Origin of the sequence: Pseudomonas mandelii, from assembly GCF_002251635.1 — a bacterium.
GTDB classification, from domain to species: domain Bacteria; phylum Pseudomonadota; class Gammaproteobacteria; order Pseudomonadales; family Pseudomonadaceae; genus Aquipseudomonas; species Aquipseudomonas mandelii_B.
Genome location: NZ_NMOJ01000088.1, coordinates 1 through 57,671, shown reverse-complemented (window position 1 = coordinate 57,671; position 57,671 = coordinate 1). Strand labels below are relative to the sequence as shown.

58 protein-coding genes and 2 pseudogenes (1 of these 60 running past the window's edge) are annotated in these 57,671 nt (G+C 59.5%); 33 read left to right on the top strand and 27 right to left on the bottom strand.

Going from position 1 to position 57,671, the window contains the following annotated elements:
• A protein-coding gene (gene garD / locus B7L09_RS12755; protein WP_255141950.1) for a galactarate dehydratase crosses the window boundary here: on the top strand, positions 1-53 show its end. Its footprint begins 1,465 nt before the window's first position; only the last 53 of its 1,518 coding nucleotides appear in the window; its start codon lies beyond the left edge, outside the window; it ends in the stop codon at positions 51-53.
• Positions 54-261: 208 nt separating this feature from the next.
• Here the strand turns inward: garD and B7L09_RS12750 are convergent, their stop codons facing one another.
• On the bottom strand, positions 262-768 hold the full coding sequence (locus B7L09_RS12750; RefSeq protein WP_010463377.1) for a hypothetical protein: 507 nt from the start codon (positions 766-768) through the stop codon (positions 262-264).
• A gap of 245 nt (positions 769-1,013) precedes the next feature.
• On the opposite strand from B7L09_RS12750, the gene B7L09_RS12745 reads away from it, so the two are divergent.
• A complete protein-coding gene (locus tag B7L09_RS12745; RefSeq protein ID WP_094469123.1) occupies positions 1,014-1,955 on the top strand; it encodes an AEC family transporter in 942 nt (313 codons plus the stop codon).
• A 100-nt stretch (positions 1,956-2,055) separates the two neighbouring features.
• Here the strand turns inward: B7L09_RS12745 and B7L09_RS12740 are convergent, their stop codons facing one another.
• From B7L09_RS12740 to gatC, 6 genes are all read right to left on the bottom strand, one after another.
• Positions 2,056-2,391, bottom strand: coding sequence for a carboxymuconolactone decarboxylase family protein (locus B7L09_RS12740; protein WP_438269323.1), 336 nt, complete (start codon positions 2,389-2,391; stop codon positions 2,056-2,058).
• Positions 2,392-2,432: 41 nt separating this feature from the next.
• Positions 2,433-3,491 carry a calcium/sodium antiporter gene (locus B7L09_RS12735; RefSeq protein ID WP_094469121.1) on the bottom strand — a complete coding sequence of 353 codons (1,059 nt, stop codon included), beginning with the start codon at positions 3,489-3,491 and terminating at the stop codon, positions 2,433-2,435.
• 50 nt (positions 3,492-3,541) lie between these two features.
• Complete coding sequence (locus B7L09_RS12730) at positions 3,542-3,916, bottom strand: septal ring lytic transglycosylase RlpA family protein (RefSeq protein ID WP_094469120.1); 375 nt, start codon at positions 3,914-3,916, stop codon at positions 3,542-3,544.
• A 151-nt stretch (positions 3,917-4,067) separates the two neighbouring features.
• Entirely contained in the window at positions 4,068-5,513 is a 1,446-nt protein-coding gene (gatB, locus tag B7L09_RS12725) for an Asp-tRNA(Asn)/Glu-tRNA(Gln) amidotransferase subunit GatB (protein WP_094469119.1), read from the bottom strand.
• A 10-nt stretch (positions 5,514-5,523) separates the two neighbouring features.
• Complete coding sequence (gene gatA, locus B7L09_RS12720) at positions 5,524-6,975, bottom strand: Asp-tRNA(Asn)/Glu-tRNA(Gln) amidotransferase subunit GatA (protein WP_094469118.1); 1,452 nt, start codon at positions 6,973-6,975, stop codon at positions 5,524-5,526.
• 16 nt (positions 6,976-6,991) lie between these two features.
• Positions 6,992-7,279, bottom strand: coding sequence for an Asp-tRNA(Asn)/Glu-tRNA(Gln) amidotransferase subunit GatC (gene gatC / locus B7L09_RS12715; RefSeq protein WP_053254404.1), 288 nt, complete (start codon positions 7,277-7,279; stop codon positions 6,992-6,994).
• A gap of 210 nt (positions 7,280-7,489) precedes the next feature.
• Here gatC and mreB point away from each other — a divergent pair, with 210 nt between their 5' ends.
• From mreB to tldD, 8 genes are all read left to right on the top strand, one after another.
• Entirely contained in the window at positions 7,490-8,527 is a 1,038-nt protein-coding gene (gene mreB / locus B7L09_RS12710; protein ID WP_094469117.1) for a rod shape-determining protein MreB, read from the top strand.
• Positions 8,528-8,670: 143 nt separating this feature from the next.
• Complete coding sequence (gene mreC / locus B7L09_RS12705; RefSeq protein WP_094469116.1) at positions 8,671-9,816, top strand: rod shape-determining protein MreC; 1,146 nt, start codon at positions 8,671-8,673, stop codon at positions 9,814-9,816.
• On the top strand, positions 9,816-10,307 hold the full coding sequence (gene mreD, locus B7L09_RS12700) for a rod shape-determining protein MreD (protein ID WP_094469115.1): 492 nt from the start codon (positions 9,816-9,818) through the stop codon (positions 10,305-10,307). The genes mreC and mreD overlap by 1 nt, the downstream gene beginning before the upstream one ends.
• Before the next feature lie 43 nt (positions 10,308-10,350).
• Entirely contained in the window at positions 10,351-10,947 is a 597-nt protein-coding gene (locus B7L09_RS12695) for a Maf family protein (RefSeq protein WP_094469114.1), read from the top strand.
• Between the two features lie 57 nt (positions 10,948-11,004).
• Positions 11,005-12,462, top strand: a complete 1,458-nt coding sequence (gene rng, locus B7L09_RS12690) for a ribonuclease G (RefSeq protein ID WP_053254407.1) — start codon at positions 11,005-11,007, stop codon at positions 12,460-12,462.
• A gap of 75 nt (positions 12,463-12,537) precedes the next feature.
• Positions 12,538-16,341, top strand: coding sequence for a YhdP family protein (locus B7L09_RS12685; RefSeq protein ID WP_094469113.1), 3,804 nt, complete (start codon positions 12,538-12,540; stop codon positions 16,339-16,341).
• Between the two features lie 190 nt (positions 16,342-16,531).
• On the top strand, positions 16,532-17,380 hold the full coding sequence (locus tag B7L09_RS12680) for a carbon-nitrogen hydrolase family protein (RefSeq protein WP_094469112.1): 849 nt from the start codon (positions 16,532-16,534) through the stop codon (positions 17,378-17,380).
• A 16-nt stretch (positions 17,381-17,396) separates the two neighbouring features.
• Positions 17,397-18,839 (top strand): metalloprotease TldD, encoded by a 1,443-nt coding sequence (gene tldD / locus B7L09_RS12675; RefSeq protein ID WP_094469111.1) that lies wholly within the window; start codon positions 17,397-17,399, stop codon positions 18,837-18,839.
• A 49-nt stretch (positions 18,840-18,888) separates the two neighbouring features.
• Here tldD and yjgA read toward each other — a convergent pair.
• Positions 18,889-19,412 (bottom strand): annotated as a pseudogene (yjgA, locus tag B7L09_RS12670) (ribosome biogenesis factor YjgA).
• Positions 19,413-19,520: 108 nt separating this feature from the next.
• Between yjgA and pmbA the strand changes: the two are divergent.
• The 6 genes from pmbA to B7L09_RS12640 all read left to right on the top strand — a co-directional run bounded on the left by pmbA (position 19,521) and on the right by B7L09_RS12640 (position 24,876).
• Complete coding sequence (gene pmbA / locus B7L09_RS12665; protein WP_094469110.1) at positions 19,521-20,867, top strand: metalloprotease PmbA; 1,347 nt, start codon at positions 19,521-19,523, stop codon at positions 20,865-20,867.
• A gap of 251 nt (positions 20,868-21,118) precedes the next feature.
• Positions 21,119-21,526 carry a FagA protein gene (locus B7L09_RS12660; protein WP_094469109.1) on the top strand — a complete coding sequence of 136 codons (408 nt, stop codon included), beginning with the start codon at positions 21,119-21,121 and terminating at the stop codon, positions 21,524-21,526.
• Positions 21,507-22,883, top strand: coding sequence for a class II fumarate hydratase (locus B7L09_RS12655; protein WP_094469108.1), 1,377 nt, complete (start codon positions 21,507-21,509; stop codon positions 22,881-22,883). The genes B7L09_RS12660 and B7L09_RS12655 overlap by 20 nt, the downstream gene beginning before the upstream one ends.
• A 27-nt stretch (positions 22,884-22,910) precedes the next feature.
• Positions 22,911-23,339: a DUF2753 family protein gene (locus B7L09_RS12650; protein ID WP_094469107.1), complete on the top strand. Its 429-nt coding sequence runs from the start codon at positions 22,911-22,913 to the stop codon at positions 23,337-23,339.
• A 1-nt stretch (position 23,340) separates the two neighbouring features.
• The gene (locus B7L09_RS12645) at positions 23,341-23,952 is read left to right on the top strand and encodes a superoxide dismutase (RefSeq protein ID WP_094469106.1); all 612 of its coding nucleotides are present in this window, start codon (positions 23,341-23,343) and stop codon (positions 23,950-23,952) included.
• A gap of 30 nt (positions 23,953-23,982) precedes the next feature.
• A complete protein-coding gene (locus B7L09_RS12640; RefSeq protein ID WP_094469105.1) occupies positions 23,983-24,876 on the top strand; it encodes a ZIP family metal transporter in 894 nt (297 codons plus the stop codon).
• A gap of 8 nt (positions 24,877-24,884) precedes the next feature.
• Here the strand turns inward: B7L09_RS12640 and B7L09_RS12635 are convergent, their stop codons facing one another.
• The 10 genes and pseudogenes from B7L09_RS12635 to B7L09_RS12590 all read right to left on the bottom strand — a co-directional run bounded on the left by B7L09_RS12635 (position 24,885) and on the right by B7L09_RS12590 (position 31,914).
• The gene (locus tag B7L09_RS12635; RefSeq protein ID WP_094469104.1) at positions 24,885-25,160 is read right to left on the bottom strand and encodes an HPr family phosphocarrier protein; all 276 of its coding nucleotides are present in this window, start codon (positions 25,158-25,160) and stop codon (positions 24,885-24,887) included.
• 16 nt (positions 25,161-25,176) lie between these two features.
• Positions 25,177-26,034, bottom strand: a complete 858-nt coding sequence (gene rapZ, locus B7L09_RS12630; protein ID WP_094469103.1) for an RNase adapter RapZ — start codon at positions 26,032-26,034, stop codon at positions 25,177-25,179.
• Between the two features lie 2 nt (positions 26,035-26,036).
• Positions 26,037-26,501 carry a PTS IIA-like nitrogen regulatory protein PtsN gene (ptsN, locus tag B7L09_RS12625; RefSeq protein WP_094469102.1) on the bottom strand — a complete coding sequence of 155 codons (465 nt, stop codon included), beginning with the start codon at positions 26,499-26,501 and terminating at the stop codon, positions 26,037-26,039.
• A 12-nt stretch (positions 26,502-26,513) separates the two neighbouring features.
• Positions 26,514-26,822 (bottom strand): ribosome hibernation-promoting factor, HPF/YfiA family, encoded by a 309-nt coding sequence (hpf, locus tag B7L09_RS12620; RefSeq protein ID WP_007941242.1) that lies wholly within the window; start codon positions 26,820-26,822, stop codon positions 26,514-26,516.
• Between the two features lie 77 nt (positions 26,823-26,899).
• Positions 26,900-28,390 (bottom strand): annotated as a pseudogene (locus B7L09_RS12615) (RNA polymerase factor sigma-54); the annotation flags it as partial.
• A gap of 184 nt (positions 28,391-28,574) precedes the next feature.
• A complete protein-coding gene (gene lptB / locus B7L09_RS12610; protein ID WP_094469101.1) occupies positions 28,575-29,300 on the bottom strand; it encodes an LPS export ABC transporter ATP-binding protein in 726 nt (241 codons plus the stop codon).
• Complete coding sequence (lptA, locus tag B7L09_RS12605; RefSeq protein ID WP_094469100.1) at positions 29,300-29,848, bottom strand: lipopolysaccharide transport periplasmic protein LptA; 549 nt, start codon at positions 29,846-29,848, stop codon at positions 29,300-29,302. The genes lptB and lptA overlap by 1 nt, the downstream gene beginning before the upstream one ends.
• Complete coding sequence (gene lptC, locus B7L09_RS12600) at positions 29,835-30,407, bottom strand: LPS export ABC transporter periplasmic protein LptC (protein ID WP_094469099.1); 573 nt, start codon at positions 30,405-30,407, stop codon at positions 29,835-29,837. Before lptC ends, lptA begins: the two co-directional genes overlap by 14 nt.
• An 8-nt stretch (positions 30,408-30,415) precedes the next feature.
• A complete protein-coding gene (locus B7L09_RS12595) occupies positions 30,416-30,940 on the bottom strand; it encodes a KdsC family phosphatase (protein WP_094469098.1) in 525 nt (174 codons plus the stop codon).
• Positions 30,940-31,914 carry a KpsF/GutQ family sugar-phosphate isomerase gene (locus B7L09_RS12590; protein ID WP_094469097.1) on the bottom strand — a complete coding sequence of 325 codons (975 nt, stop codon included), beginning with the start codon at positions 31,912-31,914 and terminating at the stop codon, positions 30,940-30,942. Before B7L09_RS12590 ends, B7L09_RS12595 begins: the two co-directional genes overlap by 1 nt.
• Positions 31,915-32,191: 277 nt before the next feature.
• Here B7L09_RS12590 and B7L09_RS12585 point away from each other — a divergent pair, with 277 nt between their 5' ends.
• The 10 genes from B7L09_RS12585 to hisC all read left to right on the top strand — a co-directional run bounded on the left by B7L09_RS12585 (position 32,192) and on the right by hisC (position 40,147).
• On the top strand, positions 32,192-33,001 hold the full coding sequence (locus tag B7L09_RS12585; RefSeq protein WP_094469096.1) for an ATP-binding cassette domain-containing protein: 810 nt from the start codon (positions 32,192-32,194) through the stop codon (positions 32,999-33,001).
• A complete protein-coding gene (gene mlaE / locus B7L09_RS12580; RefSeq protein ID WP_094469095.1) occupies positions 33,001-33,798 on the top strand; it encodes a lipid asymmetry maintenance ABC transporter permease subunit MlaE in 798 nt (265 codons plus the stop codon). Before B7L09_RS12585 ends, mlaE begins: the two co-directional genes overlap by 1 nt.
• Complete coding sequence (gene mlaD / locus B7L09_RS12575) at positions 33,798-34,265, top strand: outer membrane lipid asymmetry maintenance protein MlaD (protein WP_094469094.1); 468 nt, start codon at positions 33,798-33,800, stop codon at positions 34,263-34,265. Before mlaE ends, mlaD begins: the two co-directional genes overlap by 1 nt.
• A gap of 11 nt (positions 34,266-34,276) precedes the next feature.
• Positions 34,277-34,930 (top strand): MlaC/ttg2D family ABC transporter substrate-binding protein, encoded by a 654-nt coding sequence (locus B7L09_RS12570; RefSeq protein ID WP_094469093.1) that lies wholly within the window; start codon positions 34,277-34,279, stop codon positions 34,928-34,930.
• Complete coding sequence (locus tag B7L09_RS12565; protein ID WP_010463303.1) at positions 34,927-35,232, top strand: STAS domain-containing protein; 306 nt, start codon at positions 34,927-34,929, stop codon at positions 35,230-35,232. The genes B7L09_RS12570 and B7L09_RS12565 overlap by 4 nt, the downstream gene beginning before the upstream one ends.
• 114 nt (positions 35,233-35,346) lie before the next feature.
• A complete protein-coding gene (locus tag B7L09_RS12560) occupies positions 35,347-35,586 on the top strand; it encodes a BolA family protein (protein ID WP_008434291.1) in 240 nt (79 codons plus the stop codon).
• Between the two features lie 23 nt (positions 35,587-35,609).
• The gene (murA, locus tag B7L09_RS12555) at positions 35,610-36,875 is read left to right on the top strand and encodes a UDP-N-acetylglucosamine 1-carboxyvinyltransferase (protein ID WP_094469092.1); all 1,266 of its coding nucleotides are present in this window, start codon (positions 35,610-35,612) and stop codon (positions 36,873-36,875) included.
• 129 nt (positions 36,876-37,004) lie between these two features.
• Positions 37,005-37,640, top strand: a complete 636-nt coding sequence (gene hisG, locus B7L09_RS12550) for an ATP phosphoribosyltransferase (protein WP_007901570.1) — start codon at positions 37,005-37,007, stop codon at positions 37,638-37,640.
• A gap of 126 nt (positions 37,641-37,766) precedes the next feature.
• Entirely contained in the window at positions 37,767-39,092 is a 1,326-nt protein-coding gene (hisD, locus tag B7L09_RS12545) for a histidinol dehydrogenase (RefSeq protein ID WP_094469091.1), read from the top strand.
• A gap of 2 nt (positions 39,093-39,094) precedes the next feature.
• Entirely contained in the window at positions 39,095-40,147 is a 1,053-nt protein-coding gene (hisC, locus tag B7L09_RS12540; protein WP_094469090.1) for a histidinol-phosphate transaminase, read from the top strand.
• A gap of 61 nt (positions 40,148-40,208) precedes the next feature.
• Here hisC and B7L09_RS12535 read toward each other — a convergent pair whose 3' ends face one another.
• From B7L09_RS12535 to algW, 4 genes are all read right to left on the bottom strand, one after another.
• Complete coding sequence (locus tag B7L09_RS12535) at positions 40,209-40,616, bottom strand: hypothetical protein (RefSeq protein ID WP_094469089.1); 408 nt, start codon at positions 40,614-40,616, stop codon at positions 40,209-40,211.
• 285 nt (positions 40,617-40,901) lie between these two features.
• Complete coding sequence (locus tag B7L09_RS12530) at positions 40,902-41,630, bottom strand: DUF4198 domain-containing protein (protein WP_094469088.1); 729 nt, start codon at positions 41,628-41,630, stop codon at positions 40,902-40,904.
• Positions 41,631-41,642: 12 nt separating this feature from the next.
• Positions 41,643-43,748 (bottom strand): TonB-dependent siderophore receptor, encoded by a 2,106-nt coding sequence (locus B7L09_RS12525; protein WP_094469087.1) that lies wholly within the window; start codon positions 43,746-43,748, stop codon positions 41,643-41,645.
• An 86-nt stretch (positions 43,749-43,834) separates the two neighbouring features.
• Complete coding sequence (algW, locus tag B7L09_RS12520) at positions 43,835-44,995, bottom strand: Do family serine endopeptidase AlgW (protein WP_094469086.1); 1,161 nt, start codon at positions 44,993-44,995, stop codon at positions 43,835-43,837.
• Positions 44,996-45,097: 102 nt separating this feature from the next.
• Here algW and B7L09_RS12515 point away from each other — a divergent pair, with 102 nt between their 5' ends.
• From B7L09_RS12515 to cysN, 4 genes are all read left to right on the top strand, one after another.
• Positions 45,098-45,856: a Nif3-like dinuclear metal center hexameric protein gene (locus tag B7L09_RS12515; protein ID WP_094469085.1), complete on the top strand. Its 759-nt coding sequence runs from the start codon at positions 45,098-45,100 to the stop codon at positions 45,854-45,856.
• 254 nt (positions 45,857-46,110) lie between these two features.
• Positions 46,111-47,028: a sulfate adenylyltransferase subunit CysD gene (gene cysD, locus B7L09_RS12505; RefSeq protein ID WP_094469083.1), complete on the top strand. Its 918-nt coding sequence runs from the start codon at positions 46,111-46,113 to the stop codon at positions 47,026-47,028.
• Positions 47,029-47,132: 104 nt separating this feature from the next.
• On the top strand, positions 47,133-47,474 hold the full coding sequence (locus B7L09_RS12500; protein WP_010463279.1) for a four helix bundle protein: 342 nt from the start codon (positions 47,133-47,135) through the stop codon (positions 47,472-47,474).
• Positions 47,475-47,527: 53 nt separating this feature from the next.
• A complete protein-coding gene (cysN, locus tag B7L09_RS12495; protein WP_094469082.1) occupies positions 47,528-49,426 on the top strand; it encodes a sulfate adenylyltransferase subunit CysN in 1,899 nt (632 codons plus the stop codon).
• A gap of 183 nt (positions 49,427-49,609) precedes the next feature.
• On the opposite strand, the gene yihG is transcribed toward cysN, so the two are convergent.
• The 3 genes from yihG to B7L09_RS12480 all read right to left on the bottom strand — a co-directional run bounded on the left by yihG (position 49,610) and on the right by B7L09_RS12480 (position 53,011).
• Entirely contained in the window at positions 49,610-50,512 is a 903-nt protein-coding gene (gene yihG, locus B7L09_RS12490) for a 1-acylglycerol-3-phosphate O-acyltransferase, YihG family (RefSeq protein WP_094469081.1), read from the bottom strand.
• Positions 50,513-52,612 (bottom strand): phosphate acetyltransferase, encoded by a 2,100-nt coding sequence (pta, locus tag B7L09_RS12485; protein ID WP_094469080.1) that lies wholly within the window; start codon positions 52,610-52,612, stop codon positions 50,513-50,515. It lies immediately after the preceding gene.
• Between the two features lie 60 nt (positions 52,613-52,672).
• Entirely contained in the window at positions 52,673-53,011 is a 339-nt protein-coding gene (locus B7L09_RS12480; protein ID WP_094469150.1) for a DUF3565 domain-containing protein, read from the bottom strand.
• Between B7L09_RS12480 and B7L09_RS12475 the strand changes: the two genes are divergently transcribed.
• The 3 genes from B7L09_RS12475 to B7L09_RS12465 all read left to right on the top strand — a co-directional run bounded on the left by B7L09_RS12475 (position 52,980) and on the right by B7L09_RS12465 (position 55,359).
• Positions 52,980-53,465, top strand: coding sequence for an FKBP-type peptidyl-prolyl cis-trans isomerase (locus B7L09_RS12475; RefSeq protein ID WP_094469079.1), 486 nt, complete (start codon positions 52,980-52,982; stop codon positions 53,463-53,465). The genes B7L09_RS12480 and B7L09_RS12475 overlap by 32 nt on opposite strands.
• A gap of 122 nt (positions 53,466-53,587) precedes the next feature.
• Positions 53,588-54,070 (top strand): glutathione peroxidase, encoded by a 483-nt coding sequence (locus B7L09_RS12470; protein WP_094469078.1) that lies wholly within the window; start codon positions 53,588-53,590, stop codon positions 54,068-54,070.
• 185 nt (positions 54,071-54,255) lie between these two features.
• Entirely contained in the window at positions 54,256-55,359 is a 1,104-nt protein-coding gene (locus B7L09_RS12465; protein WP_094469077.1) for an NADH:flavin oxidoreductase, read from the top strand.
• A gap of 117 nt (positions 55,360-55,476) precedes the next feature.
• On the opposite strand, the gene B7L09_RS12460 is transcribed toward B7L09_RS12465, so the two are convergent.
• Positions 55,477-56,676, bottom strand: coding sequence for a glycosyltransferase family 4 protein (locus B7L09_RS12460; RefSeq protein ID WP_094469076.1), 1,200 nt, complete (start codon positions 56,674-56,676; stop codon positions 55,477-55,479).
• A 40-nt stretch (positions 56,677-56,716) separates the two neighbouring features.
• The gene (gene cysZ, locus B7L09_RS12455; RefSeq protein WP_094469075.1) at positions 56,717-57,469 is read right to left on the bottom strand and encodes a sulfate transporter CysZ; all 753 of its coding nucleotides are present in this window, start codon (positions 57,467-57,469) and stop codon (positions 56,717-56,719) included.
• Positions 57,470-57,671 lie beyond the last annotated feature (202 nt).

Sequence of the window (57,671 nt, the reverse complement as noted above, 5' to 3'; positions counted from 1 at the left end):
GGCACAAGCTGCATAACGACATTACGCTGTTCAACCCGGCGCCCATTACCTGAGACCGCGTCGAACCCTGTGGGAGCTGGCTTGCCTGCGATGGGGATGTATCAGTAACGGATGTATCGACTGACACTCTGCCATCGCAGGCAAGCCAGCTCCCACATTTGATGGGGCTTACCCAGACGAGCTGGCTTTCGATCAGCACCCTAAATACCTTGTCGATCAAGTGTTAATGCGGTGCTTTTAGCTTTTTATGGATGCCTCAGACTAAACCAATGACCACGCCAGATTATCCAGATAAACGTCGCCAGCGGTCACGGAGTAGTTGCCAGAAAAGCCGACGATCGCTAGTTCATCAAAGGGTTTTTCTGCAATTTCGAACGCTTTGTCTTCGGAACTGATAGGGGCGCCGTATACGACTTCTCCTTTCTTCATTGCAATAATATAGGCAGTACCACGTTCATTGCCGCCAGCTGCCTTGATCTGGAACCTCAGGCTATTCACATAGTTTCCAAATGAAAATCTCAATCTGGAACCACTTGGCAAATATAGACTTTTATCGCCGAAGCCCGCCCCATCGGGAGCTTTTACTATTCCTGACGTTTTATCGTCCGGTTGATGTTCGACAGTAGCGATTAAATTGTTACTGAATCGCACGGGTAGTTGCAACAAAAAAGACTGGAGGGGTTCTCTTTCCCAGTCCTCCTTGTTCTCTGAGACAGTACCGGTTTTTGAAGCGCCTGAAAATTTATCGCCTGTTGATTTAACTGACATATTTTTTACTCCTGTAATTTGTTTTATTTGCGGGATTATTAAGTGCCCGACGACTAAGCATTCGCTACGCCTGCATCGCGAGCAAGCTCGCTCCCACAGGGGATCTTCTTTGTTGCACAAATTGTATGAACACTGAAGATCAATGTGGGAGCGAGCTTGCTCGCGATGGCGGTCTACCAGACGGCAGGGGATCCGGTGGCTTATCATTAGCCCCCTAACGACGCTCACCCAAGGTTATCCCCGGCATGCTGGCTATCTTCCTCACCACCCTCACCATCACCGCGCCGGTGTTTGCCATGCTGTTCCTCGGTGTGCTGCTCAAGCGCATCCACTGGATCAACGACAACTTTATCCACACCGCCTCGTCCCTGGTATTCAACGTCACCATGCCGGCGCTGTTGTTCCTGGGCATCCTGCATGCCGACCTGCACTCGGCGCTCNAACCGGCGCTGCTGATCTACTTCTCGCTCGCCACGCTGGCGTGTTTTGCCATCGCCTGGGGCTGGGCGATCTTCANTTGCCCGCGTGAGGACCGTGGCATCTACACCCAGGGCGCGTTTCGCGGCAATAACGGCGTGATCGGCCTGGCGCTGGCGGCCAGCATGTACGGCGACTACGGCATTTCCCTCGGCGCGATCCTCGCGGCGCTGGTGATCCTGTTCTACAACACGCTGTCGACCATCGTGCTGGCGGTGTACAGCCCGGTGATCAAGTCCGACCCCTGGAGCATCTTCAAAAGTGTGATAGCCAACCCGCTGATCATCAGCGTGATTGCGGCCGCGCCGTTCGCTATTTTCAATCTCGGCCTGCCTGCCTGGCTGGAGTCGTCCGGCCAGTATCTGGCGCAAACCACGTTGCCGNTGGCACTGATCTGCATCGGCGGCACCTTGTCACTGGCGGCCTTGCGCAAAAGCGGGAGCATGGCGCTCAGCTCAAGCCTGGTGAAGATGATCGGCCTGCCAGTGCTGGCGACGTTGGGGGCGTGGCTTTGGGGATTTCGCGGGGCGGAGTTGGGGATTCTGTTTCTGTATTTCGGCGCGCCGACTGCGGCGGCGAGTTTCGTCATGGCCAGGGCGGCGGAGGGTAATCATGAACTGGCGGCGGCGATTATCGTGATCACCACGTTGATGGCGGCGGTGACCACCAATATCGGGATCTTCGTGTTGCAGGCGGGGGGCTGGATCTAGNNNTNTGGGTTGCGGCACAAATTGCATAAACACTGAAGACCACTGTGGGAGCGAGCTTGCTCGCGATGGCGCCAGTCCTGTCACCACAACCTTTGAAGACTTACTCAGGCTTCTGATAACTGTCGATCACTTCCTGCGCCGCGCGAAACGCGTCAATCGCCGCTGGCACACCCGCATACACCGCGCAATGCAGCAGCGCCTCGCGAATCTCTTCCACGGTACAGCCATTGTTCAACGCGCCACGTACGTGGCCCTTGAGTTCCTGCGGGCATTTGAGCGCCGTGAGGGCGGCGAGGGTGATCAGGCTGCGGGTCTTCAATGGCAGACCTTCGCGGTTCCACACGCTGCCCCAGGCATGTTCGTTGACGAAATCCTGCAGCGGCTGGGTGAACTCGGTGGCATTGCCCAGGGCGCGATCGACGAACACATCGCCCATCACCTGGCGACGCACTTCAACGCCAGGCTTTTTGTTATCGGTCACGGCATTTCCCTCTTGTGGTGTTGGCGACGCCAGGCGCGCAGCGACGTGAACAGCAGAAACGCCACCAGCGCCGGGAGGACGTAAAACAGCATCAAGTGTTCAAGTTTGCCGGCCAGGGGCATGCCGGTGGTGAACGACACCACGTGCAGACCGTAAGCCAGGTACAAACCCAGGAACAGCAGACCTTCGGCGCGGGTCACCCGGTAACCGGTGTAGAACACCGGCAGGCACAGCACCACCACGCCGAGCATCACCGGCAGGTCGAAGTCCAGGGCGTTGGGCGACACCGACAGCGGAGAGGGCGCCACCAGGGCCGTAAACCCCAGCACACCCAGGAGGTTGAACAGGTTGCTGCCGATCACGTTGCCCACGGCAATGTCCCGTTGACCGCGCAACGCAGCGATCAACGAGGTGGCCAGTTCCGGCAGAGAGGTGCTGACGGCGACGATGGTCAGGCCGATGACACGCTCCGACAGCCCCAGATCAGTGGCGACCGCCACGGCGGCCCCCAGCAACAAATGCCCGGCGTAGACCAGCATCGCCAGTCCGGTGACGATCATCAGCACGCTGCTGAACCACGGTGCCCGAAGTGTTCCGTCATGGGAGGGCGGACGGGCCGAGTGCCGCGACTGGCGCAGCAGCAAGCCCAGATACAGCGCCAGGGCGGCCAGCAGAATCATGCCGTCCACACGGTTCAGCTCTTCATTCCACGCCAGTAAAAACACCAGCAGGCTGGCGCCGATCATCAGAGGAATATCCAGGCGCACCAGTTGCCGCGAAACNCGCAGGGGGATGATCAGCGCGGACAGGCCCAAGGTGACGAGGATGTTGAAGATGCTGCTGCCGATCACGCTGCCCACGGCAATGTCNGNGTTTTGCGCCAGGGTGGCTTGCAAACTGACGGTCATCTGCGGCGCACTGCTGCCGAAGGCGACGATGCTCAAACCGATGATCAGCGGCCGCACCTTGAGGCTGGCCGCCAGGCGCACGGCACCACGGACCATCAACTCGGCACCGGCGATCAGCAACAGCAGGCCTCCGAGCAATTCAATCACGCTGATCAGGGGTAAATCGAAAAGTCCGGAAATGGTCGGGGCTCCGTTTGTTAATCGTCTAGGGCTTGCACGCGAACCCGCGCGGTGCCGCTACGGAGCATACCCAGTTGTTCGGCGGCCTCGTGTGAAAGATCAATCAGGCGACCACGGGTGTGCGGCCCGCGGTCGTTGATACGGACCACGCAGGACTTGTCGTTATTCAGATTGGTGACCTTCACCCGCGTGCCGAACGGCAACTGGCGATGGGCGGCGGTCAGGGAATTCTTGTTAAAACGCTCGCCGCTGGCGGTGCGTTTACCTTGATGTTTGGCGCCGTAATACGAAGCCATGCCGGTCTTGTCGTAGCCGTGTGGATCAATGACATCATTGCTGGCGCAACCGGCCAGCAGAGCGAGCAGGGCGCAGGCACCCAGTAGACGCTTCATTTGAAAGCTTCCGAAAATAAATGTGGCGAGGGAGCTTGCTCCCGCTCGGCCGCGNAGCGATTGCCGATTTGGGTCTGCTTCGCAGACCAGCGGGAGCAAGCTCCCTCGCCACAGGGAATGGAGCCAGTAATTTGAGCTGGCTCCATTCCGGTCAGCCTTCGAGCTTGCTTTTCAGCAGTTCGTTGACCTGTTGCGGGTTGGCCTTGCCTTTGGAGGCTTTCATCGCCTGACCGACAAAGAAGCCGAACATCTTGCCGCGCTTGGCTTCGTCTGCGGCGCGGTATTGCTCGACCTGCTCGGCGTTGGCCGCGAGCATTTCGTCCAGCACCGCCGAGATCGCGCCGCTGTCGGTCACTTGCTTGAGGCCGCGCTTGTCGATGATCTCGTCCGCGCTGCCTTCGCCGTTGGCCATCGCTTCGAACACGACCTTGGCGATTTTGCCGGAGATGGTGTTGTCCTTGATGCGCAGCAGCATGCCGCCCAGTTGTTCGGCGGTAACCGGTGCTTCGTCGATTTCCAGGCCCTGCTTGTTCAGCAGGCTGCCCAGTTCAACCATCACCCAGTTGGCCGCCAGCTTGGCGTCGCCGGCAATGCTCACGACTTTTTCGAAGTAGTTGGCTTGCTCACGGCTGGACGCCAATACGCTGGCATCGTAGACCGACAGGCCGAACTGCGCCTGGAAACGCTCGCGTTTTTGCTGCGGCAATTCCGGCAGGGTGGCACGGATGTCATTGAGGAACGAATCCTCAAGGACCACCGGCAACAGGTCCGGGTCGGGGAAGTAACGGTAGTCGTTGGCTTCCTCTTTGCTGCGCATGGCGCGGGTTTCATCTTTGTTCGGATCGTACAGGCGGGTTTGCTGGATCACCTTGCCGCCGTCTTCGATCAGTTCGATCTGGCGACGCACTTCGCTGTTGATCGCCTTCTCGATAAAACGGAACGAGTTGACGTTCTTGATCTCGCAGCGGGTGCCGAACTCGACCTGGCCCTTTGGACGGATCGACACGTTACAGTCGCAACGCAGCGAGCCTTCGGCCATGTTGCCGTCGCAGATGCCCAGGTAGCGCACCAGCGCGTGGATCGTCTTGACGTAAGCCACGGCTTCCTTGGCGCTGCGCATGTCCGGCTCGGAGACGATTTCCAGTAACGGCGTGCCGGCACGGTTCAGGTCGATGCCGGTAGCGCCCGGGAATTCTTCGTGCAGGCTTTTACCGGCGTCTTCTTCCAGGTGCGCGCGGGTGACGCCGACACGNTTGATCGTGCCGTCTTCCAGCGGGATGTCCAGGTAGCCTTTGCCGACGATCGGCAATTCCATCTGGCTGATCTGGTAGCCCTTGGGCAGGTCCGGGTAGAAGTAGTTCTTGCGCGCGAACACGTTGTGCTGGCCGATCTCGGCGTCAATCGCCAGGCCGAACATCACCGCCATGCGCACCGCTTCCTGGTTCAACACCGGCAGTACGCCGGGCATGCCCAGGTCGACCAGGCTGGCCTGGGTGTTGGGCTCTGCGCCGAACGTGGTGGCGCTACCGGAGAAAATCTTCGATTGGGTGGCGAGCTGGGTATGAATCTCCAGCCCGATCACAACTTCCCATTGCATGTGNTTCTCCTCAGAAGCCGGTAGGGGTGCGAGTGTGCCAGTCGGTGTTCAACTGGTACTGGTGCGCCACATTGAGCAGGCGGCCTTCCTGGAAATACGGGGCGAGCAATTGCACGCCGACCGGCAGGCCATCGACGAAACCGGCTGGCATGGACAAGCCCGGCAAGCCCGCGAGGTTGGCGGTGATGGTGTACAGGTCTTCCAGGTACTCGGCGATTGGGTCGCCGGTCTTGGCGCCAATCTTCCAGGCCGGGTTCGGCGTGGTTGGGCCGAGGATCACATCGACTTCTTCAAAAGCAGCCATGAAGTCGTTCTTGATCAGGCGACGGATTTTTTGCGCCTTGAGGTAGTACGCGTCGTAGTAGCCGGCCGACAGTGCGTAGGCACCGACCATAATGCGGCGTTGTACTTCGGCACCGAAGCCTTCGCCCCGGGAGCGTTTGTACAGGTCGGTCAGGTCTTTCGGGTTTTCACAGCGGTAGCCGAAACGTACGCCGTCGAAACGCGACAGGTTGGAGGAGGCTTCTGCCGGCGCGATCACGTAGTACGCAGGAATCGCGTGCTGGTTGTTCGGCAGGCTGACTTCCTTGATCACGGCGCCGAGCTTTTCCAGCTCTTTGACGCTGTTGTGCACCAGTTCGGCGATACGCGGGTCGAGGCCGGCGCTGAAATACTCTTTCGGCACGCCGATNCGCAGGCCTTTCAGCGAGTCGTTGAGGCTGGCGCTGTAATCCGGCACGGGCTCGTCGATGCTGGTGGAGTCATTGGTNTCGAACCCGGCCATACCTTGTAACAATATTGCGCAGTCTTCGGCAGTGCGTGCCAACGGGCCGCCCTGATCCAGGCTGGAGGCGTAGGCGATCATGCCCCAACGGGAAACGCGACCGTAGGTCGGCTTCAGGCCGGTGAGGTTGGTGAACGCAGCAGGTTGACGGATCGAGCCGCCGGTGTCGGTTGCCGTGGCGGCCGGCAGGAAGCGCGCGGCAACGGCGGCAGCCGAACCACCCGACGAACCGCCGGGCACATGTTCCAGGTTCCACGGGTTTTTTACCGCGCCGTAGTAGCTCGACTCGTTGGCCGAACCCATGGCGAATTCGTCCATGTTGGTCTTGCCCAGGGTCACGGCCCCGGCGGTAGCCAGCTTGGACACCACGGTGGCGTCGTAGGGCGCCTTGAAGTTGTCGAGCATCTTCGAGCCGCAGCTGGTGCGAATGCCATGGGTGCAGAACAGGTCTTTGTGGGCGATCGGTGTGCCCAGCAGTGCGCCGTTTTCACCGTTGGCGCGACGCACGTCGGCGGCCTTGGCCTGGCTCAGGGCCAGCTCTTCGGTGAGGCTGATGAAGCTGTTGACCTTCGTGTCGAGCTCGGCGATACGCGCAAGCAGGGTCTTGGTCAGCTCTTCGGAAGAAAACTTTTTGTCGGCGAGACCGCGGGCGATCTCGGCCAGAGTCATGTGATGCATTGCAGGCTCTTTCCCTTTAGTCGATGACTTTCGGAACCAGGTACAGGCCGTTTTCGACCGCTGGCGCGATGGACTGGTAGGCCTCGCGATTATTTCGCTCGGTCACAACGTCTGCACGCAGGCGCTGGCTGGCTTCTAGTGGGTGAGCCAGGGGCTCGATGCCGTCGGTATTGACGGCCTGCATTTGGTCAGCCAGCCCGAGAATGCTGTTCAAGGCTGCGGTGGTCTGTGGAAGATCGGCTTCATTCAGGCCAAGCGAGGCCAGATGAGCGATTTTTTCCACGTCGGAGCGTTCAAGCGCCATGGGATTCTCCAGTGGAAAACAGAACGGAGGGCGTCCGTGTGTTAGATTGTCGGAACACTACCGCATTTCTACGGTCATAAGGCCGCGATTGTGGGGGTTGGTGCACAGAAAGTCGGCCAATTTAGCACATTGGCGCCTTGCCCAAAATCCCTGTCGTTGTTAGAGTTTGCCGCACTTTTTTACCCACGCGTTGCCTAGGGTCCTTTCCCCATGTTCAAGAAACTGCGTGGCATGTTTTCCAGCGATCTTTCCATTGACCTGGGCACTGCCAACACCCTTATTTACGTGCGCGAGCGCGGTATCGTTCTGAATGAGCCATCGGTTGTGGCCATTCGGACNCANGGTAATCAGAAAAGTGTCGTTGCCGTTGGCACCGAGGCCAAGCGCATGCTCGGCCGAACACCAGGCAACATCGCTGCCATTCGTCCGATGAAAGACGGCGTGATCGCCGACTTCAGCGTCTGCGAGAAGATGCTGCAGTACTTCATCAATAAAGTTCACGAAAACAGTTTTCTGCAGCCCAGCCCTCGTGTGCTGATCTGCGTTCCATGCAAGTCCACCCAGGTGGAGCGTCGTGCCATCCGTGAATCGGCCCTTGGTGCCGGTGCTCGCGAAGTGTTCCTGATCGAAGAGCCAATGGCTGCCGCTATCGGCGCTGGTTTGCCGGTTGAGGAAGCGCGCGGTTCGATGGTGGTCGATATCGGTGGTGGTACCACTGAAATCGCCCTGATTTCCCTGAACGGTGTGGTGTATGCCGAATCCGTCCGTGTAGGCGGCGACCGCTTCGACGAAGCGATCATCACTTATGTGCGTCGTAACTACGGCAGCCTGATCGGTGAATCCACTGCTGAGCGCATCAAGCAGGAAATCGGCACCGCTTACCCGGGCGGCGAAGTTCGCGAAGTCGATGTTCGCGGTCGCAACCTGGCCGAAGGCGTTCCACGTGCCTTCACCCTGAATTCCAACGAAGTGCTGGAAGCTCTGCAAGAGTCCCTGGCCACTATCGTTCAGGCTGTGAAGAGCGCCCTGGAGCAATCGCCGCCGGAACTGGCTTCCGACATCGCCGAGCGTGGCCTGGTGCTGACTGGTGGTGGTGCCTTGTTGCGCGACCTCGACAAGCTGCTGGCCCAGGAAACCGGCCTGCCGGTGATCGTTGCCGAAGACCCGCTGACCTGCGTCGCCCGTGGCGGTGGCCGTGCACTGGAAATGATGGATAAACACACCATGGACCTGCTGTCGAGCGAGTGATCTCGCCCGACGCATCTATGCTGTTGAGCGCGCAGGCGGCACTTTGCAGTGCTGCCTGTTGGCGTTTATCTTCTGTCAATCTGCATCCAGGCCGGTTTGATGCCGTATGAATAAAGAGAACATTTGCCTGGGAGGAGCGGCTTATTAAACCGCTTTTCGCCAAAGGCCCCTCATTGGGCGTGCGCTTATTGGTGCTGGTCGTGCTTTCGGTCGCGCTGATGGTGGTCGATGCCCGCTTTGCACTGCTCAAGCCCGTGCGTAGCCAGATGTCGCTGGTGTTGATGCAGACTTACTGGATCACCGACCTGCCGCAACGTCTCTACCAGGGCGTGGCCAGCCAATTCGGCAGCCGCACCGAGCTGGTCGCCGAGAACGAAAAACTCAAGACTGAAAACCTGCTGTTGCAGGGGCGCATGCAAAAGCTGGCGGCCCTCACCGAGCAGAACGTTCGGCTGCGCGAGTTGCTCAATTCTTCCGCGCTGGTCAACGAAAAGGTCGAGGTGGCCGAGTTGATCGGCATGGACCCCAATCCGTTTACCCATCGCATCATCATCAACAAGGGTGAACGCGACGGTGTGGTCCTCGGTCAGCCGGTGCTCGACGCCCGTGGCCTGATGGGCCAGGTGGTTGAGCTGATGCCTTACACCTCACGGGTGTTGNTGCTGACCGACACCACCCACAGCATTCCGGTGCAAGTGAACCGCAACGGTCTGCGAGCAATCGCCAGCGGCACCGGTAACCCGGAGCGCCTGGAACTGCGTCACGTCGCGGACACGGCTGATATCAAGGAAGGCGATCTGTTGGTCAGTTCCGGCCTCGGTCAGCGATTCCCGGCCGGTTACCCGGTCGCGACCGTCAAGGAAGTGATCCACGATTCCGGCCAGCCGTTTGCCATCGTGCGTGCCGTGCCAACCGCCGCGTTGAACCGCAGCCGTTACCTGCTGCTGGTGTTCACCGACGGCCGCACCGCCGAAGAGCGCGCCAACGAAGCTGCCCAGGCGCAAGAAGCGCTGGACCAGCACGGTGGTGGGCCGATCATTCCGGCGACCGTGCCTAAACCCGTGCCGGCGACCGTGGTGGTGCCCGCCGCAGCCGCTGCGCCTGCTGCAACGCCTGCCGCAACACCGGCAGTACCAGCACCGGCGTCAACCCCGGCCAAACCTGCGGCCGCCAAGCCCCCCGCAGCGCAACCTGCCGCAACCAAACCGCCGGCCACTCAACCGGCTGCGGTGAAGCCTGCCGCCAAACCGCCTGTCTCCGCGCCGGCTACCACTGGGGGACGAGAATAATGGTCGGTGCTACCGCATCCCGAAATGGCTGGATGATCTGGCTGACGTTTGCCATTGGCATGCTGCTAAGCGTTTCGCCGCTGCCGCAATTCATGGAAATCCTGCGACCGCTCTGGCTCGCGTTGNTGCTGGCTTTCTGGGCGTTGTACTTGCCGCAGAAAGTCGGCATGGTCACCGCGTGGTGCCTGGGCCTGGCGGAAGACGTGCTCTATGGCACCTTGCTGGGCCAGAACGCGTTGATCCTCACCTTGATTACGTTCCTGGTGCTGTCACTGCAACAGCGCCTGCGGATGTTCCCGATGTGGCAGCAGTGCCTGGTGATCCTGGTGATCTTCGGCCTCGCGCAGCTGGTTCAACTATGGCTGAGCGCCCTGACCGGCAATCGTCAGCCGACGTTGGCGCTGGTACTGCCGGCCTTGGTCAGTGCATTGCTCTGGCCATGGGTCAGCTACGGTTTGCGCGGGTTGCGTCGACGCTACAAAATCAATTAATTCGGTCAGGCATCTGCCAGTACCTCGACAGGGAGATGTCTTGATGAGAAAGCTGTACCTCGCCTCAGGCTCGCCGCGTCGGCGTGAACTGCTCACGCAGATCGGTGTGCCGTACTCCGCCATCAGCGCGGACATCGATGAAACCCCTTTAGCTCAAGAATCCCCGTCGGCCTATGTCGAGCGCCTGGCGCGCGGCAAAGCCGAGGCCGGGCGCGGCGCGGTCGTGTCCGACGCCGATTTTTGCGTGCTGGGTGCCGACACCGCCGTGGTGCTCAACGGGAAAATTCTCGGCAAACCGGTGGACGAAGCCGATGCGTGCGCCATGCTTATGATGTTGGCCGGTCAGGAACACGAAGTCTTGACCGCCATTGCGGTGCTTGACGGTGAGCGTTGTGAGTCCCGGGTAGTGCGCAGTCTGGTGCGCTTTCGCAGCATCGCTCGCGATGAAGCGGCGGCCTACTGGGCCAGTGGCGAACCCCGGGACAAGGCCGGTGGCTATGGCATTCAAGGACTGGGCGCGGTGTTTGTCGCCGGGCTCAATGGCAGTTACTCGGCGGTGGTTGGACTGCCGCTGTGCGAAACCGCTGAGCTGCTCGGCCATTTCGGCATACCCTGTTGGCAAACCCTTAACGCGCGCTAAGCGTCGTACTGACAAGATGCGGCCATTATCGTGAACATGCCTGAACGAGACCCTGCCATGAGTGAAGAGATTCTGATCAATATCACGCCGATGGAATCGCGCGTGGCGGTGGTAGAAAACGGTGTTCTGCAAGAAGTGCACGTCGAGCGCACCCAGAAGCGCGGGATCGTTGGCAACATCTATAAAGGCAAGGTTGTGCGCGTACTGCCAGGCATGCAAGCCGCCTTCGTCGATATCGGCCTGGACCGCGCCGCGTTCATTCACGCCTCGGAAATATCCCTGCGCGAAGGCCCGGCGGTGGAGAGCATCAGCGCGCTGGTTCACGAAGGCCAGAGTCTGGTCGTCCAGGTCACCAAGGACCCGATCGGTTCCAAAGGCGCACGCCTGACGACGCAACTGTCAATTCCGTCGCGTTATCTGGTGTACATGCCGCGGACTGCCCACGTCGGCATTTCCTTGAAAATCGAAGACGAAGCCGAGCGTGAACGCCTGAAAAAGGTGGTCAGCGACTGCGTGGCCGCTGAGGGCATCAAGGAAGCCGGCGGTTTTATCTTGCGCACCGCCGCAGAAGGCGCCGGCGCCGATGAAATCCTGATGGACATTCGCTACCTGCGGCGCTTGTGGGACCAGATCGGTGCACAGATCAAAACCATCGGTGCTCCGAGCGTCATCTATGAAGACCTGGGCCTGGCCCTGCGCACGCTGCGTGACCTGGTCAGCCCGAAGATTGAGAAAATCCGCATCGACTCGCGGGAAACCTTCCAGCGCACCACGCAGTTTGTTGCCGAACTGATGCCGGAAATTGCCGACCGCCTGGAGCACTATCCAGGTGAGCGGCCGATCTTCGACCTGTATGGCGTTGAAGACGAAATCCAGAAAGCCCTGGAACGCAAAGTGCCACTCAAGTCCGGCGGCTACCTGGTGGTGGACCCGGCGGAAGCCATGACCACCATCGACGTCAACACCGGTGCATTTGTTGGCCATCGCAACCTCGAAGAAACCATTTTCAAGACCAACCTCGAAGCAGCCACCGCTATCGCGCGTCAGATGCGCCTGCGCAACCTGGGCGGCATCATCATCATCGACTTCATCGACATGGAAGACGAAGAACACCAGCGCCAGGTGCTGCGCACGCTCGAGAAGCAGCTTGAGCGCGATCACGCCAAGACCAATATCATCGGTATTACCGAGTTGGGCCTGGTGCAGATGACCCGCAAACGCACCCGCGAAAGCCTTGAGCAAGTGCTGTGCGAACCTTGCAGTAGCTGTCAGGGCCGCGGCAAGTTGAAGACGCCGGAAACGGTCTGCTACGAAATTTTCCGCGAAATCCTCCGCGAGGCGCGTGCCTATCAAGCGGAAGGCTATCGTGTATTGGCGAACCAGAAAGTCGTCGACCGTTTGCTCGACGAGGAGTCGGGTAATGTCGCCGAGCTTGAAGGATTTATCGGACGCACCATTCGGTTCCAGGTGGAAACCATGTATTCCCAGGAACAATACGACGTGGTGCTGCTCTGAATCGCTGTGTTTCACCCTTACTAGAACGGCTGGCCTCAGCTTTTTGCAGTATTTTTGCCATGGGAGCCAACTGACATGGAACGTCTGACACGCATTTTGGCCGCACTGACCCGCTGGGGTCTTGGCCTGTGCGCGTTGGTCCTGGTGTTGATGGCGTTGTACGTCAGCCTCGGCCGGGAGCTGACGCCTCTGGTCGCCGAATACCGTGCCGACGTCGAAACCAAAGCCAGCGCCGCGTTGGGCATGCCGTTGCAGATCGGTAAGCTGGAAGGCAACTGGAGCGGTTTCGCGCCGATTTTGCTGGCGCACGATGTGACGGTCGGCGAGGGTGCCAACGCCCTGCACCTGGATCAGGTGCGAGCGGTGCCGGATCTTTGGGAAAGCCTGCTGGCTCGCGAAGTGCGCATTGCCCACTTGGAACTCAACGGCCTGAAGATCAGCCTCAAGGAAGGCGCGGACGGTCATTGGGCGCTGGAAGGGTTGCCGGTGCAGCAGGACCAGCCGCTTGATCCAGAGCAACTGCTCAACCGCATGCAAATGGTCCAGCAGCTGTCGGTGATCGACAGTCAGGTGACTTTGCAACCGCTAGACCACCCGCCGCTGACCCTGACCTACGTTGGCCTGAACCTGAAAACCGGCGTCTCCCGCCAGCGCCTCGAAGTCCGTCTTAACCTGCCCGACGGCCAACCGGTGGCCATGAGTGTGCACACGCGTATTCGCGCCAGCCAGTGGAAGGACGGCGAGGCTGAGGCCTACCTGAGCCTTCCGCAAAGCGACTGGTCGAAATGGTTGCCCGAACGCCTGACCCGGCAATGGAACTTCTCTGAAATCAAGGCCGGTGGCGAGCTCTGGGTGAACTGGGGCAACGGCGCACTGCAAAGCGGCGCCATTCGCTTGAACGCGCCGCAACTCAAGGGTGCCTACGCCGAACGCAAGCCGATCCAGATCAACAATCTGGCGCTCAACGGTTATTTCCAGCGCAGCACCGAAGGCATGCTGGTGACCCTGGACTCTCTGGCCATGAACTTCGGCGAGACCCGCTGGGAATCGCACCTGCAACTTCGACAGACCGCCGCCACCGACAAGGCTGAAGAGCTTTGGCATCTGCAAGCCGACCGCCTCGACCTCACCCCGCTCACGCCGCTGATTAACGCCTTGGGGCCGCTGCCCGAAGGCGTTGCCACGGCGATCGAACGACTCAAGGTGACCGGCGGGCTGCGTAATGTGCTGATCGATCTGCGCCCCAATGCCACCGATGACAGCAAGTTCAGCTTTGCTGCCAACCTAGATCAGGTCGGCTTCGATGCGTATCACGGCGCTCCTGCAGCGAGAAATGTCAGCGGCAGCATCAGCGGTGACCTCGGTCAGGGCGAACTGCGNATGGACAGCAAGGATTTTNTCTTGCACCTGGACCCGATTTTCGCCAAACCATGGCAATACATCCAGGCCAACGCCCGTCTGGCCTGGAAGCTCGACAAAGAAGGTTTCACCCTGATCGCGCCGTACCTGAAGGTGCTGGGGGAGGAGGGCAAGATTGCCGGTGACTTCCTGATCCGCCTGCATTTCGACCATGCCCAAGAAGACTATATGGACCTGCGGGTCGGCATGGTCGACGGCGACGGTCGCTACACCGCCAAGTACCTGCCGACCATGCTCAGCCCGGCGCTGGANGAATGGTTGCGCACGGCGATTCTCAAAGGTGCGGTGGACCAAGGTTTCTTCCAGTACCAGGGGTCGTTGAACCACGACGCGTTGCCCGCTGCGCGCAATATCAGCCTGTTCTTCAAGGTGCATGACGCCGAACTGGCTTTCCAGCCGGGATGGCCGCATGTCAGCAAGGTTAGCGGGGATGTGTTCGTTGAAGACAGTGGCGTGCGGATTCTGGCCAGCAAGGGTCAGTTGCTCGACACTCAGGTTCGTGACATTTACGTCAATATCCCCCATGTACCGGACGGGCAGAACGTCCACCTGTTCCTCGACGGCGGGTTTTCCGGCGGGTTGGGTGATGGCCTGAAGATTCTCCAGGAAGCGCCAATCGGCACGGCTGAAACCTTTGCCGGATGGGAAGGCGAGGGCGATCTGCAAGGTAAGCTGAAGCTGGATATTCCGCTGGTCAAAGGCGAGCAGCCGAAGATTCTCGTCGACTTCAAGACCGCCAAGGCGCGGTTGAAGCTGGCCGAACCCTCACTGGAGTTGACGCAGCTCAAGGGGGATTTCCGCTTCGACAGTGCCAAGGGCTTGAGCGGACAAAACATCACCGCCCGTGCCTTCGATAAACCGGTCACCGCACAGATTTTTGCCGATGGCAGTGCGGGCAACCTCAAGACCCGCGTCACCGCCTCCGGTCAGGTCGAGGTCAAGAAACTCACCGACTGGTTGAGCGTCACCCAGTCTTTGCCGGTATCCGGCCTGATCCCGTATCAACTGCAACTGAACCTGGATGGCCCTGACAGCCAGCTCTCGGTCAATTCCAGCCTCAAAGGCGTGGCGGTCGATTTGCCGGCGCCGTTCGGCATGACCGCCGATGCTGGCCGCGACACCACGTTCCGCATGACCCTGCAAGGGCCGGAGCGGCGTTACTGGGTCAATTATGGTGAGCTGGCAGACTTCACGTTTGCGGCGCCGCCCGGCAATTTTGCCGACGGTCGTGGCGAGTTGTTCCTGGGCGGCGGCAGTGCCGTGCTGCCCGGCGCAAAAGGACTGCGAGTACGCGGCGTGTTGTCGGAACTGGATGTTGGGCCGTGGAAGGATCTGGCGGACAAGTACGCTGGCCAGGATCCGGGCGGCAGTGCCAAGCAGTTGCTGAGCAGTGCGGACTTCAAGGTTGGCAAGCTCAGTGGTATCGGCACGACGCTAGATCAGGCGTCGGTGCAGTTAAACCGCAAACCGGCCGCGTGGGCTTTGCAACTCGACAGTCAGCAGGTCAAGGGCAGCGCGAACATCCCCGATGCGAAAGGCGCGCCGATTGCGATCAATCTGCAAACCGTGCGGTTGCCGGCACCCGACCCGACGGTCCTCGCCGACGAAAACTCACCGGATCCACTGGCCTCGGTGGACCCGACCAAGATCCCGGCGCTGGACATCACCATCAATCAGCTGTTCCAGGGGCAGGACCTCGTCGGCGCCTGGTATCTGAAAGTCCGTCCGACGGCCAAGGGTATTGCGCTCAATACGCTGGACTTGGGTCTCAAGGGTATTTTGTTGCAGGGCAGTGGCGGCTGGGAGGGCATACCCGGCAGCTCCAGCAGTTGGTACAAAGGGCGGATCAGCGGCAAGAATCTCGCTGACGTGCTGAAAGGCTGGGGCTTTGCGCCGAGCGTCACCAGTGAAGAATTTCACATGGATGTCGACGGTCGCTGGCCCGGTTCACCGGCTTGGCTGGCCACCAAACGCTTCTCCGGCACCCTTGATGCCTCGTTGAATAAAGGCCAGTTCGTCGAGGTCGAAGGCAGCGCCCAGGCCCTGCGTGTGTTCGGCCTGCTCAACTTCAATTCCATCGGTCGTCGTCTGCGCCTGGACTTCTCCGACCTGTTCGGCAAAGGCTTGAGTTATGACCGGGTCAAAGGTCTGTTGGCCGCGACCAACGGGGTTTATGTGACGCAGGAGCCGATCCTGCTGACCGGCCCGTCGAGCAACATCGAACTGAACGGTACCCTGAACCTGGTGGCCGACCAGGTTGACGCGAAACTGCTGGTGACTTTGCCGGTGACCAACAACCTGCCGATTGCCGCGCTGATCGTGGGTGCGCCGGCCATCGGCGGTGCGCTGTTCCTGATCGACAAGCTGATCGGTGACCGCGTGGCACGTTTCGCCAGCGTCAAATACACCGTCAAAGGCCCATGGAAAGAGCCGAAAATCACCTTCGACAAGCCTTTTTGAGTTCTTTTTTGAAAAGGCACTCCCCAAGCCTATGGAGTAGCATGGCGACCTGTCCTTATAAAAAGCGACCCAGGAGCGCGCCATGTCTTTTGCGGTGATTCTCGACGCACCGCAGTGTGAAAAGGCACTCCCCAAGCCTATGGAGTAGCATGGCGACCTGTCCTTATAAAAAGCGACCCAGGAGCGCGCCATGTCTTTTGCGGTGATTCAAATGGTCAGCCAGAGCGAGGTGCTGGCCAACCTGGCCCGGGCCCGGCATTTGCTCGAAGAGGCTGCGGCGGGTGGCGCGCAGCTGGCGGTGCTGCCGGAAAACTTCGCCGCCATGGGCCGTCGCGACATTGCCGACATCGGCCGCGCCGAGGCGTTGGGTGAAGGTCCGATCCTCCCATGGTTGAAACAGACCGCCCGCGACCTCACCTTATGGATAGTGGCCGGCACGTTGCCGTTGCCGCCAGTGGACCATCCGACGTCCAAAGCCCATGCCTGCTCGTTGCTGGTCAATGATCAGGGCGAAACGGTGGCGCGCTATGACAAGCTGCACCTGTTCGACGTGGACGTGGCGGACAATCGCGGGCGGTATCGCGAATCCGATGACTATGCTTATGGCAGTGGGGTCGTGGTGGCGGACACGCCCGTCGGCCGGGTCGGCCTGACAGTGTGTTACGACCTGCGTTTCCCGGAGTTGTACAGCGAACTGCGCGCTGCGGGCGCGCAATTGATTACCGCGCCGTCGGCATTTACTGCGGTGACCGGCGCGGCGCATTGGGATGTGCTGATTCGCGCACGGGCCATCGAGACTCAATGTTATGTGCTAGCGGCCGCCCAGGGTGGGACGCATCCGGGACCGCGGGAAACCTGGGGTCACGCGGCGATCGTCGACCCTTGGGGGCGAGTGCTGACCCAACAGGATCAAGGCGAGGCGGTGTTGTTGGCCGAACGCGACAGCAGTGAACAGGCGTCGATACGGGCGCGCATGCCGGTGGTCAACCATCGGCGCTTTTTCTCGCAGGGCGCGCAGCGACCTGCTTCGGAACGATGAATTTAAGGCCAAACCTATGAGCGAGTTGTTGTCCTCAGTCAGTGAACACCTCCTGGCACCCGGTGGCGTGACCATCGAGAGCCTGCAAGGTGTGCTCGGCGATCTGGCCGGCCCGGGCATTGATGCCGCGGATCTGTATTTCCAGGGGCAGATTTCCGAGTCCTGGGCGCTGGAAGACGGGATCGTCAAGGAAGGCAGCTTCAACCTCGACCAAGGCGTCGGCGTGCGTGCGCAATCGGGTGAAAAAACCGGTTTCGCCTACAGCAATGCCATCACCCTCGAAGCCCTCGGCGCAGCGGCCCGTGCGGCGCGTTCGATCTCCCGCGCCGGGCAGAACGGCACAGTGCAGGCGTTCACCACGGCGGACGTCGCCCAGTTGTACGGGCCGGACAACCCGCTGGAAGTGATGAGCCGCGCGGAGAAAGTCGAACTGCTCAAGCGCATCGACGTCGCCACCCGTGCCCTCGACCCGCGTATCCAGCAAGTCACCGTGAGCATGGCCGGTGTGTGGGAACGCATTCTTGTCGCTTCGACCGACGGCAGCCTGGCCGCCGATGTGCGGCCGTTGGTGCGCTTCAACGTCAGCGTGATCGTCGAGCAAAACGGTCGCCGCGAGCGTGGTGGTCATGGTGGTGGTGGGCGCACCGACTACCGTTATTTCCTCGCTGAAGACCGTGCCATGGGCTATGCCCGTGAAGCGCTGCGTCAGGCACTGGTCAACCTTGAAGCGATTCCGGCGCCGGCCGGTACATTGCCGGTGGTGTTGGGCTCGGGCTGGTCCGGTGTGTTGCTCCACGAAGCCGTTGGCCATGGCCTGGAAGGCGACTTCAACCGCAAGGGCAGTTCGGCCTACAGTGGGCGCATGGGCGAGATGGTCGCATCCAAGCTGTGCACCATTGTCGATGATGGCACCCTGGCCGGTCGCCGTGGCTCGCTGAGCGTCGACGACGAAGGTACACCGACCGAGTGCACCACGCTGATTGAAAACGGCGTGCTCAAGGGTTACATGCAAGACAAGCTCAACGCTCGCCTGATGGGCGTGGCGCGTACCGGTAACGGCCGCCGCGAGTCCTACGCGCACCTGCCGATGCCGCGTATGACCAACACCTACATGCTCGGTGGCGAAAGCGATCCGGCGGAAATCATCGCTTCGGTAAAACGCGGGATCTACTGCGCCAACCTCGGCGGTGGTCAGGTGGACATCACCAGCGGTAAGTTCGTGTTCTCCACCAGCGAAGCGTACCTGATCGAAGACGGCAAGATTACCGCGCCCGTCAAAGGGGCAACGTTGATTGGTAACGGGCCGGAAGCCATGAGCAAGGTGTCGATGGTCGGTAACGACCTGTCGCTGGACAGTGGCGTGGGCACATGCGGCAAAGATGGGCAATCGGTGCCGGTGGGTGTCGGCCAGCCAACGCTGAAAATCGATGCGATCACTGTGGGTGGCACAGGATCGTAAAAGGATGGAGCTTCGGGTGAGCCGCTTGGCGACTCACCCGATTCGAGATTTAACGCAGACCGCGTTGAGTCTCGTCCAGCTCACGGATGTATTTGAAAATTTTACGGCTGGTGGCCGGAGCCTTGTTTTGCGCCAGTTCGTGCTGGGCCTGACGGATCAGGGAGCGCAGTTGCTGGCGGTCCGCCTCCGGGTAGTCGAGCACGAACTTCTCCAGGACCGCATCGTCGCCCGCGATCAAGCGATCGCGCCAGCGTTCCAGGCCATGGAAACGTTCGTTGTACTGCCGAGTGGAGGCATCGAGTTGATCGAGCAAGGTCAGAATGGCGTCAGTGTCCTGATCGCGCATCAGTTTGCCGATAAACATGATGTGCCGTTTACGCGCGATATTCGCGGTGTGCTTAGGCGCATCAGCCAGGGCCCGGCGCATTTCGTCGGTCAGTGGCAGTTTTGCAACCAAGTCAGGCTTGAGCGTTGTAAGGCGCTCGCCAAGATCAACCAGAGCATGCAGCTCGCGTTTGACCTGGGTTTTGCTTTTTTCTCCCCATCGAGGGAGTCGTCGTAAGAATCAACCATGGTGGCAGTCCGCAAAGAAACGCCGCCATGATAACCAGTCGGGGGCCGCTTGTCCGGCCCGGTCGCTCGATGGCCTTAACCGAAAGCAGAATTTGAGTGGAGAAAACCATGAGTGCAGCCCAAAGCGTCGGTCCGCAAGCGTTACCGGCACTGCAGGAACAAGTCGAGCAGATCCTTGCCGAGGCCAAGCGCCAGGGGGCCAGTGCCTGTGAAGTGGCGGTCTCGCTGGAGCAGGGGCTGTCGACGTCGGTACGCCAGCGGGAAGTGGAAACCGTCGAATTCAACCGCGACCAGGGGTTTGGCATCACATTGTATGTGGGTCAGCGCAAAGGCTCGGCCAGCACCTCGGCCAGTGGTCCTGAAGCGATTCGTGAAACCGTCGCGGCGGCGTTGGCNATCGCCAAGCACACTTCCGAAGACGAAGCTTCCGGCCTGGCAGATGCCGCGCTGATGGCCAGGGATCTGCAAGATTTCGACCTGTTCCATGAATGGGACATCACCCCAGAGCAAGCCATCGAGCAGGCGCTGACCTGTGAAGCCGCGGCATTTGCTGCCGACAGCCGGATCAAGAACGCCGACGGCACCACCCTCAGCACTCATCAAGGCTGCCGCGTTTACGGCAACAGTCACGGTTTTATCGGCGGCTATGCGTCGACCCGTCACAGCTTGAGCTGTGTGATGATCGCCGAAGCCAACGGCCAGATGCAGCGCGACTATTGGTATGACGTAAGCCGTCAGGGCAACTTGTTGGCCGACCCGGTGAGCATCGGCCAGCGTGCCGCGCAACGGGCCGCGAGCCGGTTGGGCGCCCGTCCGGTACCGACTTGCGAAGTGCCGGTGCTGTTTTCGGCTGAACTGGCCGGTGGCTTGTTCGGCAGTTTCCTGGGCGCGATTTCCGGCGGCAACCTGTACCGCAAATCGTCTTTCCTTGAAGGCACGCTGGGTCAGAAACTGTTCCCGGAATGGCTGACCATCGATGAGCGNCCGCACCTGATGCGTGCCATGGGCAGCTCAGCGTTCGACGGTGATGGCCTGGCCACTTATGCCAAGCCGTTTGTCGAGAAGGGTGAGTTGGTGTCGTACGTACTGGGCACTTACGCCGGCCGCAAGCTTGGCCTGCCAAGCACAGCCAACTCCGGTGGCGTGCACAACCTGTTCGTCACCCATGGCGACGAAGATCAGGCGGCGCTGTTGCGTCGCATGGGTCGCGGCTTGCTGGTGACCGAATTGATGGGCAGTGGCCTGAACATGGTCACCGGCGATTATTCCCGGGGCGCGGCGGGTTACTGGGTCGAGAATGGCGAAATCCAGTTCGCGGTCCAGGAAGTGACCATCGCCGGCAACATGCGCGACATGTTCAAGCAGATCGTTGCCGTCGGTAATGACCTGGAATTGCGCAGCAACATTCGCACCGGTTCGGTGTTGATCGAACGGATGACGGTAGCCGGCAGCTAACGCTTAGCCGTTACACAAAAAGGCGCGCCACCCATCGTTGGGTGGCGCGCCTTTTTTTGCGTTGGTTTTCTTGGGGTTGTTTTGGTTCTCATTATCATCTAATAATAATGTCAGACGACTCAGATATTGACACAAAAAGGCGCGCCACCCATCGTTGGGTGGCGCGCCTTTTTTTGCGTTGGTTTTCTTGGGGTTGTTTTGGTTCTCATTATCATCTAATAATAAATCTCATTACCGAATGAGCCCGGATCATGAGTTCTGCCTTGCACGAGCAGCCTTACCTGGAGAGCTGGCGCTGGATGAGTCGCCAGATCCGTTGCGCGATGGACCCTGACGAGCCTCGCCTGATCGAACATTACCTGGCTGAAGGCCGGTATCTGGCGTGTTGCACGGCCACTTCTCCCTGGACCATCGCCGAAACCTCTTTCCGTTTGCTGCTCGACACCGCTGCCGATGTCGCGTTGCCCTGGCATTGGCGGACTTACTGCCTGGACCAGGCCTGGCGCCCTTTGCGCGAACTTGAACGCCTCTCTCTGTGCAAATGCCGCCTCAAGCGCTGGCAAAGCTACACCTGGCAACTGGCGATCTGCGAGTTGCAGCCCTCGATTCCTCTCATAGAACTGGTGCAAGGATTTTCTGATGAACAAGACTCGTATTGAGCGCGACAGCATGGGCGAGCTTCAAGTCCCGGTGGATGCGCTCTATGGCGCGCAGACCCAGCGTGCGGTGGATAACTTCCCGATCAGCGGCAAACCGATGCCCGTGCAGTTCATCCGTGCGTTGATCCTCGCCAAGGCCGCCGCCGCCCAGGCCAACGTCGAGCTCAAGCAAATCAGCGAGTCCCAGGGCAAAGCCATCGTCGATGCGGCACTGGGGCTGCTTCAAGGCGACTTCATGCAGCACTTCCCGGTGGANATCTTCCAGACCGGCTCCGGCACCAGTTCCAATATGAACGCCAACGAAGTGATTGCGACCCTGGCCAGCCGCCTGCTGGGCGAGCCGGTCAACCCCAATGACCACGTGAACTGCGGCCAAAGCAGCAACGACATTATCCCGACCACCATCCATGTCAGCGCTGCACTTGCGTTGCATGAGCAACTGCTGCCGGCGCTGGTGCGTCTGGTGCAGGTCATCGAACGCAAGGCTGAAGAGGTTCATCACCACGTCAAAACCGGTCGCACGCACCTGATGGACGCCATGCCCGTGCGCATGAGCCAGGTGCTCAATGGCTGGGCGCAACAGCTCAAGGCCAATATCGGTCACTTGCAGGACCTGCTGCCGAGCTTGCAGGCGTTGGCCCAGGGCGGCACGGCGGTCGGCACCGGGGTCAACGCACATCCGCAATTCGCAGCGCGTTTCAGCCAACAGCTGAGCGAGCTGACCCACGTTCAGTTCACGCCGGGCAAGGATCTGTTTGCGCTGATAGGTTCCCAGGACACCGCCGTCGCTGTCTCCGGCCAACTGAAAGCCACCGCCGTGTCGCTGATGAAAATCGCCAACGACCTGCGCTGGATGAACTCCGGCCCATTGGCCGGGTTGGGTGAAATCGAGCTGGAAGGCCTGCAGCCAGGCTCTTCGATCATGCCGGGCAAGGTCAATCCGGTGATCCCGGAAGCGACCGCCATGGTCGCCGCCCAAGTTATTGGCAATGACACGGTCATTACCGTCGCCGGCCAGTCCGGCAATTTCGAGCTGAACGTGATGCTGCCGATCATCGCCCAGAACCTGCTGAGCAGCATCGAATTGCTGGCCAACTCCAGCCATCTGCTGGGTGAGAAGGCCATCGCCAGCTTCAAGGTCAATGAGGCCAAGCTCAAGGAAGCGCTGTCGCGTAACCCGATCCTGGTCACTGCACTCAACCCGATCATTGGTTACCAAAAAGCCGCTGAAATTGCCAAGAAGGCTTATCAGCAAGGCCGCCCGGTGATTGATGTCGCCCTCGAGCACACCGACTTGACGCGNAGCCAACTGGAAATCCTGTTGGATCCGGAAAAGCTCACAGCCGGCGGCGTGTAATCACCGACTCTGCTTTGGAGGTTCACCATGGAGCATTGGAAACGCACGATCGAACGGGCCAATCGCTGCTTTATGCAAGGCGAGCTGGTCGACGCTCGCGAAGCCTATTTGCAAGCCCTGGCCCTGGCTCAAGTGTTATTCGAGCGTTGGGCGGATGCCGACGAAGCAGTGGCGGCCTGCGTCATTTCCCATCACAACCTGGCGGACCTGCACCTGCGCCTGAACCAGCCTGAAGAAAGCGCGGAATACTTGTGCGCGATCCATCAGCGGTTGTTGCAAACCATGCAGGACCCGCGCCTGGCCCCAGCACTGCGTGAAGCCGCGCTGCGCCAAAGCAGCAAAACCTATGTCGAGCTGCTGAATTTCATCAGCGAACACGGCGAATATCCGCGCACCCACCGTTTACTGCACACCGATACCGCATCGCCTGCGCCTCTACATCATGGAGTCCATTGAAATGGCTTTTACCTTGCCTGCCCTGCCTTACGCTTACGATGCCCTGGAACCGCATATCGATGCGCAAACCATGGAAATTCACTACACCAAGCATCACCAGACCTACATCAATAACCTGAATGCAGCGGTCGAAGGCACCGAATTTGCCGAATGGTCGGTGGAAAAACTGGTCGCAAGCGTCCAGCAGCTGCCGGAAAAGCTCCGCGCGGCGGTGATCAATCAGGGCGGCGGCCACGCCAACCATTCGTTGTTCTGGGAAGTGATGGCGCCTCACGGTGGCGGCAAACCCGAAGGTGCGCTGGCCAAGGCGATTGATGAGCAACTGGGTGGCCTGGACAGTTTCAAGGAAGCCTTCACCAAGGCCGCGCTGACCCGCTTCGGCAGTGGCTGGGCCTGGCTCAGTGTCACACCGCAAAAGACTCTGATTGTGGAAAGCAGCGGCAACCAGGACAGCCCGTTGATGAACGGCAATTCGCCGATCCTGGGTCTGGACGTGTGGGAGCACGCTTACTACCTGCGCTACCAGAACCGTCGCCCGGAATACATCAATGCGTTCTACAACGTGATCAATTGGCCTGAAGTCGCTGCGCGTTATCAGGCTGCGCTGGTTTAAGTCCTCTATAAAAACAATCCAAGGCTGACTATGGGCACTGAAACACTGGCGATTGGCAGCGGACGAATGTTTCGTTACGCGTTGGGATCGCTGTTGCTGCTGGCGGGCATGTCGTTGTTGGTCGCTCATGGACTGGCGTGGCTGGATCTCGAACCCAAACTCCTGCGCGCACTCCAGGGCGGGGCGATTTGTGCCTTGGGCACTGCGTTGGGCGCGGTTCCTGTGCTGGTGATTCGCCGCATGCCGCAGGCGGTCAGCGATACGTTGCTCGGTTTTGGTGCCGGGGTGATGCTCGCGGCGACGGCGTTTTCGCTGATCGTTCCGGGGATTTCCGCTGCTGAAAGCCTGGGGCTGACACCCTGGGCGGCCAGCGGCTTGATCAGCTTCGGCATCATGCTCGGCGCGTTCGGGCTGTTTCTGGTGGACCGTAAGGTGTCGGGCGCCTCGCCGGAAATGCTCGTCGGAACCCTGGAACGGCCGGTCATCCCGCCACGGATCTGGTTGTTTGTGTTTGCCATCATTGCCCACAACATTCCTGAAGGCATGGCGGTCGGTGTTTCGGCCGGTGGTGGAATGCCCGATGCTGACAGCCTGGCCATGGGTATCGCGTTGCAGGATGTGCCGGAAGGGCTAGTGATCGCGCTGGTATTGGCAGGGGCGGGGATGTCGCGGGTCAAGGCATTCCTGATCGGTGCAGCATCAGGTCTTGTGGAGCCGGTCTTCGCGTTGTTGTGCGCGTGGCTGGTGAGCCTGGCCGAATTGCTGTTGCCGTTAGGATTGGCGNTGGCGGCTGGGGCGATGTTGCTGGTGGTGACGCACGAAGTGATCCCCGAGTCGCGCCGTAATGGTCACGACAAGCTGGCGAGTCTAGGCTTGTTGATCGGGTTTTGCTTGATGATGGTGATGGATACGGCGCTCGCCTAGGCGAGTGCTTAACCGCCTTCGCCAAAGTAGTCGTTGATCAGATCCACCAACGCCTTCAAGGCTTCGTCAGCCTGTTCACCTTCGGTANTTAAATGGATTTTTGTTCCCTTACCGGCAGCGAGCATCATCATGGCCATGATGCTTTTGCCGTCTACCATGGACTCGGGAGTACGTCCGACCCGGATCGTGCAATCCTTGAACTCACCGGCAACGCCAACGAATTTTGCCGAAGCGCGGGCATGCAGGCCCAGCTTGTTGATGATTTCAATTTCCAGAGCGGGCATCGCGGGGGTGTTCCTTTCAGCTAAGGTCGCGGTGGCGAACCTGAACGTTCTTGAGGGTTTGTTGCAGGACCTGGCCCAGACGTTCGGTCAGGTAGACGGAGCGGTGATGCCCGCCGGTGCAGCCAATGGCGATGGTGACGTAAGCCCGGTTGCTGGCGGCAAAGCGCGGCAACCATTTGAGCAGGTAGCTGGAGATGTCCTGGAACATCTCCTCGACATCCGGCTGTGCAGCCAGGTACTCGGCCACCGGTTGATCAAGGCCTGACTGNTCGCGCAATTCCGGCTTCCAGTAAGGGTTGGGCAGGCAGCGCACGTCGAACACTAGGTCCGCATCCACCGGCATGCCCCGCTTGAATCCGAAAGATTCCACCAGGAACGCAGTGCCGGCTTCCGGCTGGTTCAGCAGGCGCAGCTTGATGGTATCGCGCAACTGATAAAGGTTCAGGTTGGTGGTGTTCACCTTGAGGTCTGCCAGATCGGCGATCGGGCCCAGCAGATTACTTTCGTCCTGAATCGCCTCGGCCAGCGAGCGATTGGCGTTGCTCAGTGGGTGGCGGCGGCGGGTTTCCGAAAAGCGTTTGAGCAACGTTTCTTCGTCGGCGTCCAGGTACAGCACGTCACACTTGATATGCCGACTTCGGACTTCTTCGAGCAATTCCGGAAACCGCGACAGGTGACTCGGCAGGTTGCGCGCATCGATGGACACAGCAACCAGCGGTTGTGCGAGCTCGGTATGAATCAGCGCACGTTCCGCCAACTCCGGCAGCAAACCGGCGGGCAGGTTGTCGATGCAATAAAATCCGTTGTCCTCNAGAACATCGAGTGCGGTACTTTTACCTGAGCCGGAACGGCCACTGACGATGATCAGGCGCATGATTAATGACCGTTTTGCTCGTCCAGGACAACCTGATACAAGGCTTCATTGCTCGGGGCGCTGCGCAGTTTTTCGCGTACTTCCTTGCGGTCGAGCATGCTGGCGATCTGCCGGAGCAGTTCCAGGTGCGCATCGGTGGCGGCTTGCGGGACCAGCAGGACGAACAGCAGGTCGACCGGGGCACCGTCGATGGCGTCGAAATCAATAGGTTTTTCCATGTGCAGCAGGGCGCTGACTGGAGACTCACAGCCTTGCAGGCGGCAATGGGGAATGGCGATGCCGTTACCAAAACCGGTTGAACCGAGTTTTTCACGGGCAATCAGCGCCTCATAGACAACTTGCTCATCCAGTTCAGGCACTTCGTGGCTGATCAGCTTGGCAATTTGTTCGAGTGCTTTCTTTTTGCTGCCGCCCGGCACGTTCACGAGGGAACGGCCGGGGGTCAGGATGGTTTCAAGTCGGATCATGGGTTGGGAGTGTTAACGACCGGTCGCGCCCTGAAGGAGGCTTTGGGTCTTTTCCTTATGCTTTTTGAGTTGTTTATCCAGCTTGTCGGTCAGTGCGTCGATCGCCGCGTACATGTCGGTATGCTCCGCGTTGGCGACCACTTCATTGCCGGGAATATGCAGCGTGGCTTCGATTTTCTGCTTGAGCTTTTCGACCGTCATCGTCACCTGCACGTTGGTGATCTTGTCGAAATGCCTCTCTAATCGTTCGAGTTTTTCGCCGATGTAGGTGCGAAGAGGTTCGGTCACTTCCAGTTGGTGTCCACTGATGTTGACTTGCATACAGCTTCTCCTTCGTTGCCAGTGCATAAAGCGACAGGCAAAAGCGCCTGCCACTGGAACGCTATGGCCNGCCNNTACATCAAACGCTTACGCTCGCTGGAAGGCGCGATCCCGAGGGACTCGCGGTACTTGGCGACGGTTCGACGGGCGACCTGAATGCCTTGTGCCTCCAGTAAACCAGCGATCTTGCTGTCACTCAACGGCTTTTTCTGATTTTCCGCGGCAACCAGTTTTTTGATGATCGCGCGGATCGCCGTGGACGAGCATTCGCCGCCTTCGGAGGTGCTTACGTGGCTGGAGAAAAAGTATTTCAGCTCATAAATACCCCGTGGGGTATGCATGAATTTCTGTGTGGTCACCCTGGAAATTGTCGATTCATGCATGCCTACCGCTTCGGCGATATCGTGCAGTACCAGCGGTTTCATCGCTTCGTCGCCATACTCCAGGAAGCCGCGCTGATGCTCGACGATCTGAGTGGCCACTTTCATCAGGGTTTCGTTGCGGCTTTGCAGGCTCTTGATGAACCAGCGCGCTTCCTGCAACTGGTTGCGCATGAAGGTGTTGTCGGCACTGGTGTCGGCGCGGCGCACAAAACCGGCGTATTGGGCGTTGACCCGCAGCCGTGGCACCGATTCCTGGTTCAGCTCGACCAACCAGCGCTCGTTGTCCTTGCGCACGATCACATCGGGAACGACATATTCGGCTTCGCTGGACTCGATCTGCGAGCCCGGGCGAGGGTTAAGGCTCTGCACCAGCTCGATGACCTGGCGCAGGTCGTCTTCCTTGAGCTTCATACGGCGCATCAGCTGGCTGTAGTCGCGGCTGCCCAGCAGGTCGATGTAGTCGGTGACCAGGCGCTGGGCTTCGGCGAGCCACGGGGTCTTGGCAGGCAGTTGGCGCAGTTGCAGCAACAGGCACTCACTCAGCGTGCGCGCGCCGATACCGGCGGGCTCGAACTGCTGGATGCGGTGCAGGACGGCTTCGATTTCGTCCAGTTCGATGTCCAGTTCCGGATCGAAAGCCTCAAGGATCTCTTCGAGAGTCTCGTCCAGATAACCCTGGTTATTGATGCAGTCGATCAGGGTCACGGCGATCAGGCGATCGGTGTCGGACATCGGCGCCAGGTTCAGTTGCCACAACAAATGGCTCTGCAAGCTCTCGCCGACGGAGGTGCGGGTGGTGAAATCCCACTCGTCATCATCATTGCTGGGCAGGCTGCTGGCGCTGGTCTGGTAAACGTCTTCCCANGCGGTATCGACAGGCAGCTCGTTGGGAATGCGCTCGTTCCAGTCACCTTCCTCGAGGTTATCCACCGTCGGGGCGGTTTCCTGGTAGGAGGGTTCGGAAATGTCGGCGTTGGGGAGCTGCTCGGCTTTGTCGGCCAAGGGGTCTGCATTATCGAAGTCGTCGCCTTCTTCCTGGCGTTCGAGCATCGGATTGGACTCCAGGGCCTCCTGGATTTCCTGTTGCAGGTCCAGGGTCGACAATTGGAGCAGGCGGATGGCCTGTTGCAGCTGCGGTGTCATCGTCAGCTGCTGGCCCATTCTCAGGACTAGCGATGGTTTCATGGCAGGGGCTTAACACCTTATTCGCCGGCGCACATGCGCCATCCACNACAGGGCGCGTGAGCGCCAAACATAAGCAAATTATATGCCCGAAACTGCAGCGTTTGCCTAGAGCGCTGTAACAATAAAAAAGTATTGATTTTTTATCGAGGCAAGCGCCCGGACAACCAGCCAGACACCTCAATGCTTACAGGCGGAACTCATGGCCCAGATATACTTCCTTGACCAGTTCGTTGGCCAGGATGGTGGCGGAGTCGCCTTCGGCGATCAGCTGACCATCGTTGACGATGTAGGCGGTTTCGCAGATATCCAGTGTTTCACGGACGTTGTGGTCAGTGATCAGCACGCCAATGCCTTTGGCCTTGAGATGATGGATGATCTGCTTGATGTCGCCGACCGAGATCGGGTCGACGCCGGCGAAGGGTTCGTCGAGGAGGATGAATTTCGGGTTGGTGGCCAGTGCCCGGGCGATTTCCACCCGGCGACGTTCACCGCCGGACAAACTCATGCCAAGGTTGTCGCGAATGTGGTTGATGTGGAATTCCTGCAGCAGGCTTTCCAGCTCTTTGCGGCGGCCGTCACGGTCGAGTTCCTTGCGGGTCTCCAGGATCGCCATGATGTTGTCTGCTACCGACAGTTTGCGGAAGATCGACGCCTCTTGCGGAAGATAGCCGATACCGGCCTTTGCGCGACCGTGCATCGGCTGATGGCTGACGTCCAGATCGTCGATCAGAACGCGGCCCTGATCGGCCTGCACCAAGCCAACAATCATGTAGAAGCACGTGGTCTTGCCGGCGCCGTTGGGGCCGAGCAAGCCAACGATCTGGCCGCTGTCTATCGATAAACTGACGTCACGCACGACCTGGCGGCTCTTGTAGCTCTTGGCCAGATGCTGAGCTTTCAGAGTTGCCATTACGGGGCCTTTTTCGCGTCGTTTTTCGGCTTGGGCTGGATCACCATGTCAATGCGCGGACGCGCCTCGGTGACCTTGCTGCCCGTCGCACGCCCGGCGCTCGCAAGTTTCTTGGCCGTGTCGTAGACGATTTTTTCGCCTTGGGTGACGTTGTTGTCCTTGTCGACAACTTTTGCCTTGTCGATCAGCACGACGCGGTTTTGCGAGGCGTGGTACTGAATAGTCACCCCCCAACCCTGAACAGGCTTGGTGTCGCCCGCCGTCTGCATCTGCTCGAAGTAGGCGAGGTTGCCCACCGAGGTCACCACGTCGATGTCGCCAGCCGGGGTACGGGTGATGGTCACTGTATTGCCGGTGACCTTCATCGTGCCCTGAGTAATGATCACGTCACCTTTATAGGTGGCAACGCCATTCTTGTCGTCCAGTTGGGCGTCGTCGGCCTGGATGTGGATCGGTTGCTGGCTATCGTTCGGCAGAGCCCAGGCGCTCACGCTTCCCAGTGCTGCGCCCAGACCGAGCAAAATAGGGAGGGTTTTAACGAGCCTCATACTGTCCTCTTACGTTCGATAGCAGGTGTATCCTGCTTTCTTTCAAATACGCTTTCATTCCCTTGCCAGTCGATACACCGCCAGCGCCGTCGATTCTAACGTCTTGCTCGGTCTGCGCATATTGCTGCTGCGGGAACACCGTCATTCGGGTGGTGGTAATCAGGGTTTTGCGGTTTTTCTCGTCGAAACGGGTGATGCGCACCGAGTCGATCAGCTCAACCTGAGTGCCGTCCGGGTTGACTTCGCCGTGCTCACTCTGGACGTGCCACGGGAACTGCGTACCGCGAAACATATTCAGGTCAGGGTTGGTCAGCAACGTCACCTCGCTCGCTTTCAGGTGTTCGACCTTGTCGGACGTCATTTCGTACTGCAATTTGCCGTCCGGCAGGTACTGCACGCTGTGGGCGTTGAGGGCGTAATAGTCGATTGCGCTTTCATCGACCGTGACCACCGGTTTGTCGAGGAAGCGTTCCGGGCTGATGTTCCAGTAGCCGACCGCGGCAAACAGCGCCGCGATGCAGCCGAACAGCAGGAAGTTGCGAATCTTTTTGCTCAGCATAAAACGCTCTATAGGTAGGCGGCGTGGGCCGCATCGAGGCGGCCCTGGGCGCGCAGGATCAATTCACAGAATTCGCGAGCGGCACCCTCGCCACCACGGGCCAGGGTGATGCCATGAGCGTGTTCACGCACGAAGCTGGCAGCGTTTGCTACGGCCATGCCCAGGCCCACCCGGCGAATGACCGGCAGGTCAGGCAGATCGTCGCCCAGATAGGCAACCTGCTCATAGCTTAGGTTGAGTTGGCCAAGAAGCTCGTCCAGAACCACCAGTTTGTCTTCACGACCCTGGTAGAGGTGTGGAATGCCGAGGTTCTTCGCCCGCCGTTCGACCACCGGGGTCTTGCGGCCGCTGATGATAGCGGTCTGCACACCGGCAGCCATCAACATTTTGATGCCCTGGCCGTCGAGGGTGTTGAAGGTCTTGAATTCGCTGCCATCTTCGAGAAAGTACAGGCGGCCATCGGTCAGTACGCCATCAACGTCGAAAATCGCCAATTTGATGTTTTTGCCGCGTTCTAACAGGTTGCTGGTCATTACATCACTCCCGCACGCAGCAAGTCGTGCATGTTCAGGGCGCCAATCGGGCGGTCGTCGCTATTGACCACCACCAGCGCGCCAATCTTGTGGTCTTCCATGATTTTCAGGGCTTCGGCGGCGAGCATCTCGGCGCGAGCGGTCTTGCCGTGCGCGGTCATGACCTGATCGATGGTGGCGCTGTGGATGTCGATGCTGCGGTCCAGTGTGCGGCGCAAGTCACCGTCGGTGAAGATCCCGGCCANNCGCCCGTCAGCCTCCAGGATCACGGTCATGCCCAGGCCTTTGCGGGTCATTTCCATCAGTGCGTCCTTCAGCAAGGTGCCGCGCTGCACCTGCGGCAGCTCCTGGCCGGCGTGCATGACGTTTTCGACTTTCAGCAACAGGCGTCGACCCAGCGCGCCGCCGGGATGGGAAAAGGCGAAGTCTTCAGCGGTAAAGCCCCGGGCTTCCAGCAGCGCAACGGCCAGGGCATCGCCCATGACCAACGCGGCTGTGGTGGAGGAGGTCGGCGCCAGGTTCAGCGGGCAGGCCTCGTGGGCCACGTGAACATTCAGGTTCACTTCGGCAGCCTTGGCCAGCGTTGACTCCGGATTACCGGTGAGACTGATCATTTTGATGCCCAGACGCTTGATCAGCGGCAGCAGGGTCACGATTTCGTTGGTGGTGCCGGAGTTAGACAGTGCCAGGATGATGTCATCCTTGGTGATCATGCCCATGTCGCCGTGGCTGGCTTCGGCCGGGTGCACGAAAAAAGCCGTGGTCCCGGTACTTGCCAGGGTGGCGGCGATTTTGTTGCCGACGTGGCCGGATTTGCCCATGCCGACCACGACAACGCGGCCCTTGCTGGCCAGAATCATCTCGCATGCACGTACGAAATCTGCGTCGATATGGGCCAATAAACCTTCTACGGCTTCAAGCTCGAGGCGGATGGTGCGTTGTGCGGATTGAATAAGCTCGCTGGATTGGCTCATGTCTTAAATCGTATAGCCTGACGAAAAGGCGGCGATTATAGCGGTAATGATCAAAACCCTCACGCAAGTTCGTCACGCTTTGTCATTCCCGGTTACCGAATCCCCTCTGAACAAGGCTTTTTGCCTGTCAAGTTGCTGAACATGGGCCGGCGTGGGCCTTGGGCGCTTGGCCTTTGCAGTGATATAGTTCGCCGCCAGTTCGGCCTGCCCGGGGAGGTATGTGCTTTCGTCAGAGAGCCAGGCGTCCGAGTGTGAGGCTGCATCGCAAGGAGTTTAGATGAGTGCCGATAACGCCTACGCGGTCGAGCTGAAGGGCCTTACCTTCAAGCGCGGGACGCGCAGCATCTTCAATAACGTCGATATTCGCATTCCCCGCGGCAAGGTCACGGGCATCATGGGGCCTTCCGGTTGCGGCAAGACCACNCTGTTGCGCCTGATGGGCATGCAATTGCGTCCCAGCGCCGGCGAAGTGTGGGTCAACGGCCAGAACCTGCCGACATTGTCGCGCAGTGATCTGTTCGATGCGCGCAAGCACATGGGGGTGCTGTTCCAGAGCGGCGCACTGTTCACCGACCTCGACGTGTTCGAAAACGTGGCGTTTCCGCTGCGGGTCCACACTCAGCTGCCGGAAGAAATGATCCGTGACATCGTCCTGCTCAAATTGCAGGCCGTGGGGTTGCGTGGGGCCATCGACCTGATGCCTGACGAGTTGTCCGGTGGCATGAAGCGCCGTGTCGCGCTGGCGCGAGCCATCGCCCTCGATCCGCAGATCCTTATGTATGACGAGCCTTTCGTGGGCCAGGACCCGATCGCCATGGGCGTGCTGGTGCGCCTGATTCGCCTGCTCAACGATGCGTTGGGGATTACCAGTATCGTGGTATCGCACGACTTGGCCGAAACCGCNAGCATCGCCGACTACATTTATGTGGTGGGCGACGGCCAGGTCTTGGGGCAGGGTACTCCCGAGGAGCTGATGAACTCGCAGGAACCGCGTATTCGTCAATTCATGACCGGCGATCCCGACGGTCCGGTCGCCTACCACTTTCCAGCGACGGATTACCGCGCAGATCTTCTGGGGAAGCGTTGATGCGCAAGATTTCACTGTTGGAACGCGTGCGTCGATTCGGCCACGGCGGCATCGATGTGCTGGCGGTGTTCGGTCGTTCGGCGATTTTCCTGTTTCATGCGTTGCTCGGTCGCGGCGGCATTGGTGGCGGCTTTGGCCTGCTGCTAAAGCAACTGCACTCAGTAGGCGTGATGTCCCTGGTGATCATCGTGGTTTCCGGGATTTTCATCGGCATGGTGCTGGCACTGCAGGGGTTCAATATCCTCTCCAGCTACGGTTCGGAGCAAGCTGTGGGGCAGATGGTCGCCCTGACGCTGTTGCGCGAACTGGGCCCGGTGGTCACCGCCTTGCTGTTTGCCGGTCGCGCGGGTTCCGCGTTGACTGCCGAAATCGGCAACATGAAGTCCACCGAGCAGTTGTCCAGCCTGGAAATGATCGGCGTGGACCCGCTCAAGTACATTGTTGCCCCGCGCCTGTGGGCCGGCTTCATTTCCCTGCCACTGCTGGCGATGATTTTCAGCGTGGTGGGCATCTGGGGCGGTTCGTGGGTGGCNGTNGACTGGNTGGGCGTCTATGACGGCTCTTACTGGGGCAACATGCAAAACAGCGTGACCTTCAGCGGCGACGTGCTCAACGGCATCATAAAGAGCATCGTCTTCGCCTTTGTAGTGACCTGGATCGCCGTATTCCAAGGCTATGACTGTGAGCCCACTTCAGAAGGGATCAGTCGCGCCACCACCAAGACCGTTGTGTACGCCTCGCTGGCGGTACTNGGCCTTGACTTCATTTTGACCGCCTTGATGTTTGGAGATTTCTGATGCAAAACCGCACTGTGGAAATCGGTGTCGGCCTTTTCTTGCTGGCTGGCATCCTGGCTTTGCTGTTGCTAGCGTTGCGGGTCAGTGGCCTGTCCCCAAGTGCCACCACCGATACTTATAAACTTTACGCGTACTTCGATAATATTGCCGGTTTGACTGTCAGAGCTAAAGTGACCATGGCCGGTGTAACCATCGGCAAGGTCACGGCGATCGATCTGGACCGCGACAGTTTCACCGGTCGAGTGACGATGCAGCTGGAAAAGCGTGTAGATAACCTGCCGACTGACTCCACTGCATCTATTCTCACTGCGGGTCTGCTGGGCGAGAAGTACATCGGTGTCAGCGTGGGCGGGGAAACAGCCCTGCTCAAGGATGGTGGAACCATTCACGACACCCAGTCGTCGCTGGTGCTCGAGGACCTGATCGGTAAATTCCTGCTCAATACNGTTAGNAAAGACGCCAAATGAGGAATCTNTNCATGATCTCTACCTTGCGACGTGGCCTGTTGGTATTACTCGCGGCCCTGCCGTTGATGGCTAACGCCGTGGCGGCGCCTTCCGCGCATGATCTTGTACAGGACACCACCACTCGGATGCTGGCCGATCTTTCGGCCAACAAAGAGAAGTACAAGCAGGATCCGCAAGACTTTTACACGGCGCTGAACACCATCGTCGGACCTGTGGTGGATGCCGAAGGCATCTCTAAAAGCATCATGACGGTCAAATACTCGCGCAAAGCCACGCCGGCGCAGATGAAGACTTTTGAAGAAAACTTCAAAAGGGGCCTGTTCCAGTTTTATGGCAACGCCCTGCTGGAGTACAACAATCAAGGTATTACCGTCGCCCCAGCCNNGGATGAGTCGGGCGACCGCACCAGCGTTGGCATGACGGTCAAAGGCTCTAACGGTACGATCTATCCCGTGTCGTACACACTTGAGAAGATCAGTGGCGAGTGGAAACTGCGNAACGTGATCATCAACGGTATCAACATCGGCAAGCTGTTCCGCGATCAGTTCGCCGACGCCATGCAGCGCAATGGCAACAACCTGGACAAGACCATCAATGGTTGGGCCGGTGAAGTCGCGAAGGCCAAGGAAAAAACCGCCGACGCCACCGAGAAGTCTGCCCAATGAGTGTGTCGGCCATTCGCATGAGCGAAACCGGCGAGCTGCGACTGAGTGGCATGCTGGATTACCGCACCGGCCCTGGCCTGCGCAAGCAGGGGCAGGCGTTGATCAAATCCAGCAAGGCCGCCGAACTGGTGGTTGATTGTTCGGCAGTGTTGAAGTCCAGCAGCGTAGGCTTGTCCCTGCTGCTGTGCTTCATGCGCGATGCAGAGGCGGCCGGCAAGGCGCTGAGCATCCGCGGGATGCCAGAAGACATGCGTGAAATCGCTCAGGTCAGCGAATTGACCGAGCTGTTGGCGCATCCCTAANNCACATTATTAAAGAAGCCCCCCGTCAGAGTCCTGCTATGCGGGGTTCGCAGGCGCGGGGCTTTTTTGTATGATGTGCGACCCGTGCGCACTGGGCGCCGATAGAGGTTGAGCATGCAGGCCCTAGAAGTTAAAAGCTTCCTTGAAGGAAAGCTGCCGGAAACGAACGTAGAAGTTGAAGGCGAAGGCTGCAATTTCCAGCTGAACGTGATTAGCGATGAACTGGCGGCACTGAGCCCGGTCAAGCGTCAACAGCAGATCTATGCCCATTTAAACCCGTGGATCACCGATGGCAGCATTCACGCGGTCACTATGAAATTTTTCAGCCGCGCGGCCTGGGCCGAGCGCACCTGAGCCCCCAAGGCGTCGAGATTCTTATGGATAAATTGATTATTACCGGCGGTGCCCGNCTTGATGGCGAAATCCGCATCTCCGGGGCGAAAAACTCNGCCCTGCCGATCCTGGCNGCAACCCTGCTGTGCGACGGCCCGGTGACTGTGGCCAACCTGCCGCACCTGCACGACATCACCACCATGATCGAGCTGTTCGGTCGCATGGGCATTGAGCCTGTGATTGACGAGAAACTCAGCGTCGAAATCGACCCGCGCACCATCAAAACCCTGATCGCTCCGTACGAATTGGTGAAAACCATGCGTGCGTCGATCCTGGTACTGGGCCCGATGGTTGCGCGCTTCGGTGAAGCTGAAGTGGCACTGCCTGGCGGTTGCGCCATCGGTTCGCGTCCGGTCGACCTGCACATTCGTGGCCTTGAGGCCATGGGTGCAACCATCGACGTTGAAGGCGGCTACATCAAGGCCAAGGCGCCGGAAGGCGGCCTGCGCGGTGCCAACTTCTTCTTCGACACCGTCAGCGTGACCGGTACTGAAAACATCATGATGGCCGCCGCTCTGGCCAAGGGCCGCAGCGTGTTGCAGAACGCCGCTCGCGAACCTGAAGTGGTCGACCTGGCCAACTTCCTGATCGCCATGGGTGCCAACATCACTGGCGCCGGCACCGACACCATCACCATCGACGGTGTTAAACGCCTGCATCCGGCCACCTACAAAGTGATGCCTGATCGCATCGAGACCGGTACCTACCTGGTTGCCGCTGCCGTTACCGGTGGTCGCGTCAAGGTCAAGGACACTGATCCGACCATCCTGGAAGCGGTCCTGGAAAAGCTGCGTGAGGCCGGAGCAGAAATCACCACCGGCGAAGACTGGATCGAGCTGAACATGCACGGCAAGCGGCCCAAAGCGGTCAACGTGCGTACCGCTCCGTACCCGGCGTTCCCGACCGACATGCAGGCGCAGTTCATTTCCTTGAACGCGATTGCCGAAGGCACCGGTGCCGTGATCGAGACCATCTTCGAAAACCGCTTCATGCACGTGTATGAACTGCATCGCATGGGCGCCAAGATCCAGGTCGAAGGCAACACTGCCATCGTTACCGGTACCGAAAAGCTGAAAGGCGCGCCAGTGATGGCCACCGACCTGCGTGCTTCGGCCAGCCTGGTCATCTCGGCGCTGATCGCCGACGGCGACACCCTCATCGACCGCATCTACCACATAGACCGTGGTTACGAGTGCATCGAAGAAAAGCTGCAGATGCTCGGCGCCAAGATCCGCCGCGTACCGGGCTAGTTTCTGCTGCATGGGCGCAGGGACGCGCCCGTTGAATTTGTTTCAAGTCGAGCCAGTTTCTGGCTCGATGTGTGTCCGGCGCCGTTTGCGACCGGGCATCAATAGCCTGATGAAGGACTGACGTTTCCCATGTTGACCATCGCACTGTCCAAGGGCCGCATCCTTGACGACACTTTGCCGCTTCTGGCTGAAGCCGGCATCGTGCCGACCGAGAATCCGGACAAGAGCCGCAAGCTGATCATCCCCACGACCCAGGCCGACGTGCGCCTGCTGATCGTGCGCGCCACCGATGTGCCGACCTACGTCGAGCATGGTGCCGCGGACCTGGGCGTCGCCGGTAAAGATGTGTTGATGGAATACGGTGGCCAAGGTCTGTATGAACCGCTGGACCTGAGAATTGCCCTCTGCAAGCTGATGACCGCCGGCCGTGTCGGCGACGTCGAGCCCAAGGGCCGCCTGCGCGTGGCGACCAAGTTCGTCAACGTCGCCAAGCGCTACTACGCAGAACAAGGCCGTCAGGTCGACATCATCAAGCTCTACGGCTCGATGGAGCTGGCGCCGCTGATCGGCCTGGCCGACAAGATTATCGACGTGGTCGACACCGGCAACACGCTGCGTGCCAACGGTCTTGAGCCTCAGGATTTCATTGCCGACATCAGCTCTCGCCTGATCGTCAACAAAGCTTCGATGAAAATGCAACACGCCCGTATCCAGGCGTTGATCGACACCCTGCGCAAGGCAGTGGAGTCTCGACACCGCGGTTGACTCACCTGCGCGGCCTTGGGTCGCGCCCGTCTATCCGCCTCATAGCCAGAATTCTCAGGTGCCCAAGCGGAAACGACTGCTAAGTTAGGGCGCCTGAGTTTTTGCCATTCCTATGAGGCTCTCGCTATGACCGCACCGACTGCAATTNCCCGACTCAACGCTGCCGACCCGGATTTCGCCTATCATCTGGATCATCTGCTGAGCTGGGAAAGCGTGTCCGACGACTCGGTCAACGTGCGAGTGCTCGACATCATCAAGGCCGTGCGCGAGCGCGGTGATGCGGCGCTGGTGGACTTCACTCGCCAGTTCGACGGCCTCGACGTCGCGTCCATGGCGGACCTGATCTTGCCGCGTGAACGCCTGGAACTGGCCCTGACCCGGATCACCGTGCCTCAGCGTGAAGCGTTGGAAAAAGCCGCGGCCCGCGTGCGCAGCTACCACGAAAAACAGAAGCAGGATTCCTGGAGCTACACCGAAGCCGACGGCACGGTGCTGGGCCAGAAGGTCACGCCGCTGGATCGCGCCGGCCTGTACGTCCCGGGCGGCAAGGCGTCGTATCCATCCTCGGTGTTGATGAACGCGATTCCGGCCAANGTGGCNGGCGTGACCGAAGTGGTCATGGTCGTGCCGACCCCGCGCGGTGAAATCAACGAGCTGGTACTGGCGGCAGCCTGCATCGCCGGCGTTGACCGCGTGTTCACCATCGGTGGTGCTCAAGCCGTTGCGGCGCTGGCCTACGGTACCGAAAGCGTGCCGAAGGTCGACAAAGTGGTCGGTCCCGGCAACATCTACGTGGCCACCGCCAAGCGCCACGTATTTGGCCAGGTCGGTATCGACATGATCGCAGGCCCCTCGGAAATCCTGGTGGTGTGTGACGGCCAGACCGACCCGGACTGGATCGCCATGGACCTGTTTTCTCAGGCCGAGCACGATGAAGACGCCCAGGCGATCCTGGTCAGCCCCGACGCCGAGTTCCTCGACAAGGTCGCCGCCAGCATCAACAAGCTGCTGCCGACCATGGAACGCGCCGAGATCATCGANAAGTCGATCAATGGGCGTGGCGCGCTGATCCTGGTGCGTGACATGGAGCAGGCCATCGAAGTGGCCAACCGCATTGCGCCGGAGCACTTGGAGTTGTCCGTCGCCGATCCGCAAGCCTGGCTGCCGCTGATCCGTCACGCCGGCGCGATCTTCATGGGCCGTCACACCTCCGAAGCCTTGGGCGATTACTGTGCAGGCCCGAACCACGTGCTGCCGACTTCCGGCACTGCGCGCTTCTCGTCGCCGCTGGGGGTCTATGACTTCCAGAAGCGCTCGTCGATCATCTTCTGCTCGCCACAAGGTGCATCCGAGCTGGGCAAGACCGCCTCGGTGCTGGCCCGTGGCGAGTCGTTGACTGCCCACGCCCGCAGCGCCGAATACCGCATCGTTGATGAGCAAAAGGGGAACTGAACATGAGTAAATTCTGGAGCCCGTTCGTCAAGGATCTGGTGCCTTACGTGCCGGGCGAGCAGCCGAAACTGGCGAAACTGGTGAAGCTCAACACCAACGAAAATCCTTACGGCCCATCGCCAAAAGCGCTGGCGGCGATGCAGACCGAACTCAACGACAATCTGCGTCTGTACCCGGACCCGAATAGCGATCTGCTGAAAAACGCTGTGGCTACTTATTACGGCGTGCGGGCCAATCAGGTGTTCCTCGGTAACGGCTCGGACGAAGTCCTGGCGCACATTTTCCACGGTCTGTTCCAGCACGACCTGCCGCTGCTGTTTCCGGATATCAGCTACAGCTTTTATCCGGTTTACTGCGGATTGTATGGCATCAAGTTCGACGCGGTGCCGCTGGACGAACAGTTCCAGATTCGTGTTGCCGACTACGCCAGGCCTAACGGCGGGATCATCTTCCCCAACCCGAACGCGCCGACTGGCTGCGTGCTGGCACTGGATGCGGTGGAACAGATCCTCAAGGCCAGCCCGGATTCGGTGGTGGTGGTCGATGAGGCCTATATCGACTTCGGTGGCGAAACGGCCATCAGCCTGGTGGATCGCTATCCGAACCTGCTGGTGACCCAGACCCTGTCCAAATCGCGCTCACTGGCCGGTTTGCGCGTGGGCCTGGCGGTGGGCCACCCGGACCTGATCGAGGCGCTGGAGCGGGTCAAGAACAGCTTCAACTCCTATCCGTTGGATCGGCTGGCGATTGTTGGTGCGGCGGCGGCGTTCGAGGATCGCGAGTACTTCGACAAGACCTGCCAGTTGGTCATCGAGCATCGTGAGTGGGTGGTTGCGCAACTCGAAGCGAAGGGCTTTGAGGTGTTGCCATCGGCGGCGAACTTCATTTTTGCGCGTCATCCAAAGCACGACGCGGCCGGGCTGGCAGCGAAGTTGCGTGAGCAGGGCGTGATTGTGCGGCACTTCAAGCAGGAGCGGATTGCCCAGTTCCTGCGGATCAGCATCGGTACGCCGGAGCAGAACCAGGCGCTGATTGATGGCCTTGGCGAGCTTTAACATCCGCTGAAAGCAAATGTGGGAGGGGGCTTGCTCCCGATGGCGGAGTGTCAGTCGACATCTAATTGACTGATTTACCGTCATCGGGAGCAAGCCCCCTCCCACATTGCGGCGATGAATCATCTGTGATGAACTCAAATTCACCTTTGGCCTTTGTCATGCCTTCAGTGAACGTCACTGTTATCGAACCGGTTTTAACATGGTGGCTGTTCGTACCGTCAAAGAGAACCCACTTAGGATCGTTCTCGTTGAAATCATCTGGGTATTTTTTTGTTACTTTTTGATTGTCGACGATTCCAGTCGGAAATCCGATAAAAATTGAAAGCGTGTTTTTTGTCCCGCGGATATATCCAGCAGGTTTTTCCCCCGCAAACTTGTGAAGTTTAACTTCGGCCGCACTAAAGTGAGGGTCAACACTGATTGTTGCACTAAAAGTACCTGAGTCCTTTTGAGATTTTTGTGTGGCCATGAATAAAGCTCCCTTCGGTCAAATTAAGAGTGGAAGACAAAAGTGTCATTCCTTCTGCGGTATTAACGTTAACGACGGGAGCTTTCGAAAGCGGATATCCATCGGCACGCCGGAGCAGAATCAGGCACTGATCGACGGCCTCGGCGAACTCTGATCCAGCGCTGATCCCGTAGGAGCGAGGCTTGCCCGCGAAGAGCGATGACACGGTTTACCTGTTACGCCGAGTTATCGTTCTTCGCGGGCAAGTCGGACCGCCGCACCGCACGTTCCCACAGGGTTTATGGGTTACTCGTGATGCGGTTCACCGAGGAACGTCAGCGAGCTGAACACCCCGCGCGTCGCCACATCCGGATTGTCCTTCAGCACAATCTCCATCTGCGCTGAAATCACATTCAACCCTTCATTGCGCACCACCACCTGCGCGCGTCCATCCTTATCCGTCTCGGTGCTCAACGTATTCGGCGCACTGCGATAGTCACCCGTCAACTTCACCCCCGCCGCCGGTTTCCCATCCAGTAGCACCCGCACTGGCAGCAACTTGCCCGGTCCGACCGTTAGCGGATCAACCTCTGGCAGAATCAGCAGTTTCATCTGATCAAGTTTCGGCAACTTTGCTCCGGGCTGATAAATCGCCAGGCTGTATTTGAAGGTCTGCGTCGACTCGATAGCCCCCGGCACTTTGCTGCGTCCTTCGTTGATCCATTTTTTGTCCGCCGTCTGCGACCACATCCCNTTGTCCAGCGCCACCGCCATCACGGCGGGCGGCTTCAACGGTTGCAGACGTGCGTGATCGGCCAGGCGCTGTACGGTCACCGGGATCAGTTTGCCGCTGGCGTCATAGGCCCAGGCGCCGCTGATTTTTTGTGCCTTGAAGGCGTTGTCTTCGGCGCCGTGGCCGTAAATCACTTCGATGTTGCCGCGACGTTGTTCGGTCCAGAGACCATGGGCCGACACCTGGCCGGTAAACAACAGGCCGAGCAGCAGGCTGAGCAGTGCGGGTTTGAGGTGTTGCATGGGAACTTCCTTTTACAGATTGAGTGTGAGGCTGACGGTGAAATTGCGCGGCTCGCCGGGGTTGACCCAGTAATTGCTGTACGAGCGCTCGTAGTACTTTTCGTCGAATAGGTTGTTGAGGTTCAGGCCCACGGTGACGTTGTCACTGGCCTTGTAATGGGCGAGCAGGTCGACGGTGTGGTAGGCGGGCAGTTTGAAATCGCTGCCGGATTCGCCTGAGCGATCGCCGACGTAAGTGAACGCCGCGCCGACGTCGGAACCGCGCAAACGGCCATCCTGAAACTCATAAACGCCCAGCAGACTGCCACTGCGCTTGGCGACGCCGAGGATTCGGCTGCCGGTGGGAATTACCTTGTCGCCCTCGGTGACCTCGGCGTCGATGTAGGCGAAGGCACCGATCACCCGCACGGCGTCGGTCACTTGCCCGGTGAGTTGCAGGTCGAAACCCTGGCTGCGGGCCTTGCCCATGGCGCGGTTAAGGTCGGTGGCCGGGTCGAGTGCGAGGACGTTTTCCTTTTCGATATGGAACGCGGCGAGGGTGGCACTCAGGCGGTCGTCGAACAGCTCGCTCTTGATGCCGACTTCATAACCCANNCCTTCTTCCGGGTCGAAGGATTGGCCGCCCGCGTCCAGGCCGTTGTTCGGCTTGAACGAGGTGGAGGCGTTGGCGAACAGCCCGACTTCGGGTGTCAGCTGATAAAGCAGACCGGCCCGTTGGGTCAAGGCGTCGTGACTCTGGCGGCTGGTGGCACCGCGGCTGTGATCGTCGATGCTTTGCTCGAAGTGTTCGAAGCGGGCACCGAGCATGCCGCGCAGTTTGTCGGTGAAGACAATCTGGTCCTGCAGGTTCAGCGCCCGGCTTTCGACGTGTTCAAAAAGGTCGGTGCCGGAGCGCTTGCCGTTGGGTTTCGGCTGACCGTAGACGGGCTGATAAATGTCGATGGCGTAGGGGCCGCCGGCAATGGTCGTCACNCGTTCCTTCTTGCGGTAGTCCTCGTATTCGGTGCCGATCAGCAGTTCGTGCTGCCAACTGCCGATGTCGAAAAGGCCGCGCAGTTCCAGCTGGGTGATGCTGTCGTGCCAGTTGGTATCGCGCTCGCGATAACGTCGATTCACTGTGTGACCGTCGGCATTCAGCGGACGACTTTCGGACGCGAAGCCCCAGAGTTTGCCTTCCTTGTAATGGCTGGCCAGGCGCAGCTTCCAGCTGTCATTGAGATGATGTTCGAGCGAGGCTTGCAGCAGATTGTTGTGGTTGTCGATGTTGCCGTCATTGGGTTCGCCAAGGAACATCGAACGGGAAACGCCACTCCATTTGTTGTTCGGCGTGACAATGCCGCGATCGAACGTGGAGCTGTGACGGACGAATTCGCTTTCCACCANCAGGCTGGTATCCGGGTCCAACTGCCAGCTGAAAGAGGGCGCGACGAACACGCGCCTGGCGTCTACGTGATCGCGGAAGCTGTGGCNGTCTTCGACGGCCAGGTTGATTCGCGACAGCACGTTGGCGTCGTCATCCAGCGGCGTGTTGACNTCGAGTGCTGTGCGATAACGGTCCCAACTGCCGGCGCTGGTTTGCACGGTGGTGAAGGCTTCGGGCTGGGGTTTCTTGGTGACGATGTTCACCGTGCCGCCCGGATCGCCGCGCCCGTAGAGACTGGCGGCGGGTCCTTTGAGCACTTCGATGCGCTCGATGTTGGCGACGTCCGGGGTGCTCGGGTAACCCCGGTTGGCGCTGAAGCCATCCTTGTAGAACTCCGAGGTGGTAAAGCCGCGCACGCTGTATTCGTAGAGCGTCAGGCCGCCAAAGTTGTTTTGCTTGGACACACCGCCGGCAAATTCCAGGGCGCGTTCCACATCGGTGCTGCCCAGGTCATTGAGCACACTGACGGGAATCACGCTGATGGATTGCGGGATGTCGCGGATCGCGGTATCGGTTTTGGTCGCGCTGGAAGACCGCGTGGCGCGGTAGCCCTGGACCGGGCCGGTAGGCGATTCGTAGTCGGAGGTGACGCTGATGGCGTCCAGTTCGAGGGTGCCGGGCTCTTCGGCGAAGACCGGGTCCCCCAGCAGGCCGAGGGCAAGACTTGCCACAGAAGCCATTGTTCGAGACGACATGTTATGTTGTTCCAATTGAGATATTGAAACAATATAACATGCCTAATGAGAATGTCTGCTGTTAGCCCGAGATCCTCGGGCCAGGGTCAGTTTTCTTCTTTCTCTTTAACCGGCGCCGGTGGCGGACGCAGGCCGATCTCAGCCGTTAGCTTCAGCTCTTTGCCGTTGCGCATCACCTGAATGGTGACCTTGTCGGTCGGTTTGATCCGTGCGACCTGGTTCATCGAACGACGACCATCGCCGGCCGGTTCGCCGTCGATGCTGAGGATCACGTCCCCCAGTTGCAGGCCGGCCTTCTGCGCCGGACCGTCACGGAAAATCCCTGCGACCACAATACCCGGGCGCCCCGACAGACCAAACGACTCGGCCAATTCCTTGGTCAACGGCTGCACTTCGATCCCCAGCCAACCGCGAATCACCTGGCCGTGTTCGATGATCGACTTCATCACTTCCATTGCCAGCTTCACCGGGATCGCAAAACCGATGCCTTGGGAGCCACCCGATTTCGAGAAGATCGCGGTGTTGATGCCGGTCAGGTTGCCATTGGCATCTACCAGTGCNCCGCCGGAGTTGCCNGGGTTGATGGCNGCGTCGGTCTGGATGAAATCTTCGTAGTTGTTCAGGCCCAACTGGTTACGACCGGTGGCGCTGATGATGCCCATGGTCACGGTCTGGCCGACGCCGAACGGGTTGCCGATGGCCAACGCGACGTCACCGATGCGGATGTTGTCGGAGCGACCGACGGTGATCGANGGCAGGCTTTTGAGGTCGATCTTCAGCACGGCGAGGTCGGTTTCCGGGTCGCTGCCGACCACGCGGGCCAGGGTTTCGCGGCCGTCGCGCAGGGCCACGACAATCTGGTCGGCGCCGGTGGTCACGTGGTTGTTGGTGAGGATGTAGCCTTCCGGGCTCATGATCACGCCGGAACCGAGGCTGGACTCCATGCGCTTCTGCTTGGGCGAGTTGTCGCCGAAGAAGCGGCGGAACTGCGGGTCTTCGAACAAGGGATGGTTCGGTTTGTTGATGACTTTGGTGGTGTACAGGTTCACCACCGACGGCGCGGCGGTGGTGACCGCGTCGGCATAGGACACCGGACCTTGCTGCATCGTGGTGGTTTGCGGGGCTTGCTGCAGGTTGACGTCGAGGCTCGGAAGCCCGACCCACTGCGGGTAACGCTGGATGATCAACAGAGCGATAAGCACGCCGGCCAACAGCGGCCAGCCGGAAAAACGCAGCGCCTTGAGCATTAAGCACGTCCTGAGAGGTTGCAGGCGGCGGGAGAGCGCCCATAATGTCGCGCATTATACGAGGCTGCGAGCGCCTCGGAACGGGATATTTAGGAGTCTTTTATGGCCGTCNCCTTGAGCACCCTGGTCGAAGAAGCCGACCGTTATCTGAACAGTGCCAGGATTGCCGATTACTGCCCCAACGGCTTGCAGGTCGAAGGTCGGCCGCAGGTGATGCGCATCGTCAGCGGCGTCACGGCAAGCCAAGCGTTGCTGGACGCCGCGGTCGAAGCCCAGGCTGATCTGGTGCTGGTGCATCACGGCTATTTCTGGAAAGGCGAGAATCCGTGCATCACCGGTATGAAGCAGCGTAGGTTGAAAACCCTGCTCAAGCACGACATCAGCCTGCTGTCCTATCACTTGCCGCTGGATCTGCATCCGGACGTCGGCAACAACGTGCAGCTGGCGCGTCAGCTCGACATCACGGTCGAAGGCCCGCTGGATCCGGACAACCTTAAGGTTGTCGGCCTGGTCGGCTCGTTGAGCGAACCGATGACGCCCCGCGATTTCGCTCGCCGGGTGCAGGAAGTCATGGGCCGCGAGCCGCTGCTGATCGAAGGCAGCGAGATGATCCGCCGTGTNGGCTGGTGCACCGGTGGCGGCCAGGGTTATATCGATCAGGCCGTGTTGGCCGGGGTCGATCTGTACCTCAGCGGCGAGGCCTCCGAGCAGACCTTCCACAGTGCGCGGGAAAACGACATCAGCTTTATTGCAGCCGGGCACCACGCCACTGAGCGCTACGGGGTGCAGGCGTTGGGTGATTACCTGGCCCGGCGTTTTGCCCTGGAGCACATCTTTATCGATTGCCCGAATCCGATCTGATCAACACCGCAAACCAACTGTGGGAGCGAGCCTTCAGCGCCCAAACGAGGGGGTATATTCATATGCCCGAATCCGATCTGATCAACACCGCAAACCAACTGTGGGAGCGAGCCTTCAGCGCCCAAACGAGGGGGTATATTCATATGCCCTTTCGATCTAGCTGGCGTCCTGATTAGAAGANGNTGCTGTGCTAGCATGCCCCGCTCGAACACGGCCCGCTGGCCGTCCATAAGATCGTTTTTCCGTGAGTAGCCATGGTCGACAAACTGACGCATCTGAAACAGCTGGAGGCGGAAAGCATCCACATCATCCGCGAGGTCGCCGCCGAGTTCGACAACCCGGTGATGCTTTACTCGATCGGTAAAGACTCCGCCGTGATGCTGCATCTGGCACGCAAGGCCTTCTTTCCGGGCAAACTGCCGTTCCCGGTGATGCACGTCGACACCCGCTGGAAATTCCAGGAGATGTACAAGTTCCGCGACAAGATGGTCGAAGAGCTGGGCCTGGACCTGATCACCCACATCAACCCGGATGGGGTTGCGCAGGGCATCAACCCGTTCACCCACGGCAGCGCCAAGCACACCGATATCATGAAAACCGAAGGCCTCAAGCAGGCGTTGGACAAGCATGGTTTCGACGCAGCTTTCGGCGGTGCCCGTCGTGATGAAGAGAAATCCCGCGCCAAAGAGCGCGTGTACTCGTTCCGCGACAGCAAACACCGCTGGGACCCGAAAAACCAGCGCCCGGAGCTGTGGAACGTTTACAACGGCAACGTCAACAAGGGTGAGTCGATCCGTGTGTTCCCGCTGTCCAACTGGACCGAGCTGGACATCTGGCAGTACATCTACCTGGAAGGCATCCCGATTGTGCCGCTGTACTTNGCCGCCGAACGCGACGTCATCGAGATGAATGGCACCTGGATCATGATTGACGACGAACGCCTGCTCAATCACCTGAGCGACGAAGACAAGGCGCGCATCGTCAAGAAGAAAGTCCGTTTCCGCACACTGGGTGACTACCCGNTGACGGGCGCGGTGGAGTCCGAAGCCGAGACGCTGACCGACATCATTCAGGAAATGCTCCTGACGCGAACTTCCGAGCGCCAGGGCCGGGTCATCGACCACGATGGCGCAGGCTCGATGGAAGATAAAAAACGGCAGGGTTATTTCTAAGGGGCTGTCACCAATGTCGCATCAATTTTGATCAGCGAGGACATCCAATTTCGTAGTTTGGTGCTTGTGGCCGGTTGCTGCGAGCCGTTATCGGATGACTCGCAATGGATTTCGAGAAGCTGATTGTCTGGCAGAGAAGTAAGTGTTTGGCGGTAAGGATCTACAGGGAGTTTGCGAGATGTGGGGATTTTGGCTTCAAGGATCAAATTACCCGCTCCGCACTATCGGTGCCTTCCAATATTGCTGAAGGGATGGAGCGTTGTGGTGCCAAGGAAAAAGTACATTTTCTTTGGGTGGCAAAAGCCTCGTGTGGTGAGTTGCGCACTCAGATCCTCATCGGCCGTGATATTGCCTACATTACTGATCCTCTGGCTGACGATTGGATTAAAGAAACCCGCGAGCTTTCAAGAATGCTATGCGGCTTGATCAACAAAATTTCTGAGTAGGCGCAGGCTCGATGGAAGAAAAGAAACGTCAGGGTTATTTCTAAGGGGCTCCAATGTCGCATCAATCTGATTTGATCAGCGAGGACATTCTCGCCTACCTGGGCCAGCACGAGCGCAAGGAAATGTTGCGCTTCCTGACCTGCGGCAACGTCGACGACGGCAAGAGCACCCTGATCGGGCGCCTGCTGCACGACTCCAAGATGATCTACGAAGATCACCTGGAAGCCATCACCCGCGACTCGAAGAAGTCCGGCACCACCGGTGACGATATCGACCTGGCTTTGCTGGTCGATGGCCTGCAGGCCGAGCGTGAGCAGGGCATCACCATTGATGTTGCCTACCGCTACTTCTCCACCGCCAAACGCAAATTCATCATCGCCGACACCCCNGGCCATGAGCAGTACACCCGCAACATGGCCACTGGTGCCTCCACCTGTGACCTGGCGATCATCCTGATTGATGCCCGCTACGGTGTGCAGACCCAGACCCGTCGCCACAGCTTTATTGCCTCGTTGCTGGGTATCAAGCACATCGTGGTGGCCGTCAACAAGATGGACATCAATGGTTTTGACCAAAGCATCTTCGAGCAGATCAAGGCTGATTACCTGAAGTTCGCCGACGGCATCGCATTCAAGCCGAGCACCATGGCATTCGTGCCGATGTCCGCGCTCAAAGGCGATAACGTGGTGAACAAGAGTGAGCGTTCGCCCTGGTACACCGGCCAGTCGCTGATGGAGATTCTCGAAACCGTCGAGATCGCCAACGACCGCAACTACACCGACCTGCGTTTCCCGGTGCAGTACGTCAACCGTCCGAACCTGAACTTCCGTGGTTTCGCCGGCACCCTGGCCAGCGGCATCGTGCACAAGGGTGACGAAGTCGTGGTGCTGCCGTCGGGCAAGAGCAGCCGCGTCAAATCCATCGTCACCTTCGACGGTGAGCTGGAACACGCAGGTCCAGGTCAAGCGGTCACGCTGACCATGGAAGACGAGATCGACATNTCTCGCGGCGACCTGCTGGTTCATGCCGACAACGTGCCGCAAGTGACCGACGCCTTCGACGCCATGCTGGTGTGGATGGCCGAAGAACCGATGCTGCCGGGCAAGAAGTACGACATCAAGCGCGCCACCAGCTACGTGCCGGGTTCTATCACCAGCATCGTGAATCGTGTTGACGTGAACACCCTGGAAGAAGGTCCGGCCAGCTCGTTGAACCTGAACGAGATCGGTCGNGTCAAGGTCAGCCTCGACGCCGCCATCGCGCTGGACGGCTACGACAGCAACCGCACCACCGGTGCGTTTATCGTCATCGATCGGTTGACCAACGGCACCGTTGCCGCCGGCATGATCATTGCTCAGCCGTTGGCGCATGGCAGCAGCACGCACCACGGCAAACTGGCGCACGTGGCCACCGAAGAACGCGCCCAGCGCTTCGGCCAGCAGCCGGCTACCGTGCTGTTCAGCGGCCTGTCGGGCGCGGGCAAGAGCACCTTGGCCTATGCGGTTGAGCGCAAGCTGTTTGACTTGGGTCGTGCGGTGTTTGTCCTCGATGGTCAGAACCTGCGTCACGACCTGAACAAAGGTCTGCCGCAGGATCGCGCCGGGCGTACCGAGAACTGGCGTCGTGCCGCACACGTTGCGCGTCAGTTCAACGAAGCTGGTCTGTTGACCTTGGCAGCGTTTGTTGCGCCAAGTGCTGAAGGTCGTGAGCAGGCGCGGGAACTGATCGGCAAGGAGCGTCTGCTGACGGTCTACGTNCAGGCCTCGCCGTTGGTGTGCGCCGAGCGTGATCCGCAAGGCCTGTACGCTGCCGGTGGGGATAACATCCCTGGCGAGTCCTTCCCGTATGACGTGCCGTTGAATGCCGACCTGGTCATCGACACCCAGGCACTGTCGCTGGAAGAAAGCGTCAAGCAAGTGCTGGATCTGCTGCGCAAGCGCGGCGCGATCTAAGCGCTAGTCGCTCCAATAAAAAACCCGCAGACAAGTGATTGTCTGCGGGTTTTTTGTTGCCTTGAAATCGCCATCGCTGGCAAGCCAGCTCCCACAGGATTCGAGTCGTACGCGGTAGATGTGTCCACCATAAAAACCTGTGGGAGCGGGCTTGCCAGCGATGAGGCCGGTACAGGCGCCTGATTACTTCGCCGGATACTCCCGATGCAATTGCTCCAGCAGTGCATCCTTGTCTAACCAAAGCTGATTGATCCAACCCTGAAACTGCAACCGATACTCCCCGTCCTGGTCGTAGTTCTTGCCAATGAACTGCGGCGGAATCTTCAGCTCCTGAAAATGCAACACTACATCCTTCACATTCCCGCACAGCAAATCCCAGTAACCGGGACGCCCGGCCGGGTAGTGAATGGTCACGTTGACGATCGACTCAAGTTGTTCGCCCATCGCATCCAGCACAAACGCGATACCGCCAGCCTTGGGCTTGAGCAGGTAGCGAAACGGTGATTTCTGCTGCGCGTGCTTGCCCTCAGTAAAGCGCGTGCCTTCGACGAAATTGAAAATCCCCACNGGATTNTTGCGAAATTTCGCACATGTCTTGCGGGTGGTTTCCAGGTCTTTGCCTTTCTTCTCCGGATGCTTTTCCAAATAGGCCTTGGTATAGCGCTTCATGAACGGAAAGCCCAACGCCCACCACGCCAGGCCAATCACCGGCACCCAGATCAGTTCCTGCTTGAGGAAGAACTTCAGTGGCTGGATGCGACGGTTGAGCACGTACTGCAACACCATGATGTCCACCCAGCTCTGGTGGTTGCTGGTGATCAGGTACGAGTGCTTATAGTCCAGCCCTTGCAGGCCGCTGAGGTGCCAGCGGGTGCGGCAGACCAGGTTCATCCAGGCCTTGTTGTTGCTGATCCAGGCTTCATGGGTGTGGCTCATCAACCAGAGCGAGAAGCGCTGGGTGAGGGCAAAGGGCAACACCTTGATGATCGCCACGCAGAACAAAAACGAGCAAAGCAGAATGGTATTNAGCGCCAGCAGCAGCGAAGCAATTACCCCGCGCACGGCGGCAGGTAGAAAATCCAGCATTTAGATATCCATAGGTCGGTTGGCGGCTTGAATCGCAGTCAGGGCGATGGTGTACACGATGTCGTCGACCTGGGCGCCGCGCGGCAGGTCGTTTACCGGCTTGCGCAGGCCTTGCAGCATGGGCCCCAGGCTCACGCAATCGGCACTGCGTTGCACGGCTTTGTGCGTGGTATTGCCGGTGTTCAGGTCGGGGAACACAAACACCGTGGCTTTGCCGGCGACCTGGCTGTTGGGCGCCAACTGCCGGGCGACGGTTTCGTTGGCGGCGGCGTCGTATTGCAAGGGGCCGTCGATCAGTAGCGAGTTCTGCTGTTCGTGGGCGAGCAGCGTCGCTTCGCGAACCTTTTCGACTTCTTCGCCGCTGGCCGATTCACCGCTGGAGTAGCTGATCATCGCCACACGCGGGGTGATGCCGAATGCGGCTGCCGAGTCGGCGCTTTGCAGAGCGATCTCGGCCAGTTCGCTGGCGCTCGGGTGTGGGTTCATCACGCAGTCGCCATACACCAGCACCTGCTCGGGGAACAACATGAAGAACACCGACGACACCAAGGTGCAGCCCGGCGCCGTTTTAATCAGCTGCAGGGCAGGGCGGATGGTGTTGGCGGTGGAGTGGATAACCCCGGAGACGAGGCCGTCGACTTCATCCAGCGCCAGCATCATGGTGCCGATCACTACGGTGTCTTCCAGTTGTTGCTCGGCCATCGGGGCGTTGAGGCTTTTGCTTTTGCGCAGCGCAACCATCGGCTCGACGTAGCGCTCGCGAATCAGGTCCGGGTCAAGGATCTCCAGCCCCGGCGGCAGCTCGATGCCCTGGGCGCGGGCGACGGCCTCCACATCTTCCGGTTTGGCCAGCAGCACGCAACGGGCAATGCCCCGGGCCTGGCAGATGGCGGCGGCTTGTACGGTCAACGGCTCGCTGCCTTCGGGCAGCACGATGCGTTTGTTGGCCGCCTGGGCGCGCTGGATCAACTGATAGCGGAACACCGCGGGCGACAGGCGCATTTCACGCGGGGTGCCGCAACGCTGGTGCAGCCAGTTGGCATCCAGATGACTGGCAACGAAATCGGTGATGATCTCCGCACGTTCGCGGTCATCAATCGGGATTTCCTTGTTCAGGCTGTTGAGCTGGTTGGCGGTGTCGTAGGAGCCGGTGCTCACCGACAACACCGGCAGCCCGGCCTGGAAAGCGCCGCGGCACAGATCCATGATGCGTGGGTCGGGCAGGGTGTCGCTGGTCAGCAGCAAGCCGGCCAGGGGCACACCGTTGATCGCGGCCAGGCTGACGGCGAGGATGATGTCGTCGCGGTCTCCGGGGGTAACCACCAATACGCCGGGCTTGAGCAGTTCAACGGTGTTACGCATGGTGCGGGCGCAGATGATGATCTTGGTCATGCGCCGGCTTTCATAGTCGCCGGCGTTGAGAATCTGCGCGCCCATCAGGTCGGCTACGTCGCGGGTGCGCGGCGCATTGAGTTCGGGCTGGTAGGGAATGCAGCCGAGCAAGCGGAAATCACCGCTGCGCAGCAACGGCGAATGCTCCTTCAAGCGCGAAGCGAAGGCCTCCATGCTTTCATCGGTCTTGACCTTATTGAGGATCACGCCGAGGACTTTCGGGTCTTTCGGGCCGCCGAACAATTGCGCCTGCAATTCCACCCGGCCAGANAGTTCGGTGAGCACTTCGTTTTCCGGCGCCGAGACCAGGATCACTTCTGCGTCGAGGCTCTTGGCCAGGTGCAGGTTGACCCGCGCNGCATAGCTGGCGCTGCGGGTCGGCACCATGCCCTCAACGATCAGCACGTCCTTGCCCACAGCGGCTTGCTGATAAAGGGTGATGATTTCTTCGAGCAGCTCATCCAGCTGACCGTCGCCGAGCATGCGCTCGACGTGGGCCAGACCGAGCGGCTGCGGCGGTTTCAAACCGTGAGTGCGGGCCACCAGTTCAGTGGAACGTTCAGGCCCGGTGTCACCCGGGTGCGGCTGGGCAATCGGTTTGAAAAAGCCGACTTTGAGGCCGGCGCGCTCAAGGGTACGCACCAGCCCAAGGCTGATGGAGGTCAGACCCACACCAAAATCGGTGGGCGCGATAAAAAAAGTTTGCATGCGGATTCTCTAAGGGTGCATGGCAATGGCGATCATCTATATCTGACGATCTACCGAAATTCAGTCGCCAAGGTTATCGCTAACCGAGCCTTGTGCGCACCAACCGCAATCAAAGGGCTGGCCTATTTTTTCAATACGTTGCGCGGGGTCCAGGACCCAGGCGCGCGATTGCCACGGTGGCTGGTGACGCAGGTGCTGGGTGTGGCCGCAGGAAAGCTCGGCCACCCAATGCCCGTCCTCATCCTGATGGAAACCGGTGACCGTCGAGTCTTTCGCCGCGATCCGTCTGTCCGGGTTGTGTTCGCTTTCGGACGATTGCTTCGCTAAACTTGGCCTTTCTTCATTCTTATGCAAAAGGTCTCGCCCCATGCTGATCGCCGCTAACAAGGCTGTCTCCATCGACTATACCCTGACCAACGACGCTGGTGAGGTCATCGACAGCTCCGCCGGCGGCGCGCCGCTGGTCTACCTGCAAGGCGCAGGTAACATCATCCCGGGCCTGGAGAAGGCTCTGGAAGGCAAGAACGTCGGTGACGAACTGACTGTCGCCGTAGAACCTGAAGATGCTTACGGCGAATACTCCGCCGAACTGGTCAGCACCCTGAGCCGCAGCATGTTCGAAGGCGTCGACGAGCTGGAAGTGGGCATGCAGTTCCACGCTTCCGCGCCGGATGGCCAAATGCAGATCGTCACCATCCGCGATCTGGACGGCGACGACGTGACTGTCGACGGCAACCACCCGTTGGCCGGTCAGCGCCTGAATTTCCAGGTCAAGATCATCGACATCCGTGACGCCAGCCAGGAAGAAGTCGCTCATGGTCACGTCCATGGCGAAGGTGGCCATCACCACTGATTTTCTGCGCTAAGCTCAGAGAACTGGAGAGGCGCCCGAGGGCGCCTTTTTAGTCCGCGGCTGTCCCTGGCGACAACGCCAAGTGGCTGTTTCGAGTAGAACACGGGAATCTGGAGTTCGTCATGAGTGCTTTTCACGACCTTAAATTGACAGCNTTAGACGGACAAGACCTGCCGCTGGCGCCCTACAAAGGGCAGGTTGTGCTGGTAGTCAACGTCGCCTCCAAATGTGGCTTGACCCCGCAATACGCGGCGCTGGAAAACCTCTACCAGCAGTACAAAGGCCAGGGTTTTACCGTGCTTGGCTTGCCGTGCAACCAGTTTGCCGGGCAGGAACCGGGCACCGAGCAAGAGATCCAGGAATTCTGCAGCCTCAACTATGGCGTGACCTTTCCGTTGTCCAGCAAGCTGGAAGTCAACGGTCACGATCGTCATCAGCTGTACCGTCTGTTGGCGGGCGAGGGCGCGGAGTTTCCAGGGGATATCACCTGGAACTTCGAAAAATTCCTGCTGGGCAAAGACGGGCGNGTGTTGGCGCGGTTCTCGCCGCGCACAGCGCCGGATGATCCGACGGTCATCCATGCGATTGAAAAAGCGCTGAGCTGAAATCCCCCGTTCTAGGAGCCGGCTTGCTGGCGANTCCGCGGTGTTATCGAGTCCATCGCCAGCAAGCCGGCACCTACAGTACGTCTTACCTTTTAGATCTTAATCACTGCAATCAATAGTGCTGTTCAATCCATTCTTCGCTCCATATTATCGCCGTCATAAAGTCTTATCACGTGGAGCGTCCCATGCCAGTCAAAGCCCTGTTCAAACCGTTCCACCTCGGCACCCTCGAACTGCCGACCCGCGTCGTCATGGCGCCGATGACCCGTTCGTTTTCGCCGGGCGGCGTTCCCAATTCGAAAGTGATCGAGTACTACCGTCGTCGCGCCGCCGCCGGCGTAGGGCTGATCATCACCGAAGGTACTGTGGTCGGCCATCAAGCCTCCAACGGCTACCCGAACGTCCCGCATTTTTACGGTGAAGCCGCGTTGGCCGGCTGGAAGAAAGTGGTCGACGCGGTCCACGCCGAGGGCGGCAAGATCGTTCCGCAGTTGTGGCATGTGGGCAGCGTGCGCCGCATCGGCACCGAGCCAGATGCCAGCGTGCCGGGCTACGGTCCGTCGGAGAAACTGAAGGACGGTCAGGTCGTGGTTCACGGCATGACTCAACAAGATATCCAGGACGTGATCGCCGCGTTCGCCCAGGCGGCTAAAGACGCCCAAAGCATCGGCATGGACGGCGTGGAGATTCACGGCGCCCACGGTTACCTGGTCGACCAGTTCTTCTGGGAAGGCAGCAACCAGCGCACCGACGAATATGGNGGCAGCCTGGCCAACCGCTCGCGTTTCGCCATCGAATTGATTCAGGCGGTGCGTGCAGCCGTCGGCGAAGGCTTCCCGATCATCCTGCGTTTCTCTCAGTGGAAGCAGCAGGATTACACCGCACGCCTGGTGCAAACCCCTGAAGCCCTGGGTGAATTCCTCAAGCCGCTGTCTGACGCCGGTGTCGATATTTTCCACTGTTCCACCCGTCGTTTCTGGGAGCCGGAGTTCGAAGGTTCCGACCTCAACCTGGCGGGCTGGACCCGTAAGCTCACAGGCAAGCCGACCATCACNGTCGGCAGTGTCGGTCTGGATGGTGAGTTCCTGCAGTTCATGGTCAACACCGACAAGGTTGCGCAGCCGGCCAGCCTGGAGAAACTGCTGGAGCGCCTGAACAACGACGAGTTCGATCTGGTGGCGGTAGGGCGTGCGCTGCTGGTCGACCCGGACTGGGCGCAGAAAGTGCGTGATGGTCGTGAGGAAGACATCCTGCCGTTCAGCCGTGAGGCGTTGATGACGCTGGTTTAAGCGGCGACTGGTCGGGCCTTATCGCGGGCAAGCCCGCTCCCACAGTGTGGCGGGGTGTTCACCAAATTATGTGATAGCGGGCTTGCCCGCGAAGACTGACTCAATGTCACCAAAGATTCAGGGTAAGGATGCTGCACCAGGAACCCCCTGTTCCCTGACACAAGCCCCTCGCAACTGCCCCTCAAACTGCTCGATAATCGCCGCCCAGCCCTGACGACTAGCATGCTGGCGCGCATTGAGCCGCACGCAACGCAAGGTTTCGCGCTCCTCCAACAACCACGTCGCGGCATCGCAGAACGCCTCTTCGTCCCCCGGCATCGCCAACACGCCGTTGTAGCCGTGGCGAATGTGTTGAGCCGCAGCAGCCTGATCGTAGGCCACCACGCCCAATCCCGAGGCCAGCGCTTCAAGCACTACATTGCCGAAAGTTTCGGTCAAGCTCGGAAACAGAAATACATCCGCTGACGCATAGTGACTGGCCAATGCTTCGCCACGTTGTGAACCGCAGAAAATTGCGTCAGGCAGTTCCTTCTCCAAAAAACCTCGCTGCGGCCCGTCGCCGACCACGATCAACTTCAATTTGCGCTGTGGATAAGTGGCCTCCATCGCGTCAAAACAGCGCTTGAGCAAGCCAAGATTTTTCTCCTGCGCCAGGCGTCCTACGTGGATGACCGCGATGTCCTTCTCGGCGAGCCCCCACTGTTCGCGTAAGGATTGCAGGCGTTTCACCGGATGAAACAATTGGCTGTCGACCCCTCGGGACAACAACGCCAGACGCTCGAAATGACGCCGCTCCAGTTCCATTCGTTGGCTGATGCTCGGCACTAACGTCAGCGTCGAGCGATTGTGAAACCAGCGCAGGTAATGAGTCAGCAAGCGCGACAGCAAGCCGAGCCCGTACTGATTGGAATACTGCTGAAAATTGGTGTGAAANCCGCTGACCACGCTGATCCCCAGACGACGCGCTGCGCGCAACGCGGATAAACCCAGTGGCCCTTCCGTGGCGATGTACAGCACGTCCGGGCGTTGGCGTTTCCAGCGCCGCAGCAGCTTGTGCATCGACGACTGACCCCATTGCAAACCCGGATAGCCCGGCAACGGCCAGCCGCGACACAGTAACAATTCATCGCTACTGGCCGCCAGCTGATCGCAGCCCTGACGCGGCCGCACCAGTTCGACCTGATGCCCGCGCGCGCGCAAGCCATCGCACAAGCGGCCGAGGGTATTGGCCACGCCGTTGATTTCCGGTGGGAAGGTTTCGGTGATCAGGGTGATATGCAGAGCTGTCGTCATGACCCCAGTGTCGGCTGGGGGCATGTCGTCATTGTGGCGTTTCGATGATGGATTTGTGACGGTGTCAGCGTTGGGTGACCAGATTCTCTGCGCCGCGCTCACGCACCCAGAACAGGGTCGCACCCGCCACAGCCGCCGGCATCATCAGGATGTTGACCACCGGCACCAGCAGCACTAGATAGACGATGCCGCCGAAGCTCATGCTCTGCCAGCGTTTCTGGCGCAGCCAGGCGAGCATTTCGTTCCAGCCCAGCTTGTGGTTGTCCGCCGGGTAGTCGATGTACTGGATCGCCATCATCCACACGCCAAACAGCAGCCACAGCGGTGCGGCGATCAGGTTGACCACGGGAATGAACGAGAGAATGAACAACCCGATTGCCCGCGGCAGGAAGTAGCCAAGTTTGCGCATTTCACGGGACAGGGTGCGCGGGATCATGGCGATCAGTTCGCCCCAACTGAAGGGCGGGAAGTCATCGGTGCCGCGTACTACGACCTCAACCTTCTCCGCAAGAAAACCGTTGAACGGTGCGGCAATGACATTGGCGAGCATGGTGAAGGTAAAAAACACCATCAGAACCACCAGCACGACAAAAATCGGCCAGAGGACGTAATTGAGAAAACTCAGCCAGTCGGGCAGGGATGGCATCAGCGTATCGACCCACAGGCTGAATTGATGGCTGGCCAGGTAGATCAATCCGACGAACAGCACGAGGTTGATCGCCAGGGGCAACAACACGAACAAACGCAGGCTGGGGCTCAACACCAGTTTGAGGCCTTCACGCAGGTATTGCGGGCCGGAAAGAGCAGGGGCAGGCATGGAGTGCTCCGAGCAGAGGGGGAAACGCGCCGACCTTACCGGCTTTGCCTGACAGGCGAAAGCGCGGTCGAAGCATCGACATCAACTGTAACAAAGGCGTCTCTATATTCAGTGTGACGGGATAGAGACCACCTATGAGCTGGATTGTTATTCCGTATTTCCTTAATCTTGCCCCCCTCGATACGCTGCACCCATTATTTTT

Excerpts from the sequence above, each read along its gene's own strand:
- B7L09_RS12750 (WP_010463377.1), bottom strand. The coding sequence starts at position 768 with ATGTCAGTTAAATCAACAGGCGATAAATTTTCAGGCGCTTCAAAAACC.
- B7L09_RS12645 (WP_094469106.1), top strand. The coding sequence starts at position 23,341 with ATGGCTTTTACCTTGCCTGCCCTGCCTTACGCTTACGATGCCCTGGAA.
- lptB (WP_094469101.1), bottom strand. The coding sequence starts at position 29,300 with ATGGCAACTCTGAAAGCTCAGCATCTGGCCAAGAGCTACAAGAGCCGC.
- B7L09_RS12680 (WP_094469112.1), top strand. The coding sequence starts at position 16,532 with ATGTCTTTTGCGGTGATTCAAATGGTCAGCCAGAGCGAGGTGCTGGCC.
- lptA (WP_094469100.1), bottom strand. The coding sequence starts at position 29,848 with ATGAGGCTCGTTAAAACCCTCCCTATTTTGCTCGGTCTGGGCGCAGCA.
- gatC (WP_053254404.1), bottom strand. The coding sequence starts at position 7,279 with ATGGCGCTTGAACGCTCCGACGTGGAAAAAATCGCTCATCTGGCCTCG.
- B7L09_RS12565 (WP_010463303.1), top strand. The coding sequence starts at position 34,927 with ATGAGTGTGTCGGCCATTCGCATGAGCGAAACCGGCGAGCTGCGACTG.
- rng (WP_053254407.1), top strand. The coding sequence starts at position 11,005 with ATGAGTGAAGAGATTCTGATCAATATCACGCCGATGGAATCGCGCGTG.
- hpf (WP_007941242.1), bottom strand. The coding sequence starts at position 26,822 with ATGCAAGTCAACATCAGTGGACACCAACTGGAAGTGACCGAACCTCTT.
- B7L09_RS12695 (WP_094469114.1), top strand. The coding sequence starts at position 10,351 with ATGAGAAAGCTGTACCTCGCCTCAGGCTCGCCGCGTCGGCGTGAACTG.
- tldD (WP_094469111.1), top strand. The coding sequence starts at position 17,397 with ATGAGCGAGTTGTTGTCCTCAGTCAGTGAACACCTCCTGGCACCCGGT.
- B7L09_RS12740 (WP_438269323.1), bottom strand. The coding sequence starts at position 2,391 with ATGGGCGATGTGTTCGTCGATCGCGCCCTGGGCAATGCCACCGAGTTC.
- ptsN (WP_094469102.1), bottom strand. The coding sequence starts at position 26,501 with ATGATCCGACTTGAAACCATCCTGACCCCCGGCCGTTCCCTCGTGAAC.
- B7L09_RS12560 (WP_008434291.1), top strand. The coding sequence starts at position 35,347 with ATGCAGGCCCTAGAAGTTAAAAGCTTCCTTGAAGGAAAGCTGCCGGAA.
- B7L09_RS12535 (WP_094469089.1), bottom strand. The coding sequence starts at position 40,616 with ATGGCCACACAAAAATCTCAAAAGGACTCAGGTACTTTTAGTGCAACA.
- B7L09_RS12730 (WP_094469120.1), bottom strand. The coding sequence starts at position 3,916 with ATGAAGCGTCTACTGGGTGCCTGCGCCCTGCTCGCTCTGCTGGCCGGT.
- B7L09_RS12650 (WP_094469107.1), top strand. The coding sequence starts at position 22,911 with ATGGAGCATTGGAAACGCACGATCGAACGGGCCAATCGCTGCTTTATG.
- B7L09_RS12500 (WP_010463279.1), top strand. The coding sequence starts at position 47,133 with ATGGATTTCGAGAAGCTGATTGTCTGGCAGAGAAGTAAGTGTTTGGCG.
- B7L09_RS12475 (WP_094469079.1), top strand. The coding sequence starts at position 52,980 with ATGCTGATCGCCGCTAACAAGGCTGTCTCCATCGACTATACCCTGACC.
- lptC (WP_094469099.1), bottom strand. The coding sequence starts at position 30,407 with ATGCTGAGCAAAAAGATTCGCAACTTCCTGCTGTTCGGCTGCATCGCG.
- cysZ (WP_094469075.1), bottom strand. The coding sequence starts at position 57,469 with ATGCCTGCCCCTGCTCTTTCCGGCCCGCAATACCTGCGTGAAGGCCTC.
- B7L09_RS12480 (WP_094469150.1), bottom strand. The coding sequence starts at position 53,011 with ATGGAGACAGCCTTGTTAGCGGCGATCAGCATGGGGCGAGACCTTTTG.
- hisC (WP_094469090.1), top strand. The coding sequence starts at position 39,095 with ATGAGTAAATTCTGGAGCCCGTTCGTCAAGGATCTGGTGCCTTACGTG.
- B7L09_RS12595 (WP_094469098.1), bottom strand. The coding sequence starts at position 30,940 with ATGACCAGCAACCTGTTAGAACGCGGCAAAAACATCAAATTGGCGATT.
- B7L09_RS12660 (WP_094469109.1), top strand. The coding sequence starts at position 21,119 with ATGAGTTCTGCCTTGCACGAGCAGCCTTACCTGGAGAGCTGGCGCTGG.
- hisG (WP_007901570.1), top strand. The coding sequence starts at position 37,005 with ATGTTGACCATCGCACTGTCCAAGGGCCGCATCCTTGACGACACTTTG.